This is a genomic window from Paenibacillus cymbidii, assembly GCF_004764705.1.
GTDB classification, from domain to species: Bacteria; Bacillota; Bacilli; order Paenibacillales; family NBRC-103111; genus Paenibacillus_AN; species Paenibacillus_AN cymbidii.
Genome location: NZ_SHLX01000011.1, coordinates 169,759 through 226,683 on the forward strand (window position 1 = coordinate 169,759; position 56,925 = coordinate 226,683).

Genomic DNA, 56,925 nt, shown 5'->3' on the forward strand with positions numbered 1-56,925 from the left:
AATCCGTTGACTACGTAAACGATCGGAGCATCATATTCGCATTCCCGTTCCACGAGGACACGCCGAACTTCACGTTCTCCATCCCGGAAGTGCTGACGCTGCGCAACGCAATCGACGCCCTCTGCGCTGTCAAGATGCTCGGCGAGCCCGAGCGCAGGGTGCAGTTCGTTCCTGCCGGCCATGAGCCGACGCATATAAGCTTCGCGGATCGGAACAGATTGCTTTCGCTGCTGGCCTCATATCAGGACGAAGTGAATTTCGATAATGGCGCCCGGCAAGCGCTCAACCGTGTCTACAACATCCTGAAGATCGTTCAAGACAATGGTACCGACACATGAAGCACAGCACAGCCGCCTTGCGCATGAAGATATTCGTCCTGTACGTGCACAGGCAATACAAACTGCGCGAGATAGTCCGCGAACTCGAGATTAGTCAAACTACAGTCAAAAACCACCTGCGAATGTTGAAACAAGTCAGTCCAATAATCGCTCGAATGATCCGCATGCAGACGAATGAAAACTGGATCGATGGTCAGCGGCTCCGGCATGAAAACGAAAAAATCTTTGGAGGAATGTAGGCAAATGGCAAACAACAATCAAATTCAACTTTTTACCGGTTTCGACCAACTGCAAGTAGATACGATCCGCCACACGCTGGCCAAGGACGCGACGCCGGAACAGTTCAACCTCTTTATGAGCACCGCAGTCGCGGCCGGCTTGAACCCGATGCTGAACCACATCTACTGCATCGTATACGGCGGCAAGATGAGCATTCAGATCAGCGTCGAAGGCATCATGTTCCTCGCGAAACGGGTCGAAGGGTACGAGGGCATCGACGTGCAGTTGGTTTATGAAAACGACGTGTTCAGGCCGAAACGGGTTCGCGACGAGTCCGGCCGGTACTATTGGGACGTCGAACATGAGATTGCTGACGATCCCGGAAAGGTCAAGGCATGCTACGCTTTCGCCTACCGGACAGGGTTTCCTCCGGTGTTCGAGCACATCAAGGTCGATGAGGTCCAGCACCATTTGAGCGGAAACAACGCGGCGAACTGGAAGAAATACTTCAATGACTTTTTCAAAAAAACTGTCGTCAAGCGGGCCGCCAAACGGCAGTACGGAATCGAAATCAGCGAGGACGATGCGCCGGAGGCTACGGCAAGCGTGCAGTCTTACGAACGCCGGGACATTACGGACGAAGTCAACGCCGCCGCAGCCACCGAGCAAAAGCAATCGGCACCGTCGAAAGATGATGCCGCCAAAATCGCAACTTTGAAAGGCATCGTCAGCAAGAAACTCGAGCAGTTGGGCTGCACGAAAGAAACGAAGGGCGAATATATCGCGAAGCTGAACCTGTTCGCCGATCCGCAGAATCCGACGCTGGCCGAGTGGGAAAAGGTGCTGAAAACGGTCGACATGGCAATCGCCGAGAAAGAAGCGGCGGAAGACCTGCCGACGGAGTGAGGTGACGACAATGGACAAAAACCAATTATTTCAGACACTGCTGCCGCACAAAGATCATGTCGTCGTTGAACATTGCCAGTCGGGATATGCTCACACCAACTACATCGGCTACATCAAAAAGGAATGTCCGCACAATTTCACAAGGGACGAACTGCTTCTTCTACTTGATAGAGGATCGCTGCCTTTCGGTGGGCGCGGGCAACTTGCTCCAAACGATGGCCGGGATCGCAGATTTAACGTCTGCGTCCACGACGATTGAGGTGAAGGCATGATCGTCCGCATCATCGCGACAGGCTCTGACGGAAACTGCGTTTACCTCGGCAGCGGCGGTACCGGCATCCTGATCGACGCCGGGAAGTGGAAACGTGACTTGGAGAAGCGGCTGCTCGCGGCTGGCATCAACCCCGCGACCAACATCCAGGCGGTATTCATCAGCCACGCCCACGGCGATCACATTCGAGGCCTCACACTGGCGAACAAGTACCGGTACCCGGTGTTTGCCACGGAAGGCGAGTGGAAAGGCATTTCCGGCGTTGACGATGAGTTGCGACGGACGTTGGTAACGCTGCATGGGCAGTATGAGCACGTCGAACTGGGCAGCCTGCACGTTTACCCCTTCCGCGTCCACCATGACGCCTACGAGCCGGTAGGATACGCCGTAGAAGCTGACGACGGAAACCGCGCTTGCGTTGTGTTCGATACCGGTCACATCGACCGCGACATGCTCGAGATGATGGAAGGCAACATCTACATCGTCGAAGCCAACCACGACCTGCAGATGCTGCGGAATGGCTCATACAGCGATCATCTTAAGGCGCGGATCGAAAGCCGGGACGTGGGCCACCTGAGCAACGATCAGACCGCAGCGGCCCTCAAGCGACTCGTACAAGGCCGTGGCGAGCGGATATACCTGACGCATCTAAGCAGCAGCAACAACACTCCGGCGCTGGCCGAGCAAACGGTCAAGCTGGCGTTGTGGGAAAAAGGGTTTGTGAAAGGTAAGCATTATCAATTGGAGGTATATTGAATGCCAACATCATTATTTGGACTTTTGTATTACTCCGAAGAGGAATACGACGCTGTCCATAAGGAATTGCTCCAGCGGCGCGAAGAAGTAGAAAAAATGACTGTTTACAAAGAGCGCATGGAAGCTTCGGTTTTGGGCCAGACGCAAAATAGACTCCTGCGAGCCGTCGAACTTCTTACCGAATGGAAGGGGAAGAACGCGAAACTCGAGGAAGAAAAGCAGCAACTGCTCCAGACGATCGAGCGGGCGACGGAGGATCACAAGCCGGTTGTGCTGCCGCGTGAGGTGGCGGCAGCGATTGAAACTTGCAGGAATGCCTACCTTAGCGCGATATCCATCGTTACCAGTATGGAGCATGTTTCTTCATTGTTCCGGGATTATTCCACGCCGGTACTCGATGCCCTTACCGTTATCAAGGACTATGCGCAGAAGGTGATTGGCGGCGGAGAGAATTTGCTCAGAGCACTTGTCAACGGCTACACGGTCGAACCGACCGAAGAAGAATTGCAACGTGATGCGATCCGAAAATGGTACCAAGGAGCGCTGAAACGAATTAAGGACGGCACAGACCCGGACGAATTTGCCAAGGAAGCGATCGAAGAAGTGGCGCTTTATCTCGGTGGCGCCGAAATTTTGGCGGACTTGTCGAGTTTCTGCCGGTTCCAACTTGAACGTGCGAAGCAAAACTGAAACAGGTGGTGTGAATGGCCAAGAACCCGAATCTCGAAGACGGGTTTACGCAGATCGCGAATGAACTCATGGAGCAGGTACCGCGGTTCAAGTTCAATGGTACACATCTCCGCATCATCCTCGTGATCTGGCGCTACACTTACGGATTCCATCGAAAGAAAAAGGATTTGTCGGTATCATATATCGCTGAAGCAACGGGGATTTACAAAAAGCAAATCGAGCGGGAACTGAATGTTTTAATCGATCGCAAGGTGGTCACCGTTGTTTCAATTGCTACTGGAAGGAGGCCGCGCATCTTGGGTTTTAACAAAAATTACGATGAGTGGGAAGACGTAGACCCCTCTAAAAAGGGGTCACAAATGGACATGTTTAGCACCCTCGAATTAGAGGGTAGTGACCCCTCTAAAAAGAGGACTCAAGATGACCGTAGCACCCTCGGATTAGAGGGCCAAGAAAGAAATATATTAAAGAAAACTTTAAAGAAAGGGATTTACGCAGAAATAATCGGCTATTTAAATGAACGAACCGGAAAGAGATTTAACCATAAAGTCAAGAACACGCAGGAACTCATTAACGGAAGGTTAAATGAGGGGCGAACGTTCGAAGACTTTATCCAGGTCATTGATACAAAGTGTTCGCACTGGCTCGACGACGAAAAAATGAATCAATACCTGCGACCAGATACGCTCTTCCGTCCCAGCAATTTCGACCGGTACCTGAACCAAGAGACGTCCGCAGAACAGAAACGCGATCCAACACTTGAGTCGCGTGACAAGGAAGTTGCCTTCCAGCAGTGGATTCAGGAAGGGAACGATCCGGATGGATTCGATTGGAGTCGATGATTACAAAGAGCTTCAGGCGGAACGCGCCATTCTTGGCGCCATTCTTCAAAAGCCCGAGTGCTTAGACGATCTTGACGAATTGGAAGGTAGAGACTTCTCACAAAAGCGAAATGAATTGATTTTCAAGGTCATGCGCTGGCTGCACCAGAAGGACAGCCCTGTAGATATCGTCACGATCACGGAACACTTTGTTCGTCGCGACAAAGTAGCGGATATGGGCGGCGTCGATTATCTGATGCAACTTCGCGAGTCGGTACCGACTTTAGCGAATTTGAAGACATACGTCGAATTGGTTCGATCATCAGCCTTTCGCCGGCGCGGCGTTGAGGTTGGGCAAAAAATAATCGATTTGCCCCGCGATGATTATGAGTCGGATGAAGAGTATTTTTCGGCGATCGAAGACATTGTCGACGGGCTTCGGCCGGGAAACGTCGCGGAAATGCGTAGCTTCTCCGAAACAGCGACGGATTACTTCAAGCATTTGAATAGTAAGGCCGGAAAGATCCTTTCCGGATTCGACCAGTTCGATAAATGGGCGCAGCTGTGGCGCGGATGGCTCTATGTGATCGCCGGCCGGCCGTCGGTTGGGAAAACGGCGAAGGCGTTACAGTTGGCTGTCGGTATCGCCCGCCAGCGCCGGGAAGTCGATATGATTGTTCGTGATTACAAAGATGCCGGTTGCGTGCTGATCTTCTCGCAGGAGATGGGTGAGAACGAACTCAAAGACCGGAAAATCGCCAACCTATCCGGTGTCAGCTACAACCGCATCATTGATAAGGGTGGAGAAAAAGGGTTCACGGATGATGAGCGGAAGGCGATCGAGAAAGCTTACGCCGAACTCGAATCGCTGCCCATTTACATCATGGACAAGCCGGCTATTACGATCGATGAGATTCGTTCGATTGCGAGGCGATTCCGAAAGCGTCATGGAAAAATCGCAGCGATCATCGTCGATTACCTGCAGATCATGGGCATCCCGCAAAAGAAAGGTGAGCAGCGTTCACAGGCGATCGGGCGAGTGACTGGTGCAGCAAAGCAAATCGCACGGAAGGAAAATTGCGTCTTCATCATGCTATCGCAGATGACGCGGGAGTCGGAAACAGCGGAAGAGCCGATGCTTTCCCACCTCAAGGAGTCAGGCAGCATTGAGCAGGACGCCGACGTCGTGGAATTCCTATGGCACGATCCGGAGGACGTCGAGACGGGCGGCAAAGTCATCCAGTCCGTGTTCGCAAAGGGCCGAAATATCGGCACGAACAAGTTCCGCTACCTTTTCCAAGGCTGGCTTCAACGATATAAGGAGTTGGACAAAAAAGAGAAGAAGGAGGGCGAATGGCCGGTTGGCAAGCGAAAACAAAATCGCGGACGATGATGCCTACGAAAAATCGAACGCTTGGCTTGTTATGAAGGCGCTCGAAATCATTGACCCACTTATCTCTGAAGACGAGAAGGCCAAGCTGCAACGCCAATACGACTACGTCGCGGAGGAAATGGAACGGTACCGACGCGGCAAACGAATCTTACAGCATCCGGGGCTGCGCGATCAGTACGATCAGCTTGGCTACAAGTATTACGTATTCGATCAGCCAGCGGAACCGACCGCAGTAACTCCAGAATCGGAACCGCCGCAGCCCGAACCAGAGCCGCCGAAGAAACCGGTATACAACTACTTCGATGATGATGATTGAGGTGAGATATGCAGCAATATCTGGACTTTTTGAAATCGAAGATCGTCGTCGCCAAGGAATCCGGATTCGATGTTTCGCCTGATGAAGTCAATCCGATTATGAAGCCGCATGCTAGGGATGCTGTAGTATGGGCGATCAAGGGTGGACGACGAGGGTTGTTCGAGTCATTCGGATTGGGAAAGACAAGTCAGCAATTGGAATTTTGCCGGATTGTAGTCAAACACAAAGGCGGTAAAGCATTGATTGTTTTACCGCTCGGCGTAAAGCAAGAATTTATCAGAGACGCTGTCGAGTTGTTGGGAATGGAAGCGCCGGAATATGTGCGGACCATGGATGAAGTCCGTCAGGCCGCATCGTCGATACTGTTGACCAACTACGAGCGCATGCGTGATGGCGACATCGATCCAAAATACTTCACCGCCGTATCGCTCGACGAAGCATCTATCCTGCGCGATTTCGGCAGCAAGACGTACCAGACGGCGTTGCGGAAGTTCCAAGGCATACCGTACAAGCTCGTTTGCACGGCGACGCCGTCACCAAACAAGTACAAGGAGTTGATCCACTACGCCGCATTTCTGGAGATTATGGACAGCGGGCAGGCGCTGACCCGATTCTTCCAGCGGGATTCGACGAAGGCCAACAACTTGACGATCTATCCACACAAAGAGGAAGAATTTTGGCTTTGGGTTTCGGCCTGGGCGCTGTTCATAACACGGCCAAGCGACTTGGGACATGATGATACTGGCTATGACCTGCCGCCGCTCGAGATCCGGTACCACGAAATTCCGGTCGACCACAGCGGCGCCGGTGCGGAGCGAGACGGGCAAATGCTGCTGCTGCGTGACGCGGCACTCGGATTGAAGGATGCGGCGCGGGAGAAACGGGACAGCATTGAAGCCCGGATAGGAAAGGCCATGGAGTTGATTGAGAGTGACATCAGAAGAGCGCAGGAAGAGATACCAAAAGGAATACTACGAGAAAAACAAAAAACGATTGTTGGAGCTTCAGAGAATTCGCAACAAGAAAAACTATCAAGACAAAAAGGAAGTTTACAACCAGAGATCCAGAGCTTGGAGAGAAGCGAACCCCGAGAGAACGAAGAAACACGAAGAGAAGGCCAGGATAAAGCACGGGGAAAAACTGAAGAAAAGGAGCGCGGACTGGTATTTGAACAACAAGGAAACGGCAAGGCGGCAGACAAGGCAACGGAAATTGAAGAAGTATGGGCTGACGGAGGACGATTATCAAGCGCTGTTAGTTCAACAGAATTATCGGTGCGCAATATGCGGGTCTTCGAAAGCGCTGGAGAAGATGAACACCAACCTTTATGTGGATCATTGCCACAAGACGGGGGGAGTGCGGGGCCTTTTATGCCAGAAGTGCAATGCCGGGCTGGGGATGTTCAAGGAGAGTTTGGAATTAATAAAGAGGGCGGCAGTGTATCTAAACAATTCATCATCTGGTGCCACCTTAATGAAGAACAAGAGCGAATCGAAATAGCCTTGAAAGAAAGAGGAATTTCAGTCGCTTCGGTTTATGGAAGCCTCTCGGTTGAAGAGAAAGAACGGCGGTTGTTGGATTGGAAGCAACGAGAATACACCGTGCTTCTCAGTAAACCAGAAATACTTGGTTCTGGAGCAAACCTCCAACAATGCTATACTACTATCTTTGTCGGAATTAACTATTCTTTCAACGAGACTATCCAAAGTATTCACCGGATTCACCGGTTCGGGCAACAGCATCCATGTGAGGTGCATTTCATTCACATGGAGAGCGAGCGCGAGATACTGGCGGTGCTGCTCGAGAAGTGGCGGCAGCACGACTATCTGGTGGCGCAGATGGTCGAAATCATCAAGAAATACGGTTTGTCCGGCGTGTCGGTCATCGACAAATTAGCCCGGAGCATAGGAGTTGAGAGGGTGAAGATTCAAACCGAGCACTATACGGCCGTGAATAACGATTGCGTACTTGAAACGGCGGCGATGGCCGAAAACAGCATCGACCTGATTCATACGTCGATTCCGTTCAGCAACCATTACGAATATACGCCGAGCTACAACGATTTCGGCCATAACGAGGATACGGCGCGATTCTTCGAGCAAATGGACTTTCTGACACCGCAGCTGCTCCGGATCCTTCGGCCTGGACGAATTGCAGCCATCCATGTCAAGGACCGCGTTCTGTTCGGCAATGCGACCGGTACCGGCATGCCGACGATCGAGCCGTTTCATGCGATCTGCATTGACCACTACATGCGGCACGGATTTCAGTATATGGGCATGATCACCGTTGTAACGGACGTCGTCCGTGAAAACAACCAAACGTACCGGCTCGGTTGGTCGGAGGTATGCAAGGACGGTAGCAAGATGGGTGTCGGCTGCCCGGAGTACATCCTGCTGTTTCGTAAACTGCCGACGGACCGGAGCACCGCATATGCTGACGAACCGGTCACCAAGAGCAAGGACGAATACACCCGTGCGCAATGGCAGATCGACGCTCATGCATTCTGGCGCAGCTCCGGTGATCGGCTGTTGAGCAAAGAGGAGCTGATAGCGACGCCGGTCACCAAGTTGCAGGCCGCATACCGCAGATTCTCGCGTCGCAGCTTTTACAGCTACAAGCAGCATGTGGACATTGCAAAACGGCTCGACAAGGACGGCAAGCTGCCTGCCGCGTTCATGGTCGTGGCACCGGGAAGTTGGACCGACGAAGTATGGGACGACATCAACCGGATGCGAACGCTCAACACGACGCAGAGCCAGAAGCGCCAGCAGATGCACGTTTGTCCTCTTCAACTCGATATCGTCGAGCGCATCATCAATCGCTACAGCAACGCTGAAGACGTTGTGCTCGATCCGTTCGGCGGGCTGATGACGGTACCGATGCAGGCGGTCAAGATGGGGCGGCGCGGCTACGGCATCGAGCTCAACACAGACTATTTCCGCGATGGAGTCGGGTATCTGAAGGCGGCGGAAGCAGAGATAGACATGCCGACACTGTTCGATTTCGAAGATTTCAACGAGGTGCGAGCATGAATAAAAAAATCACAGCCATTTTCCCATTCGGTGGGATCGGTGGCGGCGCTATAGGAACGAAGCAAGCTCGACCGGAGGCTTTCGGAATCGTCGGAGATTGCGAGGTCATCTGCGGAATGGACGTCGATCCGGACGCTTGCCGCAATTTTGAAGCATTCACAGGAGCACCTTGCTACCAATTCGACTATTTTTCACGTCAGCAATACATCGACTGGCACGGACACGAGCCGCCGGAAGATTGGCGCGAGCTGACCCCGGACGACATATGGCGGGCTTGTGGGTACCAAACACCGGATATCAGTTACCGCAGCGCACCATGCAAGGGGTTTACGGGTCTGCTGGGCGGGGAGAAATCACAGTCGAAGAAATATCAAGCTTTGAATCAGCTCGCGCTTCGTGAAACAGAACTCACGCTGAAAGCGTTCGAACACGATCCGGTACCGGTAATGCTATTGGAAAATGTGCCGGGCATGCGGACACGTGGCAAAGAAGTTTTGAAGCAAATGAAGAAACTGCTTACCGATGCCGGCTATCTATTATCGGAACGCATCTATTGCTGCGGCGAAGTTGGCGGGCTTGGGGCTCGTCGGAAGAGGTACAAACTCATCGCCAAGCATAAAGACAAGTGCCCAGCGGAAATCTTTGAACCGACGCCATTAAAGCTGAAGACGATCGGCGACGTGATTGGACCATTGCCAATGCCCGGCGATGTTGCAGCAGGCGGTCCTCACCATCGGGAACCTAAATTGTCTTGGCTGGTAGCGCTTCGGCTTGCGACGATCCCGGCCGGCAAGGACTGGCGGGCGTTGGAGGAATTGGACTGGCAGAATCTTCGGGTGCAGCATGAACCGCGGAACGGATCTTATGGCGTCGAGGATTGGGAAAAGCCGTCAAGAGCAATCACCGGCGCCGCCGGTCCGGGTAGAAGTAACAGCGCAACGGCCATATCAGACCCGCGAACTGGTTACTCGAATGCCAGATACAACAACATTTACCGCATCTACAGGCATGACGAACCGGCACCGTGTGTTACAAGCGGTGTGCATCCGAGCAATGGGGCAACGATGATTTCGGACCCAAGGGTTAACGCTTGGGCAGGGAAATATCCCGGAACATATAGGATATCCAGATGGCAAGAACCGTCGAGCACGGTACTCGGCCAAACCGACATCCAGACCGGCGCGCTGTCGATAAGCGATCCGCGGGTGAAAACGGAATTGTATCCGGATTGCTATGGAGTGCAGGAGTGGGACGATCCAGCCAAAACGATTCGGGCGACAGAACGCGTCATGCAGTCCGCATGCAGCATCGCCGATCCACGCGTCAGCTGCTCACCGCGGAATGGAACGTACGGTGTCATGGCGTGGGACGCTACTGCACCTACGGTTACCGGCGGGGATGTTCATTCTGGGACATCTGCCGTTGCCGACCCCCGGATTCCGAAAGATTATGAACGCGGCGTCTGGATCATCATTTCGCTGGACGGTACCCGGCATCGGGCGCTCACGACATTCGAGCTCGCGATGCTGCAGGGAATGCCTCGGTATATGCCGGATGGACGCCCGTTCGAGATGATAGGGGTCAAATCGGACAAGAAGGCAAGGGAACTGATCGGAAATCTTGTGCCGCCGCCGGCTGCCAAACGATGGATTGAGGAGATCGGGGCAGCGATACTTTGCAGCAGGATGGGCGTCATGTTCCGAATGAGCTTGTCACCGGTCTGGGTGGCGCCGGAGGATGAACAACCTCAAATCATTCATTGAGCGAGGCGACCAATGAGCCAATCAATCACGATACAATGCCCCAGATGTAATAAGCCGGCGCTCGCGAGTCCGTGCGGTTGGCTGTGGTGTCAACATTGTAGAAATGGGAAGGTGTGATCCAATGAACATTAAACAGCTGCAGGTCGGCGACAAGGTCAAATGGACCAGCCAGTCAGGCGGTTACCAGAAAGAGAAGCGCGGTACCGTATATGCAGTGGTGCCGGAAGGTGTAAACGCAATGGCGAAGTTACCGCGTAGTCTGCGGTCTACGCAGCGGAAGTTTGATACATGGCATTCAAAATATGTCCGATTCATCATCGCTGTTCCGCGCGGGGGCAAATCTGTTCTGGTTGATTACTACTGTCCCAACCCTGGTTTGTTGCAGTTGGATGAGGAACCCAATGGCTAGAATCTTGAAATACCCATTGATACCCAGCCGCGAGGTTCAACGAGTGGAATTGCCCTTGGGAGCGCAAGTCGTCAGTGTCATTGAGCAGAATGGAAAGATCATGCTCTATGCAATTTGCGATGAAATGGAACGGATGGAAAGGCGCGACCTGCTTGTCGTCGGCACGGGATGGAAGATCGATTTGACGGATTGGCCGCGGGTGGAACCGATCGGAACGGTCAAGGTCGACCCGTTCGTGTGGCACGTCTTAGAGGTTCATGATTTGCCGTTTTAAAATCTATACTCGAAAGGAGCAGGGCATGAAAATATCCATCGAACGCTCGATTCTGCTCGAAGCATTGACGCAGGTTTCGAAGGCCATCGAGGCCAAAACGAAAATCCCGATTCTCACGGGAGTTTACATCCGGGCGAAGGATGACCGCCTTTCAATACGCGGCTCGGACAGTATATTTTCAATTAGCGCCGACGTGAACGACTTCGAGATGCTCGATCCCGGCGCTTGCGTGATTCCGGCCAAGCAGCTGCTCGAGGTTGTCCGTAAGCTGCCGGAAGACACAATCACCATTGAATCGGACGGCAGCGGGACGCTGGTCCAGTGTCGGAAGTCGAAGGTGACGTTTCCCGCGCTGGATCCTGACGAATATCCAGCCGACGAAAAAGGCGAATCGGTGATGTATCGACTTGATGGCAAGCAGTTCGCTCGCATCGTCGAAGATACGGTTTTCGCGGTGCTTACCACGGATGGGACACCAATCCTGCAGGGCGTATGCTTCGAACTAAACGGCTCTACGTTGACCGCATCCGGATGTGACAGGCATCGACTTGGGCAACATGAATGTGGTTTTGAAATGGATGGACTGCTGCGGCTAACGGTTCCGACCAGCATCTTGACCACGGTGGCCGCCATGAAGCCGGACAGCATCGAGATTGGCTTTGCCGGCTCTAGCATCCGGATCGTCGCCAAACAGTACACGTTCGAATCGAAGCTGCTGGAAGGCATGTACCCGGACATCTCGAAATTGCTGCCGAACGCATTCACAACAATTGCAACTTGCAACACGCGCGACCTGCTGCGGGCCTTGGACTTGTCGAAGATCATCGCCGAAGGTAAGACCAAGATAGCGAAGATTGAGGTCGCGGCCAAGAGCATTCGGGTATCGGCCCGTGATACTGGAGCGATGGAAGAGACGATTGATGCTGACGTCGACGGGGGTGCTTTGATCGTTTCGGCGAACGCAGAATACCTGGTCGACGCGCTGAAATGCATCCAGACCGATCGGACTCGCCTTAAGTTCAACGGTGCTATGTCGCCTATTATTATCAGGGGCGAAGGCGACGAAGCAGCGACATTCTTGGTCCTGCCGTATCGCACCACGTCATAGAAAGGGGCGGCTAACCTATGAGATGTCAATTTCCCGACTGCCGCGTTCAAGCGACAACAAGATGGGCTATGGTCAAACTATGCGACGGCCACCGCGAATCAATCGAAGCGGAAACAGCCAAGTTTTATTACGGCAGGAACAACGGCAATAAGGCACCTGAAAGCAAAACACGACCGCTTTATATGAAAATAGCTTCCAAGATACCATGGTCCAAGTATTGCTTGGGATATCTTGACCAACCCGAAGAGTTATCAACTCACGCCGTCTGCGACGGATGCGGTAAAGAGTATTCGAAAAAGTGGTTGATCGGGCATAAGAAAATTTGCCAAGGAGGTGCGACGTGAGATTCCAGCGACGTAAAGCGTCCACCGACGGCGAAGAAACCCAAAGCAAATACAACGCGAAGAAGTCGATCCTGCATGTCGACACAGGTAATTTGGTCAGGGTATCTGCAAAAGAGCTTGCCGTATTCAAAGCGATCTCTTATGTTCCGGAGCAGCACATCATCTTCGACTCTGAACTCGAGGCCAAATACTACCGAGATATTTTGCTCCCACGGGTTCGCGCGGGGAAGATCAAGGTCGAGTTCCAGCCGAAGTTCACGTTGCTACCGAAGCAGGAGAAAGACGGCATCAAGCACATGGCCATTACCTATTCACCGGACTTCGCGATCATCCGGGAGGGCAGGAAGACGGTGTATGTCGATGTGAAAGGCGCAGAGGATCAGAAGTTTCCGTTGAAGCGCAAGATGTTCGATGCTGCATTTCCCGACTTTCCGCCGCTCGTTGTAATGAAGTACGCGAAGAAATTTGGCGGGTGGGTGACTTTCGAGGTTTGGACCGAAAAGAAACGAGCGGAGAACAAAGCAAAGAAAGCGAGCGTGTCGCAATGAGTGAACGGACTGAAACTAAGCATCAAACTTTTAATCTTAAATGGGAAAACCATCCGACATTCCGTGATCAAATGATTGTCAAAGATGCGGACGGGGACGTTTTCCTCTGGATGAACAGAATCACGGGATTCGTCAGCTTCAGCTTCAAATATTTTCATGTCTATCGCGAACAGCTGCTCGTCGAAGCGCTTGAACGGTATGTGCTAATTAGCCAGATGGCGGAAGACGGAGAATTGGAGATCGCGGAACTTAAACAAATGCTGAAGTTAGCAACGGTGCAAGCGGCTTATGCGACTGGTTGGTCAAGAGATCCGGAAGATGACCAGCCGCGCGGGGAGGGGCCGCGATGAGCGAGAACAGCAAAATTGAATGGTGCGATCACACTTTCAACCCATGGGTAGGCTGCTCCAAAGTATCACCAGCATGCGACCACTGCTACGCCGAGACATGGGCCAAGCGCGCGGGAACACCGGAATTGTGGCAGGGAGAGCGTCGGCGCACATCGCCCAGCAACTGGCGGCAGCCGCTGAAATGGAACGCGAATCACGAGCGGTTTTACGCCGAGTATGGCCGACGGCAGCGCGTATTCTGCGCTTCGCTCGCCGACATATTCGACAACCAAGCACCGCAAATGTGGCGCGACGACTTTTGGCAACTCGTCCGCGATACGCCGAATATTGACTGGCTTCTGCTGACAAAGCGGCCGCAGAACATCTTGCGGATGCTACCGGAGGACTGGGGAGATGGATACCCTAACGTGTGGCTCGGAGCCACGATGGAGGACCAAAAGCAAGCTGACTTGCGCATGGGATGGTTGATGCGAGTGCCGGCAGTTATCCACTTCGTATCCGCCGAACCGCTACTTGGCGAAATCGACATGGCAGAAACATTCGGTCTGTACGAATATGACGAAGGTCAGTGGGCTTTAAAGGTTGGATCGCGGTGGGCCGGTTCACCGGATTGGATTATCACTGGCGGAGAGTCCGGACCAGGCGCGCGGCCGTCACATCCGGATTGGTTTCGGAAGCTCCGCGACCAGTGCAAGGCTGCTGGCGTGGCTTTCCATTTTAAACAGTGGGGAGCATGGGCGCCAATGCCTGACAATCATCCTTTACCTCGAAATCTCGACAACGTCGGATGGTTCACTGTCGAAGGATTTTGCCCTCATGAAGTGGGGGCGGCATACGAAGGCGAACCGATGATGATGCGTGTCACAAAGGCCGAAGCTGGACGCCATTTGGATGGGCAGACATGGGACGAGTTCCCGGAGGTGCGGCCATGAATGCAAGAGACATCGAAAAAGAAAAGGTATACGTCGGCAAGAGCGGATTGCTTCGACGTGTCAATCGTTTTCGAATCATCGGGGCTTGTGGGGCCGATCCGGTTGGTGATATCTATTACACTCCGATCGACCGCCAGGGCAAAGAAGGCAAAGAGAAAGGGACTTCATCCGAATTGTTCGCGGCGTGGGCTGTCAGTGAGGTGCCGGGATGAAAAAGAAGCAGAGCGGCGCATTTATGATCGTGACCCGAAAAAACGTTTCGTATAACACCGGCAGCCAAATCACATTGGATGGCGGCGAACATCGCATCACGCACATCCAGAGCGTGGAATTGCTTAACGGCGGTATGAAGATCAAAGGTTGGTGCAAACCAATCGAAAATAAAAATCAAGGGAGTAATCCGAATGAAGGATCAAATCAGTGACAAGGTGTTCGAGTATATTGACGCATTGGCCGCAAAGTTGGGCGTCGCCGCCGAATATGTCTTTACGCTCATGATTCGGCAGATGGTCATGGAAGGCATTGTATATATTTGCGTGAGTGTTGTGTTGCTGGTTGCCTCGATACTCGGAGCGCGAAAATTATATGCATTTTGGCGTGAGAAAGATTTTGAGATCGAAGATTGTGAAGGACTGGCAATTTTCTCTGTCTTGCTTGGGATCGCCATGTTGGTGACAATCATTGTCGTTACAACGATCGTTTTGCCGGAATCGATTATGAAATTGACCAATCCTGGATACTACGCATTGAAAGAGATACTTGAAGCATTCGGAAGCAAATAAAAACTAAAGGAGCGATTGAGCCATGGCAAGAGCGCCGAAACGCGACAAGTTTCACACGGAAGCAGACAGGTTCGTTTACGAACGGCTGGGTAACGTTATCGCCGACCATCACAAGGATTTGAGCAAGACTGAATTTTTGATCCTGATGAAGCATGGCGGATGGCGCAGCAAGGGTAAAACTGTTTTCGCCAAAATGAAAGTCCTCGGCGATGATTTCCGCCGCACACTGAAAAAGGATGTTGTGCTTTACCTGAACGCCGATATGTGGGGGATTTTGACGGCACAACAGAAAAATTACGTGCTGGACCACCAACTCTATACGCTCGATACGGCCACAGATCGGCACGGTAGCGTTAAACGGGCGATGGACGGTCGTCCGATGCTGACCACGGTACCGCACGATTTCGAGGGGTTTCGCGAGGTGGTCAGACGGCATGGGATAGTTATGGACGACATTAAAAACCTGATGAACACTATGGTGCAGGCGAAACAAATCACGATCGAGGAAGCCGCAGCTGCAGCTGTAGAACAGTCGCATGAGCAATCTGCTCCGCCAGCGGAACTGGATGACCCGAACCAGACGACGCTGGACCAAGCGCTGAAAGACGCGGGCAACGGTGGTCTTGATATGGATGCCGAGATCGCAAATGCCGGCAACGTAGCAGATATCGGCCAAGCACGCTCTGCACGGAAGTCCAAGAAAGACAAGGAAGCGGCGGCCGCGCCTGAATCTTCGCAACCTGATGCGACGGGTACGGATGACGACGATTTGCCCTTTTGATAAAAACGGTGTCCGGGGCTTCGGCCCCGGATCGGATTGATAGACAACAGACTCATGAAGCGACATAGAGAGGAGCTTGAGGAATGGACTTGCAAACGAAAGTCATGGCGGCAGTGGCCGAAATCGCCGAGCAGTATTGCGATTCGGAGACGGTTGGCCGTCCATGGGCAGTGAGCTGGAGCGGCGGCAAGGACAGCACGACGGTACTCGCGCTTGTCTGCCGGGCGCTGCAGATGCTCCCGGCGTCGAAGCGGACTCGGGAAGTTATCGTCATTATGTCGGATACCAAGATCGAAAACCCGATCCTTGAGGACTATATGCGACGGCAAGTGCGGGCCGTCAATCGCTGGGCCCGGCAGAATGCGATGCCGCTGACAGCCGAAATCGTTTCACGGCCGATTAAGCGGAGCGTGTGGGTCGGGTGGCTCGGCTGGGGCTGGACGTTGCCCACGAACGGGGATGACCGTTATTGTACCCACGCTTTGAAGATTGAGCCGCAAAACCAGCGCTTGACCGACGTCAATCCATGCCTGCAGTTGATCGGCAGCCGGACGGAGGAGTCGACAAGGCGGGCCGCGACCATCGAGACGTATCGCGAGGAGCGCGGGAGCCGGTTCACGGTCAGCCCGTACTCTGATGGACGTCGCATCTATATGCCGATCGTCGAATGGACGACGGACGAGGTGTGGCAGGTGTTGCTCAACTCGCTGCCGTGGGGATCGTCAGACGAGATCCGACGCTTGTACAAGGACGCAACCGGTGAGTGTGCGCTAATCAATCCAGGCGGCTCCGTCAAGGCGACTCAGGCATGTGGTGCTCGGTTCGGTTGTTGGGTATGCCCGCCGATCACCAAGGACCGATCGACCGAGAATATGTCAAGCAAGTACGAGTGGATGAAGCCACTCACGGAATGGCGGCAATTGTTGAAGGACGCGCACAACCCGAAGAAGCATCCGGATTGGCGCAGCGGTTACCGACGCAACCGGACACCGCTCGGGCCGGGAAAGGGCTGTCTCGCAATCCATGCGCGTAAATATCTGTTGACGGAGCTCCTTCGGGCGCAGGAGGACGTTAACAAGCTGCGGGCGCTCGACGAAAATCCGCTGCACCGCGCTCCGATCGAGCTTATCAGCGCGGAGGAGATCGAGCTTATCCATGCAGCCTGGGAAGAGGACGCAGTGAAACGGCCGTGGTTGATCGACGACCGCGAAATGGAGCCGGGTGATTGGGATCGGGCCGTATTGCGCCTGGCGGAAAAAGAGGTCGTCAGGAAGCAGAAGCGCGCGGAGAAGAAGCAGAAGCTTGCCGACAAGGCATATCCAGCAGTGACGATATGACGCAGTTCGACGAAAAAACGAAGGAGATGGAAACAGGAATGAAAAATAAACTCGCAAGCACCCTTGTAATGCTCACGCTGCTGCTTTTGGCCGCATGCACCTCTGAAGCGGATACGGTGTCGCACAACCTTTCCAAAGCTGCTGACTCGTTCGAGGTGCAGCGCAGAATCATCTTTTTCAACGGCATTACGGACAAGTACCTGCTTACGATTGAGGGCTTATGTTCGCTCGGCAACAACGACAAGGAACGGGAATTGACAGTTACCTGCAAAGTGGGCGACAGCCAGTACAAGAAGCATTTCCTCGGCTTGAGCGATAACGTGAGCTTCCTTGTCGAGCAGACCGATGCTGCATACGCAGACCCGTACCACTACCGGATGCTGTTCCGGCCCGAAGCCATTATCCCGGACATCGATCTGCAGACAAGTAAATAAGCGAAGGAGGACCAGCCCATGAGCGAAACACATCCCTATAACCCGAACGGCGAACACGAACTCGAACACGAAAGTGAGGACGGAGAATGAGCGACGCGGTAAGCCGGAAGGCGTTGTTGGAACGATTGCAGGAAATAAAAAAAGAGCACTACGAAGCACGAAACGATGGCGACTATATTGACCGATATGCGAACACAGCAGTTTCGGACTGGTTCGGAATTGTGATCGATGAACTTGAATCAGGCGCTTTTTCTGAATCAGAGGGAGAAGCAGCAAAGCTTCGGGAACTACTCGTAAAGCTGGACACGTATGTCGATTTCTCTCAGCACCTCGATAACGGAGACTGGGGAATCGAAGACGCAAGCGGCATAAACGGAGTGTTCGACGAGATTCATGCAGCCCTATCCACATCAGAGACAGCGAAATGTACCACATGCGGCGGTGAAGGCGACATATACGCCGAACACTATGGCGAGACGAGCGGCGGCATATGCCCAGCGTGCAAGGGAACGGGACTCGAGCCGATGTACTGGCACGAATGCAGACCATGTGAAGGAACGGGGAAGATTTTCGAGGGCATTAAGGACGGGAGGGAAGAAGCAGATGCGCCTTAAATTCGAAATGTGGCCGCACATCCCGCATGGCAAGCCGCAGAACGGATACATGACTAGGTTTACGGACGGCAAAGGGAGAGATACCGAATCGTGGTGGAGCAGCCCGCCAATGTCGATCGACCACGTGGGGCCGGAGTATCTGCAACAGCGGCATCGGAATTGTCTGAACGCACGGCATGATGCCTTTATCAAGCGACGCTACAAGGAAGAGATCGTGAAATATAGGATGGAGTGATAAGCCATGAATCTCTTGGACGCATATGTGACCGAAGTGTTGGGCACCGAAGAAGCAGATTGCGGATATGGCCCAACCGTAGTTGTACATGTGAAATATGAATGCTGGGGATCGGTTTCGGAAAGGCCGCTCCTGTTTACCGGCGACGATCGACACGAAGCAGCTGCGAAGGTGCAGAAAGGCTATCACTTTTTGACGTAGGAGGAGTAGGACATGGAACAACCAATCAAATCTATCAATCAATTCGTTGATGAAGCGCATAAAAATGCGGTCGATAAAGGCTGGCATGATGAGCCGCGGTCGTTCGGTGACGTGATCGCACTGATCCATTCAGAGGCATCTGAGGCATTGGAGGATTACCGTAACGGTCATGCGTTTACCGAAGTCTGGTACGAGCGTAATGGCGCGGTTTATGTCGCAAGCCAGCAACCGGAACCGGATATGAAACCCTGCGGCATCCCGTCTGAGTTGGCCGACATCGTTATCCGCGTGTTCGACGCTTGCGGCAAGTATGGCGTCGACCTGGATACGGCGATCCACGAGAAGATGGCGTACAACGCAACGCGGCCGCACAGGCACGGTGGAAAGCAACTTTAAACGAAAAAAGCCCCGGTTCGTCCGGGGAACCTCCCCAAGCGAGGTGAATGTGATGAGCAAAGCAATTGAAATAGATGCAGACGGTTTTTTGTACATGGAAGACCTGAAGCGATCCTACCGCGGCACGCTGCGAATGCTGCAGGATAAGCGCCGTAAGCTGCTGGTTGAGCTACAGCAACGAACGACGGCCCCGGTTGATAAACTTGGTGCGAAACCTTATCGTGCCGAGCTTAGACGGTTGAAAGCGGACAACGCGGAATTGTTCGACGCTATCGCGGATGTCGAATGGTACATCAGCAACGTTAACTACGCGATAGAGTGGATGCATACGGGGCGCCAGCCGGGGAACAAACGTGGAGTCGAGCGGCGGGCAGCTTATCAGCGAAATAAGCTTGTCGATCCGCTGGTCTTGCAGGCATTCAGCAACCAGTACAATTCGCGCAGCTCGTCGACGCTGGACCCGGATAAAGCATTCCAGCTTGAACAAGCGCTGCAGATGCTTTCGCCGCAGGAGCGTGACGTCTACACGATGGCGCACGGTCATGGGGTCAAGCAAGAGGATATAGCAAGCATGATGGGCATATCGCGTAACTCGGTCAAGACGATGATCGACAGGGCGCATAAGAAAGTGAGCGCGGAGATCGAGCAAAATGTGTTTCTGCAAATATGACCGCAGCAGGGGTAAACATGGAATTGCCCCTGCTCATAGTATGGTAAAGGGTGATGTCATGGGGAAAAAGACGAAACCGTATAGAATAGAATTTGTCCAAGTTGGCGATCGATCTGACGAAGTTGTCAAATCTTTTGTCGAAAAAGAAATTAAAAAAGTTCTAGCTAAAAACGGACTGGTATCATACAATCTGAATGAGGTTTTGGACAAATACATTTCGGGGGAAATGCGTAGTGAGTATAAAAGAAGACAGGGGATATGTCAGGGTATCAACAATGAAGGATTCCCAGAAGGACAGTCCGGAGCATCAAGAGGCGTTCATACGTGAGACGGCGGCGCGTGAGGGGGTTGAAATTAGCCATTTCTACGAGGACAGGGATACAGCAACGAGCATCGTATCCAGAGAAGACGTACAGAAAATGATATCGGATGCGAAGAGAGGCGAAATCAGATCTATTTGGTTCGCTTCTCTTTCCCGTTTTTGCCGAGACGCAATTGACGCGATATCACTAAAGCGCATTCTGGTCAATGCGCTCAAGATCAGAATGGTGTCAATAGAGGATGGATACGATTCGGGTGTCAAAGACGACGAGTTGCTGTTCGGCATTAAATCATTCGTCAACCAGAATACGAGCGGTGACATAGGCGTTTCTTCCCGACGTGGCATAAAGGCTTCCGCTGAGAGTGGTAACTTCATTGGATCCATTCCGCCTTATGGTTACAAGAAGGCAACCATCGCTGACGTGAAAATGAAAAGCGGCAAGAGAAAAACATTGGAAGTCATCCCAGAACAAGCAGCGATCGTTCGTACAATATTTGAAATGTACATTGGTGGAGACGGAGAAAAAGCAATCGTAAACTTTTTGAACGGTGAAGACGGTGAGCGAGAAGCGATCCCCTCGTACAAAGGCGGCGTATGGGGTATAACGAGCGTCCAGCGGATCCTCCAGAATGAGAATTATACAGGATACAACACATTCGGCAGACATACATCAGAGGTCACGTACAACGATCTTAGCGATTTAATGAACAGGGGAAAGAAGCTTGTGCAGAAACCTAAGTCGGATTGGAATAAATCAAAATATCAGACGCACGAAGCTATCGTCTCGAAAGAAGACTTCGATAAAGCCCAAGAAATCAGATTGCTTCGCGGCGGCGGCGAACGCGGCGGAAGGCGAGCTTTTGTAAATGTATTCGCCAAATTCATCTTCTGCGCTGAATGTGGTTCTGCAATGGTGTCCATGTCGTCAAAAGTGAGGGGTCAGGAATATCGATATTTAATGTGCTCCAAAAGGCGAAGGACCGGTGCTGCTGGATGCAATAACGGTAACTGGATACCTTATTACGACATGCGGGACGAGCTTATTGGTGGCATACTTAAACGGGTAGAGGACGCTATGGTTGCGATGACTGCATGGGGATCGAGTGAGGTGGGCGCGGAGCTACCGCAAATGGATGTCGAAAAGGAGATAAAGAAATTAGAAAAGAGGATCGAGGACAACCGAAAATTGCTTTTCGAAATTCGACGGCAACACATGCTTGGGGAGATGGACGTTGGACAATACGAGTTCGAGAAGACCCAGTACGAGAAAGAGATTTCAGAAGTCGATAAAAAGCTGAAGTTGGCCATTGCCCAACAAAAGGCGAGGGTCGATGTTGAAAAGACAATGCGCAATGTAAAGAAGGCGCACAGCGAACTGACCAAACTAAAAAAGTACGACGATGTAGAGAAAACGCGGGCGCTGCTGATTCAAATGGTTGACAGAATCGAGGTCAGCAGAGATGGGAGCATTCGAGTCGAAACACCATTGAAAAATTATGTGCTTGAAAACACATAACAAACGTCATGCAAAAATTGAACGTTAAAGGTCGTTCACAAGCCGTTGTCGAGCTGATCAAGCTTGGGGAATTAAAGATCTGACGATTGGCCGCGCTCCAACTGGTGCGCAACAATCACGTTTGCTCAGTAACCTTCTGTGTCTCGCCGGGCATCGCAGCCGGACGGGGAAAGGAAGGTTCTTTGAGTTTTGCGGGGGATCGACAGCACAATCGGAGCTTTTTTGGAAAAAACTATGATTCGACAGGACAAACTGACATTCATTGCGCGCGGAAGCCTGTATACTGAAGTCGAGAAATTGGGAAACGATGGAGGAGTGGGCGAATGAGCGAGTTGCAAATGGAAGCGGCGCTTGGCGGCATTTCGGAACGGTACCAATTGACGCAGCGGGAGAAGGAGATTTTGTCGTACTGGATGAAAGATTACGACTACATACAGATCGCCACGAGGCTTGGCATCAGTCGTCATACGGTGAAGGTGCACATTTCGCGCATTAATTTGAAGCTGCAGGTCAATTCGAAGGCATCGCTTATCTTGAAAATTGTCGGCGCCTAGGGCGTGTCTGAGAACTCCGAGGGAAGCAGATTGGGCTGAATTTTCGTTCCATGCAAGGAAGTTTTGCGCAGGCTTACCGGGGGTAAGTCAAGCAAAACTGACGCCGCAGGGGGCGAAAAGGCGGTGCAAGATGCCACTGAGCGGGTTTTCAGACACGCCCTAGTCCATCGGGATTACTCCCCTCGCTGTAAAGCAGGGGCGTAATTTCATTCCCGGAGGCGATATGGTTAAATAGACCTATCGATACAAAATGTATACAGAAAACGAAGGAGCGTTTGAACGATGAGGGCAAGGCGGAGAAGCGGCGCGAGCCGCCGCACCAAAGTGGTTCTGCTCGGGACCGTGCTCACGGCAGCCGCTTGCGCAGGCTTGTACGCAGAGAAGCCGTGGAACAACGGCTGGAGCTCGCTGACGGAGCGCTGGAACGAGCTGACGATCGCCGTGGCGGCGGCTGCCGAGCCAAGCGCAAGTCCGAATTCGAGCCCAAGTCCGAGTCCGGCGAAGAACGGGTCTTTTTTTTCGTCTAACGTGATACAAAACGTATCCAATGAGAGGCCAGCGGCAGCAGCCGCGCAGGTTAGCTGGGTGCAGGCTGTGCAGGTCAAAGGAGCGTTCAAGCTTGAGGCAAGAGGAAAAGTTTTGGCGGACAAGCTGAATCAGGTCGAATGGAAGGCGGCCAAACGGTTCGCGCTGCTCGAGTGGATGAAATCGCTGCAGCTGCAGCCCGCCGACCAACCGGACGCGGACACGCTTTCCTATCTGGCATCGCTGCTGTACGAAGCCGCCGTCAGGCTGAACTTGCAGATCGGAGATCGCAGCTTGCACCTGCAGCTGCCGGCCTATGTGTCTCCGGGCTTTGACGTCTACGCCGCGACGGGGGCAAGCGAGCTGTCGCTCTATAATCCGCGCGAGTTCGGTCTGAAGCTGCAGTTGACGACAGATAACGACGTGCCGGTGCTGACGGTGCTGGCGCCGGAGCAAGCGTCCTGGAAACCCGCGGCAGTTATTGTCAAACAAACGACGTACGCGGCGGAGCAGGCCGATGTGGTCGACCGGACGCTGCCGGACGGCGGAGCCGCACCGCGCAGCGACGGGCGGGACGGGCTGCTGGTCGAAGTGATCGCAGATGGCAAACCGGTGTCGCGCGACTTTTATTTGCCGGTGCCGGCGATTGTCGGGCACGGCCAGTCGCCGGAGAAGCAGCCGACAAAATGATGCGGCGGCGATTGCCGGTCCGCATGGGGAGGAATGGCGATGAAAAGCGGCGAGTTGTTCATGCAGAGCGGAACGGTTTCGCAGCGGCAGCTGGAAGAAGCGATCGGCCGGCAGCGGCTGAACAAGAAGCGGCTCGGCGAAACGCTGCTCGAAATGGGCGTCATCACGGAGCGGCAGCTCATCGATATGCTGGAATCGCAGCTTGGGCTTCCTTCGGTTCGTTTGTACGACTATCCGATCGACCGCAGGGCGGCGACGGCGATAACGGAAGCTTGCGCCCGCAAGCATACGGTCATTCCGATCGAGCGCAGCGGCAACCGGCTGAAGCTGGCGATGGCCGATCCGCTCAATTACGAAGCGATCGAAGAGGTGCGCCGCCTGACCGGCGCAACGGTGCAGCCGGTCATCGCGGCGAGAAGCGAAATCGAAGACGCGATCCGCAGCCACTATCGGCTCGAGCAGTCTACCGGCGAATGGCTGGAGGAAATCGCGCCGGCCGCCAAGGAGCAGGTGGCAGAAGAAACGGCAGACGAAGCGACGGGGCCGGTCGTGCGCCTGGTGCAGCAGATGATCCAGTCCGCCGTGCTGCAGAAGGCGAGCGACATCCACATCGATCCGCAGGAGAAGCAGGTGGCCGTGCGCTACCGGATCGACGGGATGCTGCAGACGGAGAAGCTGCTGCCGAAATCGATGCAGGGCATGCTGACGGCACGGCTGAAAATTATGGCCCGGCTGAACATCGCCGAACGGCGCCTGCCGCAGGACGGGCGCATCCATATGCAGCTCGATCGGCGCATGATCGACATTCGTGTGTCCACGCTGCCTACCGTGAACGGGGAAAGCGTGGTGCTGCGGATTTTGGACCAGTCGGCCGGCATCAAAAAGATCGGCGAGCTGCAGTTCAGCGAAACGAACGAAAAGCTGTTCGCCCGTGCGATCCGCAAGCCGTATGGCTTGATTCTGATCAGCGGCCCGACGGGCAGCGGCAAAACGTCGACCTTGTACTCGGCGCTCGGCGAGCTCAACCGGTCCGACGTCAAAATCGTGACGGTCGAAGATCCGGTCGAATACAACCTGGAAGGCGTCTCCCAGGTGCACGTCAATACGCAAATCGGGCTGACGTTTACTGTCGGTTTGCGCTCGATCCTGCGGCAGGACCCGAATATCGTCATGGTTGGCGAAGTGCGCGACACCGAAACGGCGGAAATCGTCGTACGCGCCTCGCTCACCGGGCATCTGGTGCTCAGCACGATTCACACGAACAACGCGCTCAGCGCCGTTCACCGGCTGGTGGACATGGACGTCGATCGTTATCTGATCGCGCCGTCTCTGGCCTGCGTCGTCGGGCAGCGGCTGGTGCGCAAGGTGTGTGCGGCGTGCGCCCGGCCGGTGCCGGCAAGGGAGGACGAGCTGCGGTTGTTCGAAGCAAACGGCCTTCGCGGCAACCCGGACGAAGCGCTGCACGTGCTGAAAGGACGCGGCTGCGGCGCCTGCGGGCAATCGGGCTACAGCGGGCGGCTGGCGATTCAGGAAGTGCTGGCGATCGACGATACGCTCCGCCGTTTTATCATCCAGCGTCGGCCGGTGGAAGAGATGGAGCAGCATTTGCGGGAAACCGGCTTCGTCACGATGATGGCGGACGGGCTGCGCAAGGCGCGCGAAGGGCAGACGACGGTGGAGGAAGTGCTGAAGGCGATCGCCGACGAATAGGAGAGTCTAACTGAAAGGAGGGGCAGAGGTGCCCAGCTATCAATTTGTGGCCGTCAGCGAATCGGGCAAACGCGTTCGCGGCGTGCAGCAATCGACCAACAAGCAGGCGGCGATTCTCGATTTGCGCGGCAGAGGTTATGCCGTCCGCAGCATCGAGGAGAAGGCGGCGTCGATCTGGAACGCCGATCTGGCGATCGGCCGTGTCGTGAAGCTGCAGGATTTTGTCGTGTTCTGCCGGCAGTTTGCGACGCTGGTGCGGGCCGGCATCCAGATCGACCGCGCGCTTGCGGTGCTGGTCGAGCAGACGAAGTCGAAGCCGCTGCGCAAGTCGCTTGCCGACGCGTGCGACCAGGTGCGCTCGGGCTTCCCGCTATCGAAGGCGATGGGCGATCACCCGCGTATTTTTCCGGAAATGTTCGTGAATATGATCGCTTCCGGCGAAACCGGCGGTCATCTCGACGACGTGCTGGAGCGGATGGCCGACACCTATGAGAAGGAAAACAACACGGTGCAAAAAGTGAAGTCGGCGCTCACCTACCCGATCATTCTGATTTTTATTTCGATTGCGGTGGTGATTTTTTTGCTGATCAAGATTGTGCCGACGTTCGTGAGTTTGTTCGAAGAACAGGGGGAGCGGCTGCCGCTCATTACCCGCTTCATTATGGGAGCAAGCGATGTGGTGATTGCGAGCTGGTGGGCATTGCTGATGCTTGTTGTGATTGCGGTCGTTGCGATCAAGCTGGCGCTGAGCAATGAAAAGGGGAAGTACGCCTTCGATTTGCTCAAATTCAAGCTGCCGCTGTTCGGCGACGTGTTCCGCAAGGCGGCGATCGCCCGCATGGCGCGCACGATGGCTTCGCTTTATGTCAGCGGCGTGGCTGTGCTGCAGTCGCTCGACATTACCGGCCGCGTCGTCGGCAACCGTGTGCTCGCCCGGGTGCTGGAGCAGTCGCGGCACAGCCTGCAGCAGGGCAAGCTGCTGTCCGAGCCGCTCGCGGCCAGCAAGCAGTTCCCGGCGATGGCGATCCAGATGATCATCGTCGGCGAAGAGACCGGCCAGCTCGATGCGATGCTGACCAAGGTGGCGGAGTTTTACGAGGAGGATGTGGGCCACAGCGTGGACCGGCTGAAAGCGTTCGTCGAGCCGCTCATGCTGCTGTTCGTATCGGGCATCGTCGGCGTCATCGTCGCGGCGGTTATGACCCCGATTTTCACGATGTACCAAAACTTTCTCAAGTAAACAATTTTGGCCCGTCCGTGCCTTGGAAGGAGGTGAAACCGAAACGAAATGAACGGAACGAAGCAAAAAAGGGAGAAAACAAGCGAATTAACAAGCGAAATAGCAAGCGAATTAACAAGTGAATTAACAAACTACGAGCAAGACACACATACGAAAACGAAAACCGCGTATAGCGGACAAACAAACCAACCATTCGGAGGGAAAACGATGCTGGAATTGATGAAAAAAAGAAAGTCTGTGCTGGGGAACGAAAATGGGTTGACGCTAGTGGAGCTGCTTGCGGTAATTGTGATTTTGGCGATTATCGCCGCGATTGCGATTCCGTCGATTGGCGGCGTGATCAATGGGACAAAGACGAAAGCACACAATTCAAACGCTGTCATGATTATTGATGCTGCAAGATATTTGACGATCAATGCCAAAGTCGTACCTGAGAAAGCGACATTAAGCGATTTAGTGACAGGAGGGTACTTAAACAGTATTCCGCAAGATCCAGCGAACAAACAATCCACTTATGAAGGGACCAATTCATTCGTAACGATTACGAATGACGCAATGAAGGGCTATTCCTTTTCCATTACGCTAGTAAGCAGCGGTGAGACCCCTCATACCTACTACAACAATATATCAGAAGATTTGATCAAAAAAGGCGAAGACGCAAAATAACGGCTTTCTCTCCACGGACACTGCACCCCCGTGCAGTGTCCCACCCAACCCAAAGGAGGTGCCCATTATGTTCGGCCTTTCCGGCAAAGAAAGCTACGGCTTGCAGATCCTTGACCGGCAAATTCGCATTGTCAAGCTCGGTCTGTCGGGCCGCGCGCTCAAGATGAAGCAAAACCACGCCGAACCGGTCCCGGCCGGGGCGATTCAAAGCGGACGCATCGTCGACGAAGAGGCGGCGGCGCAAGCGATCGGCCGTGCGGTCGAAACGCTCGGCATCGCCGGAGCGGGCGTGCACCTGTCTGTGCCGACGTCGAGCACGCTGCTGCGCAAGTCGGTGTTCCCGGTGCTGAAGGACAAGGAACTGCGCAACATGATCGACGTCGAGCTGAACAGCAGCGAACAAATGCCTTTCAAGGATCCGGTATTCGATTTTTTCCGGCTGGGCATCGTGAAGGCCGAACCGGCCGATGTCAAAGCGAAGGACGGCAAAACAAAAAACCGTCCGATGGAAGAAGTGCTCGTGTTCGCCAGTTCGGCGGCCGTTGTGGAGAGCTACGTCGGCGTCGTGCAAGCGGCCGGTCTCAAGCCGCTTTCCGTGGAGCTCGCTTCGCTCGCCTCGCTGCGGCTGCTGCTGCAATATTCGGGCATCGTCAACAAACAACTGCCGGACCGGTTCCTTGTCATCAATGCCGATGCGGCGCATTTGGAATTCAGTATTTTTTCCGGAGGCGTACCGGTGTTTCTGCACGACGTGCCCGACGCGGGCGGCGCGGAATCGTACGAGGAAAGCGCGGTAACGGAGCTGAACCGGATTATGTACTATTTTACCTATTCGATCTCGCCCAATCAGGAGCCGGTACAGGAAATTTACTGGCTGGGCGACAACGAGGAATCGCAGCAGCTGACGCGCCGGATCAAGTCGGTATACGACGGGCCGATCCGCACGATCCCGCTCGAAGGCTGGTTCAAGGAAGACAACGTTTCGCTACAATCTTTTGCCGTGCCGATCGGCTTGGCATTGAAAGGTGCATGAACGATGAAACCTGCCTACTCAACCGGTTTGGTGCCGATTGACATCAACTTGCTGCCGCAGCGGACGAACCGCGTGCATGTGCCGCTGGTGCCGGCGGCGATGATTGTGCTGGCGGCGTGCGCGTCCGTGGCGTTCGGCTGGTTGTGGTCCCACGAGCAGCAGCGCCAGGCGGAGGCGAAAGAGCGGCTGGCCGAAATGACACGCTCGGTTGCCGCGCTGCAAACAAACGCAACAAAGCCGGGCGCGACCGGCAAATGGACGGAACAACTGGCGCTGCCCGCCGCGCTCCGGCAAGCGAAGCCCGTCGTCAGCGAACTGTTCGACAAGCTGAACCAACTGCTGCCGCTGTACGCCAACGTCACCCAGCTCGATATGAACAACCAGGGCGCGCTCAATACGACCGTTCAATTTGCCCGCTCCGAAGATATCGTCAGCTTCTCGCGGGCGCTGCAAGCGTCGAATCGGTTCCAACTGGCCAAGATGGGTGCGATCAACAACTTGGCAAACGCCGCTTCGGTCAAATCGCAGCCAGCCGCAGCGCCGACATTGCCCGTGTATCAAGTGACGTTCGAAATGAAAATCGTGCCCGCGGGCACCAAAGGGTGAGCGTAATGGAGGGAGTCGCCGGCAAAAAAATGCCGATTTACGGCGCGGTGTTGTTCGTGCTGCTGCTAGCTGCGCTGTACGTTTATTTCATTCAGCCGCTTAACGCCAGGGCGAACGAACTGGAACGGCAGCTTGCCGCCAAGAAGCAAGAGTTTGCGGCCTATCAGGCCAAATCGAATCCGCTCGCGCAACGATCCGACGCGGATGTCGTCAAGCTGGAAGCGATGCGAAAAGAAGTGCCGGAGCAAGCGTATACGGAAGCGATTTTGCGCGATTTGCGGCGGCTTGAAGTCGTCAGCGGCGTGCAGATGAAGATGTACGATATCGTACCGGGCACGGCGGCCGTACAAGGCGGAGCCATGCCGATCAAGATCAACACCAGCTTCACGGGCAATTACGCGCAAATATCGTCGCTTGTCAAAGAAATGGAATCGCTCGACCGGCTCATGCAAGTGGACAGCATGTCGCTTCGCCTGACCCAGGGACCGCTTGTCCAAATCAACTCGCCCGGCGAACCGATTACGAGCAATATGACGTTTATCGCTTATTATTCGCCGGCGTTGCGAGATTTGATCGCCATTTCGAACACTGTCGAATATGAAAATCCGAGCGGACGCACGAATCCGTTCCATTGATAAATCGCAATCGATTATGTGGAGGAGGAGACTGAATGTTGTCGAAACCGGCAGCCGTCCAGGAGGCAAACGTGCATGACTTGCTGCGTACGGCCTTTGCGGCGGGAGCTTCCGATTTGCACATCAATGTCGGCACCGAGCCGCTGATGCGCGTGCACGGGAAGCTGATCAAGGCGCACGATCGCGTGCTCGGCGAGGCTAGAACGGAGGCGATGGCGCGCTCGATTTTGACCGATTGCCAGTGGCAGAAGCTGACCGATGACGGCGAAGTCGACTTGTCGTTTGCGATTGACGGCCTTTGCCGTTTCCGGGTCAACGCATTCCGCCAGCGGCGGGTAATCAACATGGCGTTCCGGCTGCTGATGACGAGCGTGCCGACGATCCGTCAATTGAAACTGCCGGATATCGCGTTCGATTTTGCCGCCAAGCAGCGCGGGCTCGTGCTGGTGACCGGGCCGACGGGCAGCGGCAAGTCGACGACGCTCGCCGCCATCATCAACGAAATCAACGAAAAGATGAGCAAGCATATCATCACGCTCGAGGATCCGATCGAGTACGTTCACGCCAGCAAACAATGCCTCGTCGTCCAGCGGGAAATCGGCATCGACACGCATACGTTTCCGAGCGGACTGCGGGCGGCGCTGCGGCAGGATCCGGACGTGATTCTGGTCGGCGAGCTGCGCGATCTCGAGACGATTCGCACCGCCATTACCGCCGCCGAAACCGGCCATCTCGTGCTCGGCACGCTGCATACGCCGGACGCGCCGCAAACGATCGACCGGATCATAGACGTGTTCCCGACCGACCAGCAGCGTCAAATTCGCGTGCAGCTCGCTTCGGTGCTGATCGGCGTATTGTCGCAGCGGCTCATTCCGCGGCTGGACGGCACGGGGCGCGTGATGTCGCTGGAGGTGCTGATCAACAACGCCGCCGTCGCCAACCTGATTCGCCAGGAGAAAATTTACCAGATCAAGTCCGTCATCCAAACAAACCGGCAGCTCGGCATGCAGGCCATGAGCGCCAGCATCAAGCATTGGATCGCTTCCGGCACGATTCATAAGGATGCGCTGAAAGAATACGAGCTGTCCGTCGGGGAGGAAATGTCATGACGATGCGCTCACTGGTCATTCGCCTTGTTGCTTCGATGCTGATCGCCGGCGCGGCCGTTGTGCCGGTGCAAGTCGCGGCTGGCGGGCAATCGTTTGCTTCCGCCCTGCAGCTGGCGGCAGATCAAAGGGAAGCCGCATACCGCGGCATGACGTTCCAGCCGGCCGACTGGCAAGTCGGCACTGTCGTCAGCCGGACGCCGCTCGGCGTCGTAACGGCAGCCTATGGCAATCTTGGGGCCGACAGCTACTACCAGCTGCAAATCTGGCAAGGCGTGTCGTCCCGAGTGGTCAACGATTTGCTGACGCGTTGGGATATTTTGCGGATTGATACCGCCGGCAACGTGACAGACGCGTGGATCGGGTACGATCGGGCGATTCCGAACTATTTTCAGCAGCCGTCGCAACTGGTTTACCGCACGGCGGATGATGCCGAGCGTTATCCTTGGGCGGACATACCGACCGATAAAGAGGCAAAAGCCGCCAAAATCCAGCCGGTGCCAAACGACGGCATGTTCGACGCGTACGGCATTATGCCGCAGGACGGCAGCGTGGAGCTATCGTCGCAGCAGCGCAAGATCGCGCCTCTGCTCGCGCTGCCGGCGCAGCTTCCGGCGACGGCGCCCGAGCGGTCGGCGGTCGCGTCCGCGCCCGAGCCGGCAGCCGATACGGGACCGGTGCCGGCCGACATTGCCGATCATTGGGCGAAGGACGTCATCGTCGACCTGATGAAGCGGGGCATCGTCCGAGGCTACGACGACGGCACGATTCGCCCCGATCGCCAGCTGTCCCGCGCCGAATTTACGGCGATGCTGGTTCGTTCGCTGCAGCTTGCGCCGATCGGCGACGGCGGTGCGGATGACTTGGGCGATATCGCCGGGCATTGGGCGGCGCCGGAAATTTCACTTGCCGCGGAAGCGCGGCTTGTCCAGGCGGACATGCTGCCATTCCAGCCGGATGTGCCGATTACGCGGACGGAAATGGCCCGCATCGCCGGGCGCGCGTTGCACGGGATCGGCTACCGGGTTAGTAGGGACAAGACGGCCGCTCCCGTAACGCTGAGCGACTTGTCCGGCGTTTCGGTTGACGATGCGGCGTCCATCGCCGATCTTGCGGCCGCCGGCATCGTCGGCGGCTATCCGGACGGCACGTTTCGACCGGACGGCACGCTCACTCGGGCGGAAGCTTGCAAAGTTATTTCGATCTTGCTGCAGAAGCAAGGATCGTAATCGAATCGGGAGGGATATCGGATGAAAAAACTTGTCGTCCTGCTGTTCGCCGCGATGATGGCGCTGCCGGCTCTTGTCGCGCAAGGGGCGGGGAGTACGCCGGTGCCGACTTGTTTGACCGTGACGGGAACGGCGGCGGCTTCGCCGACAACGGTCGACGTTGAAGAGCCGATCGCGTTGACGTATACGCTGACCCCGGGCGGCAGCTATACGCAGGTCGTGACCCGAAGCGCCGCCAACCTCGTGATGGTGCTGGACGAATCGGGCAGCATGAACTTCACCGACGACAGCGGCCGGAATCCGCCGACGCGGATGAGCATCCTGAAGACGTCGGCCAAGTCGCTGATCGATCAGCTGAAAACCGTCAATTTGCACGATAAAGCAGGGCTCGTCAAATTCGATACGACCGCCTCCAAACTGCAGGATCTGATTGATGCGACAACGACGAGCGGCGCCAATACGTTGAAAACGAAAATCGACAGCCTGAACCCAGATGGCGGCACGAACATCGAGCATGGGCTGCGTTTGGCGAACACCATGCTGACTGGTATGAGCAATCCGTATGTGATTCTCGTAACGGACGGGTACGCCACTCACTATACGAACGGCAGCGGCAGCGGCGTCGAGAGCACCAGCAAAGCCAAAAGCCTGGCGCTGACGGCGGCGGATCAGCTTGCAGCGGCAAAGGTGCCGGTGTATACGGTAGCCCTCGGCAAAGCGGGAAGCAAAGATGTCGACCATACGCTGCTCACCAACATCGCCGCCAAAACCGGCGGCAAAAAATACGACGCCAGCAACACAACCGAACTGACGCAAGTGTTTACGAAGATACAGCAGGAAATCGCCAAACAAAGCACGATCAAAACAATTGCCATCCGTCAGCCTTTGCCCGCGGGCTTTACGCTTGCCGATGACGCTTATCCAGGCGCCTACATCGAAGAAGATAGCAATACGCTGGTCATTCCGGTGGATGACATTTCTTATCCGTATACGATCGCTAACAAAGTCGTCAAAGTCAACATCATGAAAACGGGCGAGGGCGGTACGTTCAAGCTGAACAACGCGGAGCTCAGCTACAAAAACGCTTGCGGTTCGATCGCCAGCACATCAATCTCGCTGAACGCGAACGTCACCGTGTACGACAAAATATCCGTCACCGACAAATATGGCAACTTATACGAAGGCAACCGGTTCGGCGACGTGACGCGTTATCGCGACGGAGATAAGGAGCAGCCGCAATGGAAAGTGCCGGGACCGTTTTCGGGTTACCGCGTGACAGGTATCACGCTGACGGATGCCGATCATACGCAGCTGAAGGTTGATTGGAGGAACAGTTCGAATTCCGGCAAGTCCGGTAATTGGGACTTGAGGCCAACGACGCCGCCCATGTCGAAGTACGTCATACGGGATGCCGGCGGCGACAGCATCACGTCGGAGACGAGTTGGAAGCGAGGACCCGCGACGATTCAATTGTCCGGCTCCACCTTCACGAAGCTTCCGGATACCGGCAGCATCAACCTGCTGAACGACGATTTTGGCAGCAAGTATGCTTTTTACCAGTTCCGGATCGCTTCGATTCCGCAGTACAAGGACTGGACCACCATCGACGCCAACACGAAAATCGACGCCTCCGGCACGCTGAAAGTGGAGGTGCGCGCCGGCACTGAGGCGATTTCCGGAGAGCAGGAAACGAAAGATGTGTTCTACAGCGGCATTCTGAGCAAAACGATTAAATTGGATTCGGCTCCTCCGGAAAAGCCGGTCGTATCGGCGAAGTTTACTCCAACCTACAAGGTGCAGGAGCTGACGGTAACGAATGTGACGGATAAAGGAATCGGTGTAAAGTCCGCCGGTGTCTATAAAAACGGCGACCTGTTCAAAGCGTTGCCTACCGATAACGATCCGAACAAGTCGACGACCTTTACAGCCAACAAAGAAACGGACAAGATTACCATCGTCGTAACGGACAAGTTCGACAATCTGCTGCGGACCGAGCCTTTTGACAAGTGGGAGAATGATCTAACCGGACCGGACATTTCGACACCGACGGAGCAAGCGGTAGATGGAGATGTTACCGATCGTTTGATTTCCTTCTCGATCAAAGAGCTGGACAGCTATTTGCGGATCGATTCGGAAGCGCCGCCGGTTGTCAAGATTGACGGATACATCGTTAGTCCGGCAAAAAAAACGAATAATCAGTACGATTATTCGTTCCGGCTCAAGACCTATTTCCAAGATCGTTTAACGCGAACCGACGCACATACGATTACGGTCAAAGCGCAAAATGTGGATGGAGCTTCCGGCGAATTGAAGCCTCCGTACAGCATCGTCATCGACGACACACCGCCGGAATATCCTCAAGCGAAAGCAGCGTACACGGAGAAATACCATCTGTATCGGTATACCGTTACCAACATTAAAGACGCATTGACCAGCACGAATAAACCGGGCTTGGGCATCGAATCGGCGCAAGTATTCAAGCGGGACAGCAAGGAAGGATCTTACTACTACGTTGCCGATTTACCGATCGACAACGATCCGAAGCATCCGGCGACGTTCCTTGCGAGCAGATCCGATATTGACAATGGCGTTCAAATTACCGTCACGGATAAGGCCGGACGGCAAACCCTATATCACGTCGAGGATTTGCCTACTGATGAAACGCCGCCTAGTATTACCTATTCGGGACCTAGCGGCAGCGCGAATAATGGGAAAACGCCGGTCGGGCCGTATATATTTACGATTCATGAGGACAAGAGTCCGATCCATCTCGAATCGCTGTCCGCCCGGCTGGACGGCAAGTATGAAATTCCGGCAGCGTCATACCAGGTCAGCGAAGATGGCAGGACGGTGGCCTATACGATCGACCTTCAACAGTTTATAAAAGCTCCGGACGAATTATACGCCTGGCACCAATTCGTTGTTCGGGCGAGCAATGATGCTGACAACGAGACTGCAAGCGAACAATATTTCAGCGTTCATCCCGGCATTGAAGCATCGATGTCCTATGAAGGGGATTTCAACAGCAGCGCGTCGGATAAACCGGTGTTGATCTCGCTCAAGAATTTCGCAGAAACGTTGGTGAAAGGCGCTACGTTCACCAAGCTGGACGATAGCCCGCTAACGCTTGAACCGGTGAAGGTGTCGGCGCTTCGATACGCCATATCGGATACGAACGAGGAACCGGCGGAGAACGCTTTCCGTACGCTTGGCGCAACGCAATTTAAAGTCAGTAAAGCCGCCAACAATTGGGTATTCGTACGGCTGATCGACAACAATTATGAATACGACGCAGGGAGCGGAAAAACGCTGAAACCGAATCAGTTGTTGATCAATGCGTTTATCAAAATCGATTACGATCAAAACCGCTCCTAGCGACTGGAGGTGTTATCGTGCGAAGCTTGCAAAGGTGGCGCCGGCGAATGGCGGATGAACGGGGCATTTCGCTGATCGAAATATTGGGTGCCGTCACGATCCTGTCCATCACCAGCGTCACCTTGATGGGCTACTTTATCTCCGGAATGGAAAAGTCGGCGGACGCGAGCAGACGCAACATTGCGGCCAATCTCGCCCGCCTGAAAGCGGCGGAAATTCGCGACTTGGCACGTTCGTCATCGAATCTAAACTTGTTCGCTGTTGCATTCGCTGACGGCGAATCGTATCGGAGCGGTGATTCGCTGCCGATTCCTTACGATTTTTTGCAGGAGGCAAAAATCAATGGAACGACGTACCGCTACATGTTCACGCGTCATAGTTTGGAAAGCCGGATGAATAAGCTGGACCCGTTTGCGGATACTCGGTATGCCATCGATCAGTACCTGGAGCCGTTCACCATTGCCGTAACCTGGGACGAAAAGGTGGACAATCCGAGGTCGGCAAAAATGACGTCGCTCGACTCTTATCTCATCAATCGGGAGGGAGTACAATGACGCGCAAGCGGCTCTTTATCCGGCGCCTTCTGCGCGATAACGAAGAGGGCATGACGTTGATCGAAATTATGACGGCTTTAGCTATTTTGTCAATGGTGACGACGATCCTCTTCTCGTTTCTGCTGATGGGCGTTTCCATGTTCAAACGCATTTCCGCCGAAAGCCAAATTCGCAACCAGGGCGATGCGCTTGCCAGCCGTATTATTGGCGAACTTAAGGACGCCGTATATGTTGTGAAAACCGCTGATGATCGCACGACGCAGATCGAGTATGCCAAACGCGAGAGTGGCGGTGCCAATCCTTACGTAGCGCGGTTCGTCATGAAAATTGTCGATGACGGCGTCGAAGTGACGGAACGAAGCCCAACGCCGTCGTCACCGAAAAAAATAACGATGGCCAGCGCCTACAAGCTGGATCGTTTCAGTTCTACGATTAGCGCCCGGGATGACACCCAGACCATCAAACTGAATCTGGTGTACGGCACTGTTGTGCCCCAATCGTCGAGCTTGCCCGGCGGAGAGCAAACGTATCAAATCACGACCAAAATTCCGTTGGTCCGTTCGGAAGGAGCGGTGAAGTAACGATGTGTCAAATGCCGGATCGTCACGGTCGGAAGCAGACGGCGGCCGCTCTCCTGAAATCGGAACGGGGCGCAGCCTTGTTGCTGGCGATGTTGGTTGTCATCGTGTTGACGATGTTGGGGCTGCTGCTGCTGGACATTCTGCGCAATTCTTTCGGCCAGGTGGCGGCTTCGGAAGCGAACGTGCAGGCGGAAGCGTTAGCGCAAAAAGGGCTGGATGAAGCCGTTTCGTTCATTCGCCAAGCGGCGAACGACGGCAACAACCAAGCGGATGACAGGAGCCGTTCGCTGAAATTTCACCAAGCATTGTTCGTTGGCAGCAAGCTGAAGGACAGGCTCAACGATCTGAACGCAAGGTCGTTGGAGGCGCAATCCTCCGGGCAAACCCGTGGGTATTATACGGTCAGTTTGCTGGCATCTTCCGGCGATAATCAAGAGGAGAGGTTGAAGATGCCGCTGATGACGCCGGACTATCCTTATGTAGCCAAATTTGCTATACAGTCCGAAGGCATAAGCGGAAACGGCCCGAACAGCAAAGTAACAAAGACGATGGATGTTTATGTCAGCACGATCAATCGCGTGTTTCGATATCCGGTGTCTACTACGGGCGACTTGACGTTGAACGGGTTTCCGGCTATCGTGGGCGACGTGTTATCGCAAGGCAAGCTGGTCTACTCCAATGAAGCCAAATTCAAGGGAGTACCAGGCTCGGACTATGGCTTGAAGACCGACTTCCCGTCGATAAAAGGCTTTATCAACGCAAATGGTTATTTGCAGCGAGGCGACCCGTCAAATGTGCCGGCTTCCTGGCAGCTGGATTTTTTTTCAAGAGCAGGCATACCTTTCGAAGACAAGACGATGGAGCCAGGCACGCCGATTTTTGACCAAAATCGAACGATAGCCGAGTATGTTTATGGAGAAATCAGCCATTCATCTTCTATCGATTTCAGCGACTACAACGCGGCCCCTGACTTGACCGGCTATTCATTCGGGTCGAAAGGAACGAACACGATCACAGGCGGTCGCAAAATTACCGGCCAGTGGGTTACGGTAAGCGGTGAACTGCCGCTTGACGGCAGCATGGCGATCGACGGCGGCGTCGTATCGCTTCAAGCCGGCACTTCCCTTACCATGACCAACGGATCGCTTTACGTCACGTTCGATGATCGCAATCTGGTAGCGGCTGATCTGAGCGGTTCGATTACCCTGAAAACGACGCCTTCCGCCGACGCGCCGACGGCCCAGGGCGTGTATATCAACGGCAATACCGCCTTGAATGATGGGTTCAAAATGACCGGCAACCTGTACGTCAAGGGAGATTTGAAAATCTCCGGCAGCATCAATATCGATGGTGCGATTTATGTGGACGGTACTGTCGAGTTGCGCGATATGAAATCGATCAACGCTGACCTGTCATTGCCGTTGATCATCGTCTCTTCAGGTTCATTCGACTTTTCCGGCAGTCGGCAATCCCAAACGTTGCATGCGTTTTTGTACTCGGAATCGGCGATCAACCTATATGGGGTAACCTCGGAATTGAAGCTTACTGGCGGCATTCACGGCGAGCGTATCACGCTCAATGCGATTGGCGAGGAGAAAAACAATATTGTGGACGGCTGGAGTTTGATTAAGGATTACAATGATACCCGTCTTTTGGAAACGCAAACGTACCAGTTTACGCCGGATCTGTCTAATGCACAGAACAACCTCAAGTCCAAGCTGCAAATCGTTTATGACAACGAGCTTTACGACTACTTTTTGCGCGATGGTGTCATTGCGCATCCGATTGCCATCCCGACAACGGGGAAATTGGATGTTTACGTGAAACAAGTGACGTTCGAATAGTGGAGGGAATGCATGCTTGTACTGGAAAGCTTCACCGAGTCGCTTCGCGAAGGGGCGGCGTTCATCGCCGGGCAAGAGCGCTGGTTCGCCGCCGCCGCGATGTTCGTGGTCGGCTGTCTGCTCGGCTCGTTCTTCAATGTCGTGGGACTTCGACTGCCGGAGGGCAAATCGGCGGTTTACCCGCCGTCGACCTGCTCCAGCTGCGGGCATCGGCTGAACGCGATCGATCTGATCCCGGTGGCGGGATGGCTGATCCGCAAAGGCAAATGCTCGCATTGCGGCGACTCAATCTCGCCAATCTACATGCTCGGCGAAATCGGCACGGGCTTGTCGTTTGCGGCAGCCACGTGGTTTGTCGGTGACGTTCGCGAGCTCTGGATCGTTTATCCGTTAATCAGCGTGCTCGTCATCGTGTCTATCAGCGACTTGCGTTACCGGCTGCTGCCGAACAAAATCATTTTGCCGGCGATGATCGTCTGCCTGGCGCTTCGTTTATGGGTTCGAGAGCTGCCGTTCTGGGAATACGCGGCCGGCTTTCTGCTCGGCGGCGCGATGCTGTTCGCCGTCGCGTACGTCAGCATGCGCATAGGCAAGCCGGCCATGGGCGGCGGCGACATCAAGCTGCTGGCGTTGCTTGGGTTGGCGATCGGCGTCAAGCTGGTTATGCTGGCGTTGGCGATTTCGTCGCTGCTGGGATTCCTGTGCGGGATGGCGCTGCTTGTCACCGGCCGGATTCGCCGCAGGACGTTCATTCCGTTCGGGCCGTTTATCGCCGCAGGAGGGTTTGTTGCGCTGTTGTTCGGCAATCAGTTGATTGCCTGGTATTGGAGCCAATTCCCCGGTCTTACAGGCTGATTCGTTCGTACATCCAGAAACCGTGAAGCGACAACACGAGGACGTAGACGACGCAAGCAGCTGCCAAGCAAACAAGTACCGGGCGCGATTTGACGGGAAGTTTCGTTACCAGCAGGAGCAGAAGCAATGGCAGACACAGTTTGAGGAACAGGAACAAATAAGGGCTCGTCTCGTAAATGACGTCCATGAACGGGTTGGCTTCCGTAATGGCGCCCGACTGCAGTCCCATGTGGGTAAGCAAGGCGTCGATCGTGTTGCTGGCGATCAGAAACGTCGTCAGTCCGTTTCTCATGGCGCTACCTTCTCTCTGAAACTACTTTTTTATATCATATATTTATGCGGGCTGAATCGGAATTAAACCTGTTTCATGAGATTGCGCGGCGAAGACGTACTTTCGCCGCCTTTCCATGCCCTAATTTATGTTGATTTTTGGAATATCCTGTCGCAAAATAGGAACATCAGTTCCTATAAGTTTTCGTTCGCAGAACGCAAGCGGTATGGTAAGATGAATCTTTCCGGGAGGTGGGCGCAGTCGAGCAACTGGACGCGAAGGTTCAGCAGTTGGACGCGAAAGTAGATCAACTGGACGCGCGGGTGGTAAGGTTGGAGCAGGGCCAGCAGCGGCATGAGCAGCGATCGGGCAGATTAGAGGTCGCCCAGATGGAGATGATGCGCGATCAGGGCCAGATGCGCAAGGAAATGAACTACAACCACGATAAAATCATGCGTCGGATGGAAGATGTGCGTTTTGAATTAAAAAGTGAAATTTCCCACATCGCGGAGGAAGCCCGCCATCAGTATATTTTGGAACGCCTTCATTATTAGCCGTTACTCGCCAACCGATTTGTAACGTCCTCAACGCAACAGGCAAACTGTTTTTTCCCACGCTCACCTTGTCATCAAGCCACGTCTCCCGTAAAACTGACTGATCTTTCTCACGGATGTTTTGAAATAAGCCATGTTTTATTTGCTATTTCGTCCAAATCGGCTTGCAGCGCCAAAATAGCCAGTGAAATCGCTGGCTATTTTGATAAAATGCTCAACTTCGGGGCGATTTGATCCGAATAGCCAGTGTTTTCACTGGTTATTTTTAACGGACCGAGGAAAAACATATGAATAAGCCATTTTTTGTTGGCTATTTTCGTCAAGGACACGTGGCATCAAGCGTAAAAGCGAGGAAGAGCGCTAATCGCCCGATTATGCGGCTGGATCGAGGCGACCGGCGGCGGTACCGTCATCCTATACACGCTCGGCCATCCCGGTAATGTCGGCACCTGGCATTTTATCGCGACATCGGTTTCGTTTGCAGCCAAGTCGAACACGACTTTTTTGCGCCGAATCGGCACCGCGTTACTTTCGTCAAGCAGCTCGGCCCTTCAAACTAGCTGGCAACTACGATCGGGCATATGCTACAATGTGGGGGCGTGTCTGGAAACCCGCTCAGGTGCATCTTGCACCGCCTTTTCGCCCCCTGCTGCGTCACTTTTGCTTGACTTACCCCCGGTAAGCCTGTGCAAAACTTCCTTGCATGAAACGAAAATTCGGCACAATCTGCTGTCTTCGGGGCTTCCAGACACACCCTGCAACGGTTTTTCCCGAAAATGTTCCATACATGCAAGGAGAGTTGATGTCCCGTGACGACGGCTTGGTTCGAAGAGAGCTTCGGCGAAGATTATTTGATCGTGTACAAGCATCGCGACATATCGGGTGCGCAGGCCGAAGTGCGCAACATGATCCGCTGGCTCGAATTGCCGCCGGGCGCGGCCGTATTCGATTTATGCTGCGGCATGGGGCGGCATGCGCTTGCGCTGGCCGAAGCCGGATACCGGGTTACCGGCGCCGACTTGTCCGACGTGCTGCTGCGGGAAGCGCGGCGCCTTGACGTCGAACAGCGCGTGACCTGGTTGAAAAGCGATATGCGCGAGCTGCCGCCGATCGGACCGTTCGACGCGGTTGTGAACCTGTTCACCTCTTTCGGCTATTTCGATGCGGAAGACGACCACATTCGCGTGCTTCGCGGCATGGCCCGCTTGCTCGCGGACGACGGGAAGTTCATCATCGATTACTTGAACCCCGGGGCGGTTATCCGCGGGCTGGTGCCGCGATCGCAGCGGCAGGACGGCCCGTTGACAATTATCGAAACGCGCGCAATTGAAGACGGTTTCGTACGAAAACGTATTGTCGTGAGCGAGCCGGGACGCGAGGATCGGCACTACAAGGAGCAGGTCCGGTTGTTCGGACTGGAACAGTTCCGCAGCATGGCGGCAGCCGGAGGGCTGACCATCGAGCAGGTGTACGGGGGTTACGACGGCAGCGCATACGATCCGGAACATTCCGGCCGGCTCATCATGGTCGGCAAGAAGAAAGGGTCGGTGCAAGGTGGCGAGCGATAATTCGGTGGCAAGCGCCGTTTCCCGCGTGACGCCGGACATTTTACAGGTGAAGGTGCCGTTGCCGTTCCCGCTGCGCTGGGTGAACAGCTATCTGGTCCGCGGAAGCGGCGGCTACACGCTGATCGATCCGGGGCTTCATACGGAAGAAGCGGTTCGTGTATGGGAGCTGGCGCTGGCGCATGCGAACATCGCTTATGCCGAAATTGCCCAAATCGTCCTCACTCATCACCATCCCGATCATTACGGGCTGACAGGGCTGTTCCAACAGCGAACCGGAGCGCCGGTACGATTGTCGCGTGTCGGCCTCGAGCAGGCGCAACGACTATGGGGACCGGGACAGCCATTGACAGATGCAATCGTCCGCCTGTTCATTCGCCATGGCATCGCCGACGAGCCTCTTCGGCAGTTGAAGCCGCATTTGGACAGCTTTGTGCCGCTGGTTTCGCCGCAACCCGAAATTCAGCCGATCGAAGCGGGAGAAACGCTGCGCATCGGCGATCGTTCGTGCGTCGCAATCGAAACGGCGGGCCACGCGGCGGGACACATGTGCTTGTATGACGAAGCCGCGCAGCTGATGTTTTGCGGCGACCACGTGCTGCCGCAAATTTCTCCAAACGTCAGCTACATTCCGGGCGTGGACGACAATCCGCTGGCTTCGTTCCTGTCCAGCCTGGCGGACATCGCGGCTTATCCGGTACAACTGGCGCTGCCCGGGCACCGCGAGCCGTTTCGCGCGTTCGCCGAACGGGCACGCGAGTTGATCCGGCATCACGACGAGCGGCTGGAGCGGATGCGGGTGGCGCTTTTGACGCCGATGACATGTTACGAGCTGTGTATCGCGATCTTCAGTGCCAAGCTGCCGATTCACCAGCTTCGATTTGCCTTGTCGGAAACGATAGCTCATGTATTTTATTTGCTGCAGTCCGGTCAAGTGACGGAGGAAGAAGGCGACGGGAAGCTGATCTACCGCAGCAGTGTCATGTCCGGCTTCTGATCGCTACGAATGCCGGCTGTGGGCGATCCGGCTGCTGGCCGCCGCCGCAATCGCCCCCACAATGTCGTCGAGGAACGTATGAATCTGCGGCCCGCCTTTGCGGTTGAGCCGTTCCAGCACGCCGGGCTTCATTTTGTCAATGTAGCCGTAGTTCGTCAAACCGATGCTGCCGTACACGTTGACGATCGACAACGCCAATATTTCGTCGCAGCCGTACAAGCCTTCGTCGCTTTCGATCATTTCGCGCAGCGGCGACTGCAGCTTGCCTTCCTCCGCCAGTTGGTCCAACTGAATGCCGGTGAAGATGGCGTTCTGCACCTCGCGTTTGTCCAGCACCTTCTCCACACTCTCCAAACACTCTTCCATCGTCAAATCCGGAAAATAGTTCCCCTGCAGGTACATCACCAGTTCGCTGATTTCCTCCATCGTTACCCCGCGACCCCGCAGCCATTCCCGCGCGGCGGCAGTCGTTTGATCGTTTTTGACCCAGCTTCGATCCATTCCGCTTTTCCTCCTTCAGCTTCCAATTCATGCCCGCTAGCCCGTTTGTACGGGGACAATCTGTTAAGGTGGACAAATCGCCGGTATAAAATGCAAAGGGGCTCGTATACATAGTACTACCATTGTCCATATGGAGGGATATGCGATGAACAACAAAGCCCGCACCGCATTGCTGGCTGTCGTGTTGACGGCGGCGCTCGCCGTTTCCGGCTGTTCGGTGTTCCAGGCGAAAGAAAGCAGCAAAGCGATCGATCCGCCGCCGGTAGATGTCGATACGATCGCGGACGGTTTGCTGACGCAGCCGTCGGCCAAACCGACACTGGCTCAGCCCGGGGCACAGACGGTAGGGGCGCAAGTAACGCTGTACTTTAAAGATGCAAACGGCTATGTCGCGCCCGTTTCGCTTGTCGTGCCGAGCACCGAAGGCATCGCACAGCGGGCGCTCGAGTACATGGTCGAAGACGGCCCGTCCAAGTCGATGCTTCCCAAAGGATTTACCGCGTTGCTGCCCAAAGGAACGAAAGTGAACGGCATTGACATCAAAGGGGACCAGAAGCTCGCCATTGTCGATTTTTCGAAGCAGTTCGCCGATTACAATCCGCAGGACGAACGCAAAATACTGGAAGCCGTCACCTGGACGTTAACCGGATTTCCGACGATCGACAACGTACAGATCAAGCTTGAAGGCAAGCCGCTGGACGAAATGCCGGTGGACGGCACGCCGATAGACGGCTCCCTGAGCCGGGCCATGGGCATCAACCTGGAGTTGTCCACTGGCGTGGAAATCAGCCAATCGACGCCGGTCACCGTCTACTACTCGGGAAAGAACGACGCGCAATATTCGTATCTCGTTCCGGTCACGCGCATGGTCAAACGTACCGATAACATCGCCGCTTCGGTTGTCGACCAATTGATCCGCGGCCCGCTGCCGGGCAAGGGGCTTGCGCCCGTCCTGTCAACCGACGTCAGCTTGCTCGGCATCAGCCAGACGGAAGGCGAAGGGCTGATGACGGTCAACTTCTCCGACAAGCTGCTCGGCGCCGACAAGAAGGCGTCGCCAAACGCGCTGCAAGCGGTCGTCATGTCGCTGACGGAAAATACGGGCGCCGCCAAGGTGCAGATTATGGTCGGCAACGACGTGAAAGTAACCGCCGACGGCTCGACCAATTACAGCCAGCCGGTCGCGCGCCCGTCCCATATCAATCCGTTCAAATCGTAGACGGCGAAAGCGGCCGGGGCAACGCAGGGGAGAGCGATCTCCCCTTTTGCGCTGCGCGGGTGCTTTTCGTCAGCGCCTTTGGTAGAATGGAATGAACGAATGCTGCACAAGGCGCAGCAGGCGCAACGCCGCAAGGAGGATAAGCGATGAGAATCGATGGAAGACGGCCGGACGAACTGCGGCCGATGATTATAACGCCGCACTATATCAAGCATGCGGAGGGCTCCGTGCTGATCGAGGTCGGCCAAACGAAAGTCATTTGCACCGCATCGCTGGACGAGAAGGTGCCGCCGTTCATGAAAGGGCAGGGCAAAGGCTGGATTACCGCCGAATATTCGATGCTGCCGCGGGCGACGCAAGTGCGCAACCAGCGCGAATCGGTCAAAGGCAAGCTCGGCGGCCGCACGATGGAAATCCAGCGTCTGATCGGCCGCGCGCTGCGTTCGGTCGTCAATCTGGAGGCGCTCGGCGAACGGACGATTACGCTTGACTGCGACGTCATTCAAGCCGACGGCGGCACGCGCACGACGTCGATTACCGGCGCGTTTGTGGCGCTGGTGCTGGCGCTTGAGAAAACGAAGGTGAACACGTTTCCGATCACCGATTATTTGGCTTCGGTCAGCGTCGGCATTGTCGGCGGGCAGCCTTTGCTCGACTTGTGTTACGAAGAAGATTCCAAAGCCAAGGTCGATATGAACGTCGTTATGACCGGCAGCGGCAAGTTCGTTGAAGTGCAAGGCACCGGCGAGGACGCGCCGTTTGCCCGCACGGAACTCGATGCATTGCTTGCGCTTGCCGAAGGCGGCATCCTCACGATGATCGAGGCGCAGAAGCAAGTGCTCGGCGATCTGGGCAAACGGATTGGAGCGGCTGCCAGTGCTTCAAGGGTCTGATGTCGTATTGATCGCGACAAGAAACAAAGGCAAAGCGCGCGAATTCGCCGCCATGTTCGCCGAACTCGGCAAAGAAGTGCGCAGTCTCCACGATTACCCGGGTATGCCGGAGGTAGCGGAAACCGGCGAAACGTTCGCCGCCAACGCTTATTTGAAGGCAAGCGCCATTGCGCGTATTGCCGGCGTGCCGGTGCTGGCCGATGACTCCGGCTTATGCGTCGATGCGCTGGGCGGAGCGCCCGGCGTGTACTCCGCGCGTTATGCCGGCGAACATGCCGCCGACGCCGACAATAACGCCAAGCTGCTGCGCGAACTGGCGGAGATTGGCGCCGGCGACGGCACGGGGCGGCTAAGCCCGGCGCAATTCGTATGCGCGCTGGCGCTGGTTAACCCGGTCAGCGGCCGCACTGTTGCCGCCGAAGGCGAATGCGCCGGCTGGATCGTTTCCGAACCTCGCGGCGAAGGCGGCTTCGGCTACGATCCGTTGTTCTGCGTGCCGGCATACGGCAAAACGATGGCGGAGCTGCCGGCCGAAACGAAGCAGCGCATCAGCCACCGGGCGCAGGCGCTGAAGCGGTTGCTCGCCGCGCTCGCGGCTGAACGCGCCTGATCGGGCAGCGCCCTACGTGATACTGACGCGGTAGGAGCGCAGCCAGTAATCCACCTGCCACAAATATGCGAACATTTGCGGCCCCGTCATTAACTGGCCGAACCAGGGAAAGTTCGATTGCGGCGTCGTTGCGGCCGCGATTTCGCGCAGCCTTTCGGCGTTGACGAACGGCCGCAGCGGCGACGAAGGGTCGTCAAGCCGCTCCAGCAGCCGGGTTTTGACCGTTTCCGCATAATTCGGGTTGTGCGTTTTGGGGTATGGGCTCTTTTTTCGCGTCAATACGTCTTCCGGCAGCACGCCTTTGAGCGCCCGGCGGAGAATGCCCTTTTCACGGTCCCCGGCCGTTTTCATCTCCCACGGAATGTTCCATACATATTCGACGAGCCGGTGATCGCAGAACGGCACCCGCACCTCGAGACCGACCGCCATGCTCATCCGGTCCTTGCGATCCAGCAGCGTCGGCATGAACCGGGTAATGTTCAAATAGGACATTTCGCGCATGCGCCGTTCATCGGCCGTTTCGCCGTCCAAATAAGGCACTTCGTCGAGCGCTTCGAGATAGCGACGCTTGACGTAAGCTTCCGGCTGCACCCAGTCGATCGTTTCGGGGGAGAGCACCTGCAGCCGTTCCTTCAGCGCCAGCGACCAGGGGAACGTTGTCGCCCGGAGCGACTCCTCGCGGTGGAACCACGGATACCCGCCGAAAATTTCATCCGCCGCTTCGCCGGAGACGGCGACGGTCGCGCCGCGTTTGATTTCCTTGCAGAACAAGTAGAGCGAAGCGTCGACGTCGGCCATACCCGGCAAGTCGCGCGCGATCACCGCCGCCTCGAGTGCGTCCGCCAACTCGGGAGTGTCGAACGTCACGGCATGATGGATCGTGCCGAGATGTTCGGACATGCGTGCGATCCAGGGCGCGTCGGCGTTCGGCTGGAAGGCGTTCGCGCGGAAATGTTTGTCGTTGTCGACGTAGTCGACGGAGTAGGTGGGCACGGCGCCTTGCCCCGTTTCCGCGTAATAAGCGGCGGCGAGCGAGGTGAGCGCGCTGGAATCGAGTCCGCCGGAAAGCAGCGCACACACGGGAACGTCCGATACGAGCTGGCGCCGCACCGTATCCTTAAGCAGTTCGTGCACGTGACGGGCAGTGAAATCAAGCGTGTGCTGATGCGGCGCGCTGACCAGCCGCCAGTAGGCGCGCGACTGAATGCCGCTGCGGCTGACGGTCATGCAGCAGCCCGGCTTCAACTCGCTGATGCCGCGGTAGACGCCGATGCCCGGCGTGCGTGCCGGGCCGATCGCGAACAGCTCGGCGACGCCTTCCGCACTTACCTCTGCCGGGAAATCCGGGTGCGCGAGTATCGCTTTCGGCTCCGAGCCGAACAGGAACATATCGCCTCGTCTCGCATGGAACAGCGGCTTGACGCCAAGCCGGTCGCGCGCAAGGAACAGCTCCTGCGAATCGTCGTTCCAAACCGCAAAGGCGAAAATGCCGTTCAACCGTTCCAAACAAGCCCGGCCCCACTCGATATAGGCGACGAGCAGCACTTCCGTATCGCAACGCGTCAGAAACCGGTGTCCGCGCTGTTCGAGCGTGCTTCGCAGCTCGGGGGCATTGTACAGCTCGCCGTTGTACACGAGCGAAAAAACCGTATCCCCGCGTTTGCGCACCATCGGCTGCGCGCCGTTATCGGGGTCGATGACGCACAGCCTGCGATGGCCGAGCGCGCAATGGCGCGAGATCCACGTGCCCGAAGCGTCCGGCCCGCGCGCCGCCATTGTCTCCGTCATCGTTTCGACGACTCCGGCATGTCTTGTCAAATCGTTGTTCCAGTCCAACCAGCCGGTGATTCCGCACATGGGGAATTCCTCCTGTTCGATAACGATACTAACGACTATATGCCGAATTCGCGCGCATCATGTCTGTCCGGCCGGCATGCGCCGCACCCGCAACTTTGCCGGGCGGACAAAGTATATTTAGAAGTGGAGAATTTCCGATCGAATTCGACAAAAGGATGGTTGCGGCATGGTCAAAAGACTGCTAACGTTCGTTTTCTGCACGCTGCTTGCGGCAACGGCGATTGTGCCTGCCGGCGCGAGCGCCGAGGTTGCGAACGTCCCCGTATTCATCGACGGCAAAAAAATAGCGTTCGAAGTGGAGCCGCAGTTAATCAACGGCTACACGATGGTGCCGCTGCGCCAGATTTTCAAAACGCTCGGTGCCAGCATTACTTGGGACGGCCCGAATATGACGGTGATCGCCAAGAAAAAAGATATTTTGATCACCTACACGATCGGTTCGTACACCGCCGACCGCAACGGGGAGAAGATCAAGCTCGAGGAGCCCGGTCAAATCGTGGACGGCAGCACGATGATTCCGGCGCGTTTCGTCAGCGAAGCGCTGGGTGCTACGGTCGGCTGGGAAGGCGTTTCCCGGACCGTGCACATTTCGTCCAAACCGATGACGGAAGTCGAGGTGCTTGGCTTCGACGGGGAAGCGTTCGATATTCGCCAAGGCAGCAAATTGGACAAGCTGAAGTTTGCCGCGATCAGCGTCCCGTTTCCGGGCGGGCAGAACGATTTGCTGCTCAAGCAAATATTGGCCGATCTGCAGGAGAATCGCGTGTACGTCGAGGTGGATACGAAGGAACGCGATGCGGCGGGCCATCTGCTCGGTTATGTTTATATGAAAGACGGATCGTCGTACAACGCCAAGCTGCTGGTCGACGGCGACGCGCAGATGGATTCGGATTCCCCCAATGTGCGCTGGTTCGATCTGTTCAAACGGCTGCAGACGGACGCCAAAAATGCGGCGCGAGGCATGTGGCAATAGGGACGGGATAGCAGCTTGTTTTTGCCTGGGGAGGACAGGGGAACAGGCAGCAAGGCGCGGATTCGGATATTCATAATGGAGTGGGATTTCGCGCTTGCGAAAGGAGAGTGGCGCTTCATGGAATCCGGTTCGCGTCAAGTAGCCAGCAAATGGCTGAAGCAAGCCGTCATTTCCCGCAACAGCATGGTGGCCGGCCATATTCCGGCAACGGTCCGGTATTCGCCGGCGGCGCTCGGGCGCATGCTGAGAAGCTATGGCAGCGTCGTGGCCAAACCGATTGTCGGCACCGGCGGCGCGGGCGTCATCTTCATCGGCTATTCCGGCGGATCGTACGTTTGCCGGCGCGGCACGGTCACGACGCATTACGCCAGCTTGCCGCCGCTCGTGCGCCGCATCGATGCGATTCGCCGCGGCCGCGGCTACATGCTGCAGCGCCGCATTCAGCTGGCGCAAATCGGCGGCCGGCCGATCGATTATCGCATCAAGACGGTGCGCCGCGGCAATGGCTGGGCCGTCACCGCCATGGTCGGCCGGCTGGCGCGGCCGGGGCTGATGGTGACGAATCTGTGCCAGGGCGGCACGCAGCTGTCGTTCGCCCAAGGCGTGCGCAGGTCGCTGCCGGGCCAGGCCGTTCGCATCAAGCGGCGGCAGTGCCTCGATTTGACCGGCGCGTCGCGCCACCAACTGGAGCTGGCCTTCCCCGGCATCGACCAACTCGGTTTCGACATCGGGCTCGACCGTTCAGGCCGGCCGTGGATTCTGGAAGTGAACACGAAACCGAAATGACCCGGCTGAAAAAATGGCTGTTTCGTCCCGCCGCGGACGAGGCAGCCGTTTTTTTGACCGATCGGATGTCGCACTGCTGAACGACAGGTAACGAAAATAGCCAATGAAAAATGGCTTATTTGCCCCATTTTGCCCGTTCCGTCGAAAATAGCCAATGAAAACACTGGCTATCTCAACCCAGAAGCCCCCAAATCGGCCTTTTCAAAGAAATAGCCAGTGATTTCAATGGCTATTTGGAAGTGGTAGCCCGTTTTTGACGAAATAGGCAATAAAACATGGCCTATTGTGCAAATTGGTTAGTTGGCGGAGGGAAGCATGCAGCGGTATTTGAAGGGGAGGGTTCGGCCCGACAAATCGCAACGTTTTGTGAACTCGGTGACTGACCGGTCAGTTTTTATTGAAAATGTTGCTTCGTTCCGCTATTCTCAAGTAAGAAATTGCAGACACTAGGGTGTGTCTGATACGCCCTGGCAAAAAGAGCAAAGGAGTGGTTGTGTGAAGAGCATTATCAACTTTTCGTTGAACAACAAATTCGCCATTTGGATCATGACGATGATTGTCGTCGTCGCCGGGCTTTATTCCGGCATGAACATGAAGCAAGAAACGATTCCGAACATCGAAGTGCCGATTTTGACCGTAACGACCGTTTACCCGGGAGCGGCGCCCGAATCGGTCGCCGACAAAATTTCGGTGCCGCTCGAGCAGCGCATCCGCAATTTGAACGGCGTCGATATCGTGACTTCGACTTCGTCGGAGAACGTTTCTTCAATCGTGGTGGAATACAAGTACAGCAAAAACATGGACAAGGCCGAAGACGAATTGCGTGCGGCTTTGGCCGATTTTACCGGACCCGAAGGCGCACAAGCGACACAAGTGTCCAAAATCAGCCTGAACGCGTTCCCGGTCGTTTCGCTGAGCATTTCGGGCGACAACCAGTCGCTGGAAGACATTACGCGTATCGTGAGCGACGATATCAAGCTGGCGCTCGAAGGCATCGACGGCGTCGGTACGGTTGCCGTTTCCGGGCAGCAGGTCAAGGAAGTGCAGCTCCGCTTCAAGCCGGACAAGCTCAAGCAATACAACCTGAGCGAAGAAACGGTGAAAGGAATCGTGCAAGCGTCCGCGGTGAAAGCGCCGCTTGGCCTGTTCGAGCTGGACAAATCGGAGAAAACGATCGTTGTCGACGGCAACGTGAAGACGATCGACGATTTGCGCAACCTGGCGATTCCCGCCATGCCCGCCGGAGCCGCAACCGGAGCGCCGGCAGGAGCCGGCACGCCGGAGGGCGCTGCGGCAGGAGCGGGTGCGGGCGCAGAAGCCGTAGCCGCCGCCGGCATTCCGACCGTCAAGCTGAGCGAGGTTGCCGACGTGCAGCTGGTTGCCAAGGCGGAGTCGATTTCGCGCACGAACGGCAAGCAGTCGATCGGCATCAACATCACCAAGTCGCAGGAAGCGAACACGGTGACAGTCGTCAATGCCGTCAAAGATGAGATGGAACGCGTCAAAAAGGACTACCCTGGCGTCAATGCGATCGTGATGCTCGACCAGGGCAAGCCGATCGAAGAGTCGGTAAGCACGATGCTGAACAAAGCGATGTTCGGCGCTTTGTTTGCGATCATCGTCATCCTGCTGTTCCTGCGCAATATCCGCACGACGATCATTTCGATCGTGTCGATTCCGCTTTCGCTTTTGATCGCCATTCTGCTGCTGAAGCAGTTCGACATTACGCTTAACATCATGACGCTGGGCGCCATGACCGTAGCGATCGGCCGCGTCGTCGACGACTCGATCGTCGTCATCGAGAACAACTACCGGCGCATGTCGATGCGCTCGGAACGGCTGAAAGGCAAGGAACTGATCCGCGAAGCGACGCGCGAAATGTTCCTGCCGATCATGTCGTCCACGCTTGTGACGATCGCGGTGTTCCTGCCGCTTGGCACCGTCAGCGGCCCGATCGGCCAGCTGTTCCTGCCGTTCGCGCTGACGATCGTATTTGCGCTGTTGGCCTCGCTTCTCGTGGCCATTACCGTTGTGCCAATGCTGGCGCACCAAATGTTCGGCGACGGCCTCAAAAAGAAAAAGCAGCACAGCGACGAAAAACCCGGCGCGCTCGGCCATGCATACCGCGGCGTGCTCCGCTGGACGCTGGGCCACAAGCTGCTTACGTTCGGCCTTGCCGTTATTTTGCTGGTCAGCAGCTTCTTCCTCGTCCCGGTCGTCGGCGTCAGCTTCCTGCCGGAAGAGGAAGAGAAGTATGCCATGGTTACGTACAGCCCGGCTCCCGGCCAGCTGCTGTCCGACGTGGAGCAAACGGCGCTCAAGGCGGAGAAGCTCATTCTGGAGCGTCCCGGCGTCGTCAATTTGCAATATTCCGTCGGCGGCCAAAATCCGTTCAGCCCGGGACCTTCCAAATCGGCGCTGTTCTATACGCAATACGAGAACGACACGAAAAATTTCAAGGAAGAAAAGGACAAGCTGATCGAACAGCTGAAAACGCTCGACGCGGCAGGCACGTGGGGAGAAATGGATTTCGGCGGCGGACTGGGCGGCAGCAAGCTGAGCTTGTCCGTGTACGGCGACAACATCGACGAAATCAAAGCGGCGGTGGACAAAATCCGCGGCATTGTGGCCGCCGATCCGTCGTTCGAAAAAGTCGACACGAGCTTGTCGAAAACGTACGAGCAATATACGCTCGTCGCCGATCAGCAGAAGCTGAGCAAGCTTGGCCTTACGGCAGGACAAGTTGCCATGAAGCTCAGCCCGATGCGCACGAGCCCGTCGTTGACCGAAATCCAGTCCGACGGCAAAACGTACCAGGTGCATGTCAATGTCAACCAAACGCAATATGCGACGATCGCCGATATCGAAAACGCCAAAATCGTTTCCCCGCTCGGCGTGGAAGTGGCGCTGAAAGACGTCGTAAAAGTGGAAAAAGGCACTTCGGCCAACACGATTACCCGCAAGGACAACCGGCTGTATGTCGACGTAACGGCGAACATTTTGGCCAAAGACGTAAACAAGGCATCCAACGATTTGAAAGCCAAAATCGACGAGCTTAAGCTGCCGGCCAATATTAAAGTCGACTTCGGCGGAGTCACGGAGCAATTGAACGAAACGTTCACCCAGCTCGGCCTCGCGATCGCCGCGGCAGTCGCCATTGTTTACTTGCTGCTCGTCATTACGTTCGGCGGCGGCTTGACCCCGTTCGCGATCCTGTTCTCGTTGCCGTTTACGGTGATTGGCGGTTTGCTTGGCCTGTACCTGGCCGGCGAAACGATCAGCGCGTCGGCGATGATGGGCGTGCTAATGCTGATCGGCATTGTCGTGACGAACGCCATCGTGCTGATCGACCGCGTCCGGCACAACGAAATGGCCGGCATGAACACGCGCGAAGCGTTGCTGGAAGCTGCGGGCACACGGCTTCGCCCGATTCTGATGACGGCGCTCGCGACCGTCGGCGCGCTGCTCCCGCTTGCGCTTGGTTTTGAAAGCACCAGCGGCAGCCTGATTTCCAAAGGACTGGGCGTTACCGTAATCGGCGGCTTGCTCAGCTCGACTTTGCTGACGCTCGTCATCGTGCCGATCGTCTACGAATTCCTGTCCCGCTTCCGCCGCAAGTCAAAATCGTCCCTGGACGAAAAAGCGGCAGCGTTCGAGTAGTGAAGTGAGAACGACACCATCCGGGGCGAGGAGCCTGAAGCGAAAGGAGCGGGATGCGAATGGACAGGAAGCAGCAAATTATGGAAGCGGCGGTGAGGCATTTTGCCGATAAAGGCTATCACGACACCTCCATCCAGGAAATCGTCGACTCGCTCGGCATCGCCAAAGGCTCCTTGTACGTGCATTTCAAATCGAAGGACGAGCTGCTCGTCTCCATCTGCCGTCACTATACCGATCGGCTCGCGGCGGGGATGACGGAAATTGTGGACGACGCGCAGCTGGCCCCGCGGGAGAAGCTGATCGGACTTGTGCTGCTGGTGCGCGAGCAGTTTGTCCAATTCGGCGACTTCTTCAAGCTGCTGCTGCGCGAACGGCTCGATTTGAACGAGCAGATCCGGCCGGTCATTTTCGCATTGGGCGAGTTGGTGCTGCGCGGCTATCAAACGTGCATCGCCGCTCATTACGGCGAAGAAGCCGAACCGTATACGTACGATGCCGCTGTGCTGTTCGATGCGACAATTACCGGTTATTTCAAATATATGCTGCTCGGTCAGCAAAAGCTCGATTTTGGCGTGTTGGCGGACTTTCTGGTGTCGCGGCTGGACGATATGATGCGGGGGCTGCTCGCGTCGAAGCCGCAGCCGCTGCTTGGGGAAGCGAATTTCGCCCGGTTCGAGGACTTCAGCCAATTGTTCGGCGGCGGGAAAAGACGGGACGTGTTCGACGAGCTGGCGGAGACGGGCGAATGGATCGCCCGTCTCGCCATGCCGCCCGAACAACGCGAAGAACTGGAGACCGCGCTGCACGCGCTGGTGGCGGAGTTTCGTAAGCCGGAGCCGCGCAAGGTGATCGTCAAAGGGCTGCTTGCGCTGCTGCGCGGCGCCGGCCAGGCCGAACTTGACGCAAGGGCCGAAACGATTGCCGAATATTTGCCGGGTTAGCCGAGTATTTCCGCTATCTTAACCCGGTTCGTTTTGCTCAGATCGATAAACTCTCCTTCTGCCTCGACCAGCGGACTGGCGGGGTAGTTGGCATTAATCAGCACAATGCGGCCCAATCTGCCGTCGGATAAAATGATATCGCTTCCAACTTGCGCCGACATGAGCCGGTTCAGAAACGTCATGCCGATGGAGGAATCGAAGCGGTTGCGCACGATTTCGTTGTACAGTTCGTCGATCACCTGGTAGAACGGAAGCGACAGCCGCTGCGGGCGATCCGACGTCATGGCCATATATACGTCGGCGATGGCGACGATTTTGCTGAGCGGGTCGATCTGGTCGCCGGTGAGTTGGGCCGGATAGCCGCTGCCGTCCTCGCGTTCGTGATGCTGCAGGGCGACAAGCGAGATCCGCGGATCGAGCTCCGAGTCCTTGAGCAGCGCGTAGCCGATTTCGGGATGCTTCTGCACGAGCTCGTATTCGTCCGGCTCGAATCCCGCCGTTTTGTGCAGCAGTTCGCTCGGCAGCTTCATCGAGCCGATATCGCACAAGCTGGCCGCAGTAGTCAGCAGCGAAAGCTCGGCTTCGTCCAGCTTCATCCAGCTGCCGATCATCGTGGCGATGTAGGCGACGCCGATGCTGTGCTTGAAACGGAAATCGCCTTCTTCTTTCAGCTCGGAGAAAAATTTGTAGATGCTGCGGTTTTTCGTCGCTTCGACGATCGCGGGAAGAAGCGATTGTTCGATTTCCGGCAGCGACAGGCTCCCTTTGGCGTGCAGATGCGCTTCGATTTCGTGCAGGGTGGCGTCGGTCCGCTTCACCAGTTCAATCGTTTCGGCGGATTTGGCGGAACGCGCTTTATCCGTAATGCGAGCGCGGCTGCGTTCGCGATCCGGCGACTCCACCTGAATGTCAAAGATGTCGATTTTGAATCGCTCGAGTTTCTCCACATGGCTTTCGGACAAAATCGTGTCGACAGGGAGCAGCATCATCCCGTTGGCGTTTACGACACTATGCAGCAATCGTTTGCCGACAAGCTCTCCATAGGTAGCGACTTGCATACGCAACAGCTCCTCCTTCTATGTATACGACATGATTCGAGTTTTTTCGCGTGCAACGCGAAAATAAAAAACACCCCTTTCCGGATGGAAGCAAGGATGCTCTGGCGAAGACGTCCCTATGCTTCGGCAGCCCAGCCGCCATTGGTGATTCACCGTTAGGCCCGAAGCTTTGCGTCCTTGCCTTTCGACAAGTTTGCCATTATCGTTTGTATAAGAGTGATTATAATCGAAGCGACCGATTTAATCTAGCGTTTTCCTGACGGAAGTGATACTTTGGAACTAGATTATTGTCCCTTATGTCGATTTGTCCTCTTCTTTCCGAAGCGGATCGGGCAAAGTTGTTTTCCCGAATAACGGACATTGCAATTTTTCTATAAATCTTGCTTTTGCCGCCGCAATATGCTACATTATTCCTCGTCACTTCATGCACGCGGGTGTAGTTCAATGGCAGAACGCCAGCTTCCCAAGCTTGAGGCGAGGGTTCGCTAATGAATCCCGCATAGATGCTGAATTTGTAGCGTATTTTAGCTAGTGGTCAGGGTAAAACCGGAATGTAGAACTTTAACACACTAACCTCTTGAGACACAAACCTCAAAAGGAAAGGTGTGTTTTTTGTTATGCTGATTAAATTTGCTGTGAAGGACTTCATCGAAGATAAGAAGTACAAAAATCTGTCCCTCAAGACGATTGATGGTTACATTTCCGCTCTGGACTTGTTTCAGGATTACTGTACAAGAAACGAAATCGTCAATGTTCACGATGTTTCAGCAGTAACAATAAAATCCTTCCTCATGGAATTGCAGAGCGACAAAGGAAACAATCCAACATCGCGAAACAACAAGCTCCGCATATTGAAAAACTTCTTTAACTGGCTGCTCGAAAACGAAATCATCAGCGAGAAGCAGAACATTTGTAAGAAAGTCAACTACGCTAAAGAAGAAATCATCATCCAGCCGTTTTCAGACTATCACATTGATCAGATGTTGGGCTATCTTAGGCGAATCAAGCAACGGCAACAGAGTTTCTATTCCGTCAGAGACTACACGATTATTATTTTTCTCCTTGGAACAGGTGTCAGGCTTGGGGAATTGATTAGCCTGAAATGGTCTGATGTTGAGCTTAGTAGTGGTTCAGCTACAATTATGGGCAAGAAGCGGGAATTATCGTCAGTACCACTGACTGACCGATTATGCAAGGAACTTGCGGAATACCGACTTTATTGCGAACAGTATTTTGATGAATGCAGCACGTTTGTTTTTCCAACCGATAAGAACACGCAGTTGCAGGAGGAATCCGTTAAAACCATATTCAAACGGCTTAAAGGCATTATGAACTTCAAGGACGTGCGGTTATCCTGCCATACCTTCCGTTCAACTTTTGCTGTCCGCTGCATTCAAAATGGTATGGATGCTTTCACGCTTCAAAGGCTGCTCAGACATAGTGACATTTCGATGACGAATCGGTATGTTCGTATGTTTGGAACAGCGCTCAAGACACAAAACGAAAAATTCAATCCGCTAAATGCCTTGAACTTCTAGGGGGGCGGAACAATGAGCAAACATTTGGTTTGGATTGCGATGGAGGATGACGAGACGGCGCGGCGGCTTTTGGAAGTTGCTAGAAGGCATGTAGGGCTTGCTCTTGAGCACGGGAGGGCAAATACACTACCCGAGAGACGGAAAGCCATTAGAAACGAAATTAGACAGCTTAGAATAGAACGGGACAAATTACTGTGCGAAGTTTCAGAATCTAATATTTGATTATTGAGGCGGCTTCCTAATGGAGGTCGTCTCTTTTATTTCCCGCCGACTTTGACAGCCTTAGTTATAGAACTTGTCTAATTCGGTTTCTCGAATAGCTTTAAAATTTGTTCTGACAAAGTGGGGACAAATCGAAAATATTCGTAAATATATAAGTGATGACATAATAAGGCATAATTTTGCGTCTTCAAGAAGCTTTTAGTGATATGAAATCAAATAAAAGGAGAATGTTAGATGAATGAAAACCTAGTTAAAGCAAAGGTAGTATGTGAGAAGTTCAGCATTTCCAAGCGCACGCTATGCAGATGGAAGAATG

General features: G+C 55.1%; 61 protein-coding genes, 1 pseudogene and 1 riboswitch (2 of these 63 cut by a window edge). Of the genes and pseudogenes, 58 read left to right on the plus strand and 4 right to left on the minus strand.

The features are described 5' to 3' along the window. The 46 genes and pseudogenes from EXY20_RS17005 to EXY20_RS17220 all read left to right on the plus strand — a co-directional run. Positions 1-338 carry the 3' portion of a hypothetical protein gene (locus EXY20_RS17005; RefSeq protein ID WP_135553286.1) on the plus strand. 73 nt of this gene lie to the left of the window's left edge, so the window shows 338 of its 411 coding nt (coding positions 74-411); its start codon lies off the left edge, out of view; its stop codon occupies positions 336-338. A gap of 23 nt (positions 339-361) precedes the next feature. Next, positions 362-577, plus strand: coding sequence for an ArsR family transcriptional regulator (locus tag EXY20_RS40660; protein ID WP_407944922.1), 216 nt, complete (start codon positions 362-364; stop codon positions 575-577). 4 nt (positions 578-581) lie between these two features. Further along, positions 582-1,463, plus strand: a complete 882-nt coding sequence (locus EXY20_RS17015) for a RecT family recombinase (RefSeq protein WP_167859304.1) — start codon at positions 582-584, stop codon at positions 1,461-1,463. 10 nt (positions 1,464-1,473) lie between these two features. After that, the gene (locus tag EXY20_RS17020) at positions 1,474-1,722 is read left to right on the plus strand and encodes a hypothetical protein (RefSeq protein ID WP_135553289.1); all 249 of its coding nucleotides are present in this window, start codon (positions 1,474-1,476) and stop codon (positions 1,720-1,722) included. Between the two features lie 9 nt (positions 1,723-1,731). Next, the gene (locus EXY20_RS17025; RefSeq protein WP_135553290.1) at positions 1,732-2,490 is read left to right on the plus strand and encodes an MBL fold metallo-hydrolase; all 759 of its coding nucleotides are present in this window, start codon (positions 1,732-1,734) and stop codon (positions 2,488-2,490) included. Next, a complete protein-coding gene (locus EXY20_RS17030; RefSeq protein WP_135553291.1) occupies positions 2,491-3,180 on the plus strand; it encodes a hypothetical protein in 690 nt (229 codons plus the stop codon). Between the two features lie 14 nt (positions 3,181-3,194). Beyond that, positions 3,195-4,022 (plus strand): conserved phage C-terminal domain-containing protein, encoded by an 828-nt coding sequence (locus EXY20_RS17035; protein ID WP_135553292.1) that lies wholly within the window; start codon positions 3,195-3,197, stop codon positions 4,020-4,022. Then, a complete protein-coding gene (locus EXY20_RS17040) occupies positions 4,000-5,394 on the plus strand; it encodes a replicative DNA helicase (protein WP_135553293.1) in 1,395 nt (464 codons plus the stop codon). Before EXY20_RS17035 ends, EXY20_RS17040 begins: the two co-directional genes overlap by 23 nt. Then, positions 5,363-5,710: a hypothetical protein gene (locus EXY20_RS17045; RefSeq protein WP_135553294.1), complete on the plus strand. Its 348-nt coding sequence runs from the start codon at positions 5,363-5,365 to the stop codon at positions 5,708-5,710. Before EXY20_RS17040 ends, EXY20_RS17045 begins: the two co-directional genes overlap by 32 nt. Positions 5,711-6,640: 930 nt before the next feature. Then, complete coding sequence (locus EXY20_RS40665) at positions 6,641-7,210, plus strand: endonuclease VII domain-containing protein (RefSeq protein ID WP_407944921.1); 570 nt, start codon at positions 6,641-6,643, stop codon at positions 7,208-7,210. After that, complete coding sequence (locus EXY20_RS40670; protein ID WP_407944923.1) at positions 7,168-8,745, plus strand: DNA methyltransferase; 1,578 nt, start codon at positions 7,168-7,170, stop codon at positions 8,743-8,745. The genes EXY20_RS40665 and EXY20_RS40670 overlap by 43 nt, the downstream gene beginning before the upstream one ends. Further along, positions 8,742-10,508 carry a DNA cytosine methyltransferase gene (locus EXY20_RS17055; RefSeq protein ID WP_135553295.1) on the plus strand — a complete coding sequence of 589 codons (1,767 nt, stop codon included), beginning with the start codon at positions 8,742-8,744 and terminating at the stop codon, positions 10,506-10,508. Before EXY20_RS40670 ends, EXY20_RS17055 begins: the two co-directional genes overlap by 4 nt. 121 nt (positions 10,509-10,629) lie before the next feature. Beyond that, positions 10,630-10,917, plus strand: coding sequence for a hypothetical protein (locus EXY20_RS17060; protein WP_135553296.1), 288 nt, complete (start codon positions 10,630-10,632; stop codon positions 10,915-10,917). 43 nt (positions 10,918-10,960) lie between these two features. Next, positions 10,961-11,191, plus strand: a complete 231-nt coding sequence (locus EXY20_RS17065) for a DUF7352 domain-containing protein (RefSeq protein ID WP_135553297.1) — start codon at positions 10,961-10,963, stop codon at positions 11,189-11,191. A gap of 25 nt (positions 11,192-11,216) precedes the next feature. Then, the gene (gene dnaN, locus EXY20_RS17070) at positions 11,217-12,299 is read left to right on the plus strand and encodes a DNA polymerase III subunit beta (protein WP_167859305.1); all 1,083 of its coding nucleotides are present in this window, start codon (positions 11,217-11,219) and stop codon (positions 12,297-12,299) included. A 340-nt stretch (positions 12,300-12,639) separates the two neighbouring features. Then, positions 12,640-13,191 carry a DUF1064 domain-containing protein gene (locus tag EXY20_RS17075; protein ID WP_167859306.1) on the plus strand — a complete coding sequence of 184 codons (552 nt, stop codon included), beginning with the start codon at positions 12,640-12,642 and terminating at the stop codon, positions 13,189-13,191. Then, positions 13,188-13,541 carry a hypothetical protein gene (locus EXY20_RS17080; protein WP_135553300.1) on the plus strand — a complete coding sequence of 118 codons (354 nt, stop codon included), beginning with the start codon at positions 13,188-13,190 and terminating at the stop codon, positions 13,539-13,541. The genes EXY20_RS17075 and EXY20_RS17080 overlap by 4 nt, the downstream gene beginning before the upstream one ends. After that, complete coding sequence (locus tag EXY20_RS17085; protein WP_135553301.1) at positions 13,538-14,473, plus strand: phage Gp37/Gp68 family protein; 936 nt, start codon at positions 13,538-13,540, stop codon at positions 14,471-14,473. Before EXY20_RS17080 ends, EXY20_RS17085 begins: the two co-directional genes overlap by 4 nt. Next, positions 14,470-14,685, plus strand: a complete 216-nt coding sequence (locus EXY20_RS17090; RefSeq protein WP_135553302.1) for a hypothetical protein — start codon at positions 14,470-14,472, stop codon at positions 14,683-14,685. Before EXY20_RS17085 ends, EXY20_RS17090 begins: the two co-directional genes overlap by 4 nt. Next, positions 14,682-14,897, plus strand: a complete 216-nt coding sequence (locus EXY20_RS17095; protein ID WP_135553303.1) for a hypothetical protein — start codon at positions 14,682-14,684, stop codon at positions 14,895-14,897. The genes EXY20_RS17090 and EXY20_RS17095 overlap by 4 nt, the downstream gene beginning before the upstream one ends. Continuing rightward, complete coding sequence (locus EXY20_RS17100) at positions 14,878-15,255, plus strand: hypothetical protein (protein WP_135553304.1); 378 nt, start codon at positions 14,878-14,880, stop codon at positions 15,253-15,255. The genes EXY20_RS17095 and EXY20_RS17100 overlap by 20 nt, the downstream gene beginning before the upstream one ends. A 22-nt stretch (positions 15,256-15,277) precedes the next feature. Then, positions 15,278-16,036 (plus strand): putative metallopeptidase, encoded by a 759-nt coding sequence (locus EXY20_RS17105; RefSeq protein WP_135553305.1) that lies wholly within the window; start codon positions 15,278-15,280, stop codon positions 16,034-16,036. 83 nt (positions 16,037-16,119) lie between these two features. Next, positions 16,120-17,373 (plus strand): phosphoadenosine phosphosulfate reductase domain-containing protein, encoded by a 1,254-nt coding sequence (locus EXY20_RS17110; protein WP_135553306.1) that lies wholly within the window; start codon positions 16,120-16,122, stop codon positions 17,371-17,373. 38 nt (positions 17,374-17,411) lie between these two features. Then, on the plus strand, positions 17,412-17,807 hold the full coding sequence (locus tag EXY20_RS17115) for a beta-sandwich lipoprotein (protein WP_135553381.1): 396 nt from the start codon (positions 17,412-17,414) through the stop codon (positions 17,805-17,807). Positions 17,808-17,893: 86 nt separating this feature from the next. Continuing rightward, entirely contained in the window at positions 17,894-18,421 is a 528-nt protein-coding gene (locus tag EXY20_RS17120) for a hypothetical protein (RefSeq protein WP_135553307.1), read from the plus strand. Beyond that, on the plus strand, positions 18,411-18,656 hold the full coding sequence (locus EXY20_RS17125) for a hypothetical protein (RefSeq protein WP_135553308.1): 246 nt from the start codon (positions 18,411-18,413) through the stop codon (positions 18,654-18,656). The genes EXY20_RS17120 and EXY20_RS17125 overlap by 11 nt, the downstream gene beginning before the upstream one ends. Positions 18,657-18,662: 6 nt before the next feature. After that, on the plus strand, positions 18,663-18,857 hold the full coding sequence (locus EXY20_RS17130) for a hypothetical protein (protein WP_135553309.1): 195 nt from the start codon (positions 18,663-18,665) through the stop codon (positions 18,855-18,857). Positions 18,858-18,869: 12 nt separating this feature from the next. Further along, a complete protein-coding gene (locus tag EXY20_RS17135; RefSeq protein WP_235886062.1) occupies positions 18,870-19,253 on the plus strand; it encodes a nucleoside triphosphate pyrophosphohydrolase family protein in 384 nt (127 codons plus the stop codon). Then, positions 19,168-19,923 carry a sigma factor-like helix-turn-helix DNA-binding protein gene (locus EXY20_RS17140; protein ID WP_135553310.1) on the plus strand — a complete coding sequence of 252 codons (756 nt, stop codon included), beginning with the start codon at positions 19,168-19,170 and terminating at the stop codon, positions 19,921-19,923. Before EXY20_RS17135 ends, EXY20_RS17140 begins: the two co-directional genes overlap by 86 nt. A gap of 194 nt (positions 19,924-20,117) precedes the next feature. Then, positions 20,118-21,761 carry a recombinase family protein gene (locus EXY20_RS17145; protein WP_135553311.1) on the plus strand — a complete coding sequence of 548 codons (1,644 nt, stop codon included), beginning with the start codon at positions 20,118-20,120 and terminating at the stop codon, positions 21,759-21,761. Beyond that, positions 21,755-21,844, plus strand: a pseudogene (locus EXY20_RS17150) (helix-turn-helix domain-containing protein); the annotation flags it as partial. The gene EXY20_RS17145 and the pseudogene EXY20_RS17150, both read left to right, overlap by 7 nt. 240 nt (positions 21,845-22,084) lie before the next feature. Then, complete coding sequence (locus EXY20_RS17155; protein ID WP_135553312.1) at positions 22,085-22,315, plus strand: helix-turn-helix transcriptional regulator; 231 nt, start codon at positions 22,085-22,087, stop codon at positions 22,313-22,315. Between the two features lie 282 nt (positions 22,316-22,597). Beyond that, positions 22,598-23,530, plus strand: a complete 933-nt coding sequence (locus tag EXY20_RS17160; RefSeq protein WP_135553313.1) for a VanW family protein — start codon at positions 22,598-22,600, stop codon at positions 23,528-23,530. A 39-nt stretch (positions 23,531-23,569) separates the two neighbouring features. After that, on the plus strand, positions 23,570-25,240 hold the full coding sequence (locus EXY20_RS17165; RefSeq protein WP_328592549.1) for a GspE/PulE family protein: 1,671 nt from the start codon (positions 23,570-23,572) through the stop codon (positions 25,238-25,240). Positions 25,241-25,268: 28 nt separating this feature from the next. Beyond that, positions 25,269-26,480: a type II secretion system F family protein gene (locus tag EXY20_RS17170; RefSeq protein WP_135553315.1), complete on the plus strand. Its 1,212-nt coding sequence runs from the start codon at positions 25,269-25,271 to the stop codon at positions 26,478-26,480. A gap of 48 nt (positions 26,481-26,528) precedes the next feature. Then, the gene (locus EXY20_RS17175) at positions 26,529-27,146 is read left to right on the plus strand and encodes a prepilin-type N-terminal cleavage/methylation domain-containing protein (RefSeq protein WP_235886064.1); all 618 of its coding nucleotides are present in this window, start codon (positions 26,529-26,531) and stop codon (positions 27,144-27,146) included. Between the two features lie 67 nt (positions 27,147-27,213). Continuing rightward, positions 27,214-28,179: a type IV pilus biogenesis protein PilM gene (pilM, locus tag EXY20_RS17180; RefSeq protein WP_135553316.1), complete on the plus strand. Its 966-nt coding sequence runs from the start codon at positions 27,214-27,216 to the stop codon at positions 28,177-28,179. A 3-nt stretch (positions 28,180-28,182) separates the two neighbouring features. Further along, positions 28,183-28,785 (plus strand): hypothetical protein, encoded by a 603-nt coding sequence (locus EXY20_RS39025; protein WP_167859308.1) that lies wholly within the window; start codon positions 28,183-28,185, stop codon positions 28,783-28,785. Between the two features lie 5 nt (positions 28,786-28,790). After that, on the plus strand, positions 28,791-29,420 hold the full coding sequence (gene pilO / locus EXY20_RS39030) for a type 4a pilus biogenesis protein PilO (protein ID WP_167859309.1): 630 nt from the start codon (positions 28,791-28,793) through the stop codon (positions 29,418-29,420). Positions 29,421-29,455: 35 nt separating this feature from the next. Beyond that, positions 29,456-30,529 (plus strand): type IV pilus twitching motility protein PilT, encoded by a 1,074-nt coding sequence (locus tag EXY20_RS17190; RefSeq protein WP_135553318.1) that lies wholly within the window; start codon positions 29,456-29,458, stop codon positions 30,527-30,529. Next, positions 30,526-31,755 carry an S-layer homology domain-containing protein gene (locus tag EXY20_RS17195; protein WP_135553319.1) on the plus strand — a complete coding sequence of 410 codons (1,230 nt, stop codon included), beginning with the start codon at positions 30,526-30,528 and terminating at the stop codon, positions 31,753-31,755. The genes EXY20_RS17190 and EXY20_RS17195 overlap by 4 nt, the downstream gene beginning before the upstream one ends. Before the next feature lie 21 nt (positions 31,756-31,776). Then, positions 31,777-35,130 (plus strand): vWA domain-containing protein, encoded by a 3,354-nt coding sequence (locus EXY20_RS17200; protein WP_135553320.1) that lies wholly within the window; start codon positions 31,777-31,779, stop codon positions 35,128-35,130. Positions 35,131-35,177: 47 nt separating this feature from the next. Next, the gene (locus tag EXY20_RS17205; RefSeq protein WP_135553321.1) at positions 35,178-35,684 is read left to right on the plus strand and encodes a type IV pilus modification PilV family protein; all 507 of its coding nucleotides are present in this window, start codon (positions 35,178-35,180) and stop codon (positions 35,682-35,684) included. Next, positions 35,681-36,265, plus strand: a complete 585-nt coding sequence (locus EXY20_RS17210; protein ID WP_135553322.1) for a PilW family protein — start codon at positions 35,681-35,683, stop codon at positions 36,263-36,265. Before EXY20_RS17205 ends, EXY20_RS17210 begins: the two co-directional genes overlap by 4 nt. 2 nt (positions 36,266-36,267) lie before the next feature. Next, positions 36,268-38,109 carry a hypothetical protein gene (locus tag EXY20_RS17215; RefSeq protein ID WP_135553323.1) on the plus strand — a complete coding sequence of 614 codons (1,842 nt, stop codon included), beginning with the start codon at positions 36,268-36,270 and terminating at the stop codon, positions 38,107-38,109. Positions 38,110-38,121: 12 nt separating this feature from the next. Next, positions 38,122-38,964, plus strand: coding sequence for a prepilin peptidase (locus tag EXY20_RS17220; RefSeq protein WP_135553324.1), 843 nt, complete (start codon positions 38,122-38,124; stop codon positions 38,962-38,964). On the opposite strand, the gene EXY20_RS17225 is transcribed toward EXY20_RS17220, so the two are convergent. Beyond that, complete coding sequence (locus tag EXY20_RS17225) at positions 38,954-39,256, minus strand: DUF5658 family protein (protein WP_135553325.1); 303 nt, start codon at positions 39,254-39,256, stop codon at positions 38,954-38,956. The genes EXY20_RS17220 and EXY20_RS17225 overlap by 11 nt on opposite strands. Positions 39,257-39,525: 269 nt before the next feature. On the opposite strand from EXY20_RS17225, the gene EXY20_RS17230 reads away from it, so the two are divergent. From EXY20_RS17230 to EXY20_RS17240, 3 genes are all read left to right on the plus strand, one after another. Beyond that, positions 39,526-39,789, plus strand: coding sequence for a hypothetical protein (locus EXY20_RS17230; protein WP_135553326.1), 264 nt, complete (start codon positions 39,526-39,528; stop codon positions 39,787-39,789). An 809-nt stretch (positions 39,790-40,598) separates the two neighbouring features. Further along, on the plus strand, positions 40,599-41,357 hold the full coding sequence (locus tag EXY20_RS17235; RefSeq protein ID WP_135553327.1) for an SAM-dependent methyltransferase: 759 nt from the start codon (positions 40,599-40,601) through the stop codon (positions 41,355-41,357). After that, on the plus strand, positions 41,344-42,351 hold the full coding sequence (locus tag EXY20_RS17240) for an MBL fold metallo-hydrolase (protein WP_235886073.1): 1,008 nt from the start codon (positions 41,344-41,346) through the stop codon (positions 42,349-42,351). The genes EXY20_RS17235 and EXY20_RS17240 overlap by 14 nt, the downstream gene beginning before the upstream one ends. Positions 42,352-42,354: 3 nt before the next feature. On the opposite strand, the gene EXY20_RS17245 is transcribed toward EXY20_RS17240, so the two are convergent. Continuing rightward, positions 42,355-42,852 (minus strand): phosphatidylglycerophosphatase A family protein, encoded by a 498-nt coding sequence (locus tag EXY20_RS17245; protein WP_135553328.1) that lies wholly within the window; start codon positions 42,850-42,852, stop codon positions 42,355-42,357. Between the two features lie 145 nt (positions 42,853-42,997). Between EXY20_RS17245 and EXY20_RS17250 the strand changes: the two genes are divergently transcribed. The 3 genes from EXY20_RS17250 (at position 42,998) to EXY20_RS17260 (ending at position 45,574) form a co-directional block, all read left to right on the plus strand. After that, positions 42,998-44,071 (plus strand): GerMN domain-containing protein, encoded by a 1,074-nt coding sequence (locus tag EXY20_RS17250; protein ID WP_135553329.1) that lies wholly within the window; start codon positions 42,998-43,000, stop codon positions 44,069-44,071. Between the two features lie 146 nt (positions 44,072-44,217). After that, positions 44,218-44,964 carry a ribonuclease PH gene (gene rph, locus EXY20_RS17255; protein ID WP_135553330.1) on the plus strand — a complete coding sequence of 249 codons (747 nt, stop codon included), beginning with the start codon at positions 44,218-44,220 and terminating at the stop codon, positions 44,962-44,964. After that, complete coding sequence (locus EXY20_RS17260; RefSeq protein ID WP_135553331.1) at positions 44,948-45,574, plus strand: XTP/dITP diphosphatase; 627 nt, start codon at positions 44,948-44,950, stop codon at positions 45,572-45,574. The genes rph and EXY20_RS17260 overlap by 17 nt, the downstream gene beginning before the upstream one ends. A gap of 12 nt (positions 45,575-45,586) precedes the next feature. On the opposite strand, the gene asnB is transcribed toward EXY20_RS17260, so the two are convergent. Next, positions 45,587-47,431 carry an asparagine synthase (glutamine-hydrolyzing) gene (asnB, locus tag EXY20_RS17265; RefSeq protein WP_135553332.1) on the minus strand — a complete coding sequence of 615 codons (1,845 nt, stop codon included), beginning with the start codon at positions 47,429-47,431 and terminating at the stop codon, positions 45,587-45,589. Between the two features lie 166 nt (positions 47,432-47,597). On the opposite strand from asnB, the gene EXY20_RS17270 reads away from it, so the two are divergent. The 4 genes from EXY20_RS17270 (at position 47,598) to EXY20_RS17285 (ending at position 53,791) form a co-directional block, all read left to right on the plus strand. Next, positions 47,598-48,404, plus strand: coding sequence for a stalk domain-containing protein (locus EXY20_RS17270; RefSeq protein WP_135553333.1), 807 nt, complete (start codon positions 47,598-47,600; stop codon positions 48,402-48,404). Between the two features lie 117 nt (positions 48,405-48,521). Next, positions 48,522-49,190 carry a YheC/YheD family protein gene (locus EXY20_RS17275; protein ID WP_135553334.1) on the plus strand — a complete coding sequence of 223 codons (669 nt, stop codon included), beginning with the start codon at positions 48,522-48,524 and terminating at the stop codon, positions 49,188-49,190. Between the two features lie 495 nt (positions 49,191-49,685). Continuing rightward, on the plus strand, positions 49,686-52,850 hold the full coding sequence (locus EXY20_RS17280; protein ID WP_135553335.1) for an efflux RND transporter permease subunit: 3,165 nt from the start codon (positions 49,686-49,688) through the stop codon (positions 52,848-52,850). A 59-nt stretch (positions 52,851-52,909) separates the two neighbouring features. Next, on the plus strand, positions 52,910-53,791 hold the full coding sequence (locus EXY20_RS17285; RefSeq protein WP_167859310.1) for a TetR/AcrR family transcriptional regulator: 882 nt from the start codon (positions 52,910-52,912) through the stop codon (positions 53,789-53,791). On the opposite strand, the gene EXY20_RS17290 is transcribed toward EXY20_RS17285, so the two are convergent. After that, positions 53,788-54,849, minus strand: coding sequence for an HD-GYP domain-containing protein (locus EXY20_RS17290; RefSeq protein WP_135553337.1), 1,062 nt, complete (start codon positions 54,847-54,849; stop codon positions 53,788-53,790). The two genes, EXY20_RS17285 and EXY20_RS17290, sit on opposite strands and share 4 nt — an antisense overlap. A gap of 122 nt (positions 54,850-54,971) precedes the next feature. Continuing rightward, positions 54,972-55,057, minus strand: a riboswitch (cyclic di-GMP riboswitch). 409 nt (positions 55,058-55,466) lie between these two features. Between EXY20_RS17290 and EXY20_RS17295 the strand changes: the two genes are divergently transcribed. Further along, positions 55,467-56,387 (plus strand): tyrosine-type recombinase/integrase, encoded by a 921-nt coding sequence (locus tag EXY20_RS17295; RefSeq protein ID WP_135553338.1) that lies wholly within the window; start codon positions 55,467-55,469, stop codon positions 56,385-56,387. A 456-nt stretch (positions 56,388-56,843) separates the two neighbouring features. After that, positions 56,844-56,925, plus strand: the 5' portion of a protein-coding gene (locus EXY20_RS39035; RefSeq protein ID WP_167859311.1) for a helix-turn-helix transcriptional regulator. Its footprint extends 110 nt past the window's final position; the window shows 82 of its 192 coding nt (coding positions 1-82); its start codon is at positions 56,844-56,846; its stop codon lies beyond the right edge, outside the window.

What these genes read in the sequence shown, in the direction of transcription:
- EXY20_RS17035 (WP_135553292.1), top strand. Translation starts at nt 3,195, where the DNA reads ATGGCCAAGAACCCGAATCTCGAAGACGGGTTTACGCAGATCGCGAAT.
- EXY20_RS17105 (WP_135553305.1), top strand. Translation starts at nt 15,278, where the DNA reads ATGGCAAGAGCGCCGAAACGCGACAAGTTTCACACGGAAGCAGACAGG.
- EXY20_RS17135 (WP_235886062.1), top strand. Translation starts at nt 18,870, where the DNA reads ATGGAACAACCAATCAAATCTATCAATCAATTCGTTGATGAAGCGCAT.
- pilO (WP_167859309.1), top strand. Translation starts at nt 28,791, where the DNA reads ATGGAGGGAGTCGCCGGCAAAAAAATGCCGATTTACGGCGCGGTGTTG.
- EXY20_RS40660 (WP_407944922.1), top strand. Translation starts at nt 362, where the DNA reads ATGAAGATATTCGTCCTGTACGTGCACAGGCAATACAAACTGCGCGAG.
- EXY20_RS17225 (WP_135553325.1), bottom strand. Translation starts at nt 39,256, where the DNA reads ATGAGAAACGGACTGACGACGTTTCTGATCGCCAGCAACACGATCGAC.
- EXY20_RS17215 (WP_135553323.1), top strand. Translation starts at nt 36,268, where the DNA reads ATGTGTCAAATGCCGGATCGTCACGGTCGGAAGCAGACGGCGGCCGCT.
- EXY20_RS17115 (WP_135553381.1), top strand. Translation starts at nt 17,412, where the DNA reads ATGAAAAATAAACTCGCAAGCACCCTTGTAATGCTCACGCTGCTGCTT.
- EXY20_RS17250 (WP_135553329.1), top strand. Translation starts at nt 42,998, where the DNA reads ATGAACAACAAAGCCCGCACCGCATTGCTGGCTGTCGTGTTGACGGCG.
- EXY20_RS17090 (WP_135553302.1), top strand. Translation starts at nt 14,470, where the DNA reads ATGAATGCAAGAGACATCGAAAAAGAAAAGGTATACGTCGGCAAGAGC.
- EXY20_RS17275 (WP_135553334.1), top strand. Translation starts at nt 48,522, where the DNA reads ATGGAATCCGGTTCGCGTCAAGTAGCCAGCAAATGGCTGAAGCAAGCC.
- EXY20_RS17155 (WP_135553312.1), top strand. Translation starts at nt 22,085, where the DNA reads ATGAGCGAGTTGCAAATGGAAGCGGCGCTTGGCGGCATTTCGGAACGG.
- EXY20_RS17145 (WP_135553311.1), top strand. Translation starts at nt 20,118, where the DNA reads ATGAGGTTTTGGACAAATACATTTCGGGGGAAATGCGTAGTGAGTATA.
- EXY20_RS17055 (WP_135553295.1), top strand. Translation starts at nt 8,742, where the DNA reads ATGAATAAAAAAATCACAGCCATTTTCCCATTCGGTGGGATCGGTGGC.
- EXY20_RS17210 (WP_135553322.1), top strand. Translation starts at nt 35,681, where the DNA reads ATGACGCGCAAGCGGCTCTTTATCCGGCGCCTTCTGCGCGATAACGAA.
- EXY20_RS17205 (WP_135553321.1), top strand. Translation starts at nt 35,178, where the DNA reads ATGGCGGATGAACGGGGCATTTCGCTGATCGAAATATTGGGTGCCGTC.
- EXY20_RS17100 (WP_135553304.1), top strand. Translation starts at nt 14,878, where the DNA reads ATGAAGGATCAAATCAGTGACAAGGTGTTCGAGTATATTGACGCATTG.
- EXY20_RS17020 (WP_135553289.1), top strand. Translation starts at nt 1,474, where the DNA reads ATGGACAAAAACCAATTATTTCAGACACTGCTGCCGCACAAAGATCAT.
- EXY20_RS17290 (WP_135553337.1), bottom strand. Translation starts at nt 54,849, where the DNA reads ATGCAAGTCGCTACCTATGGAGAGCTTGTCGGCAAACGATTGCTGCAT.
- EXY20_RS17130 (WP_135553309.1), top strand. Translation starts at nt 18,663, where the DNA reads ATGAATCTCTTGGACGCATATGTGACCGAAGTGTTGGGCACCGAAGAA.
- EXY20_RS17175 (WP_235886064.1), top strand. Translation starts at nt 26,529, where the DNA reads ATGAACGGAACGAAGCAAAAAAGGGAGAAAACAAGCGAATTAACAAGC.
- EXY20_RS17120 (WP_135553307.1), top strand. Translation starts at nt 17,894, where the DNA reads ATGAGCGACGCGGTAAGCCGGAAGGCGTTGTTGGAACGATTGCAGGAA.
- EXY20_RS17040 (WP_135553293.1), top strand. Translation starts at nt 4,000, where the DNA reads ATGGATTCGATTGGAGTCGATGATTACAAAGAGCTTCAGGCGGAACGC.
- EXY20_RS17220 (WP_135553324.1), top strand. Translation starts at nt 38,122, where the DNA reads ATGCTTGTACTGGAAAGCTTCACCGAGTCGCTTCGCGAAGGGGCGGCG.
- EXY20_RS17125 (WP_135553308.1), top strand. Translation starts at nt 18,411, where the DNA reads ATGCGCCTTAAATTCGAAATGTGGCCGCACATCCCGCATGGCAAGCCG.
- EXY20_RS17030 (WP_135553291.1), top strand. Translation starts at nt 2,491, where the DNA reads ATGCCAACATCATTATTTGGACTTTTGTATTACTCCGAAGAGGAATAC.
- EXY20_RS17245 (WP_135553328.1), bottom strand. Translation starts at nt 42,852, where the DNA reads ATGGATCGAAGCTGGGTCAAAAACGATCAAACGACTGCCGCCGCGCGG.
- EXY20_RS17190 (WP_135553318.1), top strand. Translation starts at nt 29,456, where the DNA reads ATGTTGTCGAAACCGGCAGCCGTCCAGGAGGCAAACGTGCATGACTTG.
- EXY20_RS17140 (WP_135553310.1), top strand. Translation starts at nt 19,168, where the DNA reads ATGGCGTCGACCTGGATACGGCGATCCACGAGAAGATGGCGTACAACG.
- rph (WP_135553330.1), top strand. Translation starts at nt 44,218, where the DNA reads ATGAGAATCGATGGAAGACGGCCGGACGAACTGCGGCCGATGATTATA.
- asnB (WP_135553332.1), bottom strand. Translation starts at nt 47,431, where the DNA reads ATGTGCGGAATCACCGGCTGGTTGGACTGGAACAACGATTTGACAAGA.
- EXY20_RS17160 (WP_135553313.1), top strand. Translation starts at nt 22,598, where the DNA reads ATGAGGGCAAGGCGGAGAAGCGGCGCGAGCCGCCGCACCAAAGTGGTT.
- EXY20_RS17085 (WP_135553301.1), top strand. Translation starts at nt 13,538, where the DNA reads ATGAGCGAGAACAGCAAAATTGAATGGTGCGATCACACTTTCAACCCA.
- EXY20_RS39025 (WP_167859308.1), top strand. Translation starts at nt 28,183, where the DNA reads ATGAAACCTGCCTACTCAACCGGTTTGGTGCCGATTGACATCAACTTG.
- pilM (WP_135553316.1), top strand. Translation starts at nt 27,214, where the DNA reads ATGTTCGGCCTTTCCGGCAAAGAAAGCTACGGCTTGCAGATCCTTGAC.
- EXY20_RS17270 (WP_135553333.1), top strand. Translation starts at nt 47,598, where the DNA reads ATGGTCAAAAGACTGCTAACGTTCGTTTTCTGCACGCTGCTTGCGGCA.
- EXY20_RS17110 (WP_135553306.1), top strand. Translation starts at nt 16,120, where the DNA reads ATGGACTTGCAAACGAAAGTCATGGCGGCAGTGGCCGAAATCGCCGAG.
- EXY20_RS17195 (WP_135553319.1), top strand. Translation starts at nt 30,526, where the DNA reads ATGACGATGCGCTCACTGGTCATTCGCCTTGTTGCTTCGATGCTGATC.
- EXY20_RS17080 (WP_135553300.1), top strand. Translation starts at nt 13,188, where the DNA reads ATGAGTGAACGGACTGAAACTAAGCATCAAACTTTTAATCTTAAATGG.
- EXY20_RS17165 (WP_328592549.1), top strand. Translation starts at nt 23,570, where the DNA reads ATGAAAAGCGGCGAGTTGTTCATGCAGAGCGGAACGGTTTCGCAGCGG.
- EXY20_RS17060 (WP_135553296.1), top strand. Translation starts at nt 10,630, where the DNA reads ATGAACATTAAACAGCTGCAGGTCGGCGACAAGGTCAAATGGACCAGC.
- EXY20_RS17200 (WP_135553320.1), top strand. Translation starts at nt 31,777, where the DNA reads ATGAAAAAACTTGTCGTCCTGCTGTTCGCCGCGATGATGGCGCTGCCG.
- EXY20_RS17025 (WP_135553290.1), top strand. Translation starts at nt 1,732, where the DNA reads ATGATCGTCCGCATCATCGCGACAGGCTCTGACGGAAACTGCGTTTAC.
- EXY20_RS17015 (WP_167859304.1), top strand. Translation starts at nt 582, where the DNA reads ATGGCAAACAACAATCAAATTCAACTTTTTACCGGTTTCGACCAACTG.
- dnaN (WP_167859305.1), top strand. Translation starts at nt 11,217, where the DNA reads ATGAAAATATCCATCGAACGCTCGATTCTGCTCGAAGCATTGACGCAG.
- EXY20_RS17095 (WP_135553303.1), top strand. Translation starts at nt 14,682, where the DNA reads ATGAAAAAGAAGCAGAGCGGCGCATTTATGATCGTGACCCGAAAAAAC.
- EXY20_RS17295 (WP_135553338.1), top strand. Translation starts at nt 55,467, where the DNA reads ATGCTGATTAAATTTGCTGTGAAGGACTTCATCGAAGATAAGAAGTAC.
- EXY20_RS17285 (WP_167859310.1), top strand. Translation starts at nt 52,910, where the DNA reads ATGGACAGGAAGCAGCAAATTATGGAAGCGGCGGTGAGGCATTTTGCC.